Annotated in this window: 54 protein-coding genes, 3 tRNA genes and 1 pseudogene (1 of these 58 only partly in view); 41 read left to right on the top strand and 17 right to left on the bottom strand. The window is 61.0% G+C overall.

What is annotated here, in order from left to right; all coding sequences use genetic code 11:
• The 4 genes from AWB80_RS34020 to AWB80_RS34005 all read right to left on the bottom strand — a co-directional run.
• A tRNA-Val gene (locus tag AWB80_RS34020) sits at positions 1-7 on the bottom strand (it extends 68 nt beyond the left edge of the window).
• Positions 8-75: 68 nt separating this feature from the next.
• Positions 76-813 carry a DNA polymerase III subunit epsilon gene (dnaQ, locus tag AWB80_RS34015; RefSeq protein WP_061179066.1) on the bottom strand — a complete coding sequence of 246 codons (738 nt, stop codon included), beginning with the start codon at positions 811-813 and terminating at the stop codon, positions 76-78.
• A gap of 18 nt (positions 814-831) precedes the next feature.
• A complete protein-coding gene (gene rnhA, locus AWB80_RS34010; protein ID WP_061179065.1) occupies positions 832-1,293 on the bottom strand; it encodes a ribonuclease HI in 462 nt (153 codons plus the stop codon).
• The gene (locus AWB80_RS34005; RefSeq protein WP_061179064.1) at positions 1,293-2,126 is read right to left on the bottom strand and encodes a class I SAM-dependent methyltransferase; all 834 of its coding nucleotides are present in this window, start codon (positions 2,124-2,126) and stop codon (positions 1,293-1,295) included. Before AWB80_RS34005 ends, rnhA begins: the two co-directional genes overlap by 1 nt.
• Before the next feature lie 27 nt (positions 2,127-2,153).
• On the opposite strand from AWB80_RS34005, the gene gloB reads away from it, so the two are divergent.
• The 7 genes from gloB (at position 2,154) to AWB80_RS33970 (ending at position 12,064) form a co-directional block, all read left to right on the top strand.
• A complete protein-coding gene (gloB, locus tag AWB80_RS34000) occupies positions 2,154-2,987 on the top strand; it encodes a hydroxyacylglutathione hydrolase (protein WP_061179063.1) in 834 nt (277 codons plus the stop codon).
• A 161-nt stretch (positions 2,988-3,148) separates the two neighbouring features.
• A complete protein-coding gene (locus tag AWB80_RS33995) occupies positions 3,149-4,804 on the top strand; it encodes a transglycosylase SLT domain-containing protein (RefSeq protein ID WP_061179062.1) in 1,656 nt (551 codons plus the stop codon).
• Between the two features lie 115 nt (positions 4,805-4,919).
• Entirely contained in the window at positions 4,920-6,170 is a 1,251-nt protein-coding gene (locus AWB80_RS33990; protein ID WP_061179061.1) for an MFS transporter, read from the top strand.
• 348 nt (positions 6,171-6,518) lie between these two features.
• Positions 6,519-7,661, top strand: a complete 1,143-nt coding sequence (carA, locus tag AWB80_RS33985) for a glutamine-hydrolyzing carbamoyl-phosphate synthase small subunit (protein ID WP_061179083.1) — start codon at positions 6,519-6,521, stop codon at positions 7,659-7,661.
• A 43-nt stretch (positions 7,662-7,704) separates the two neighbouring features.
• A complete protein-coding gene (carB, locus tag AWB80_RS33980) occupies positions 7,705-10,959 on the top strand; it encodes a carbamoyl-phosphate synthase large subunit (protein ID WP_061179060.1) in 3,255 nt (1,084 codons plus the stop codon).
• A gap of 113 nt (positions 10,960-11,072) precedes the next feature.
• Complete coding sequence (gene greA / locus AWB80_RS33975) at positions 11,073-11,549, top strand: transcription elongation factor GreA (RefSeq protein WP_061179059.1); 477 nt, start codon at positions 11,073-11,075, stop codon at positions 11,547-11,549.
• Complete coding sequence (locus tag AWB80_RS33970; RefSeq protein WP_061179058.1) at positions 11,549-12,064, top strand: DUF4149 domain-containing protein; 516 nt, start codon at positions 11,549-11,551, stop codon at positions 12,062-12,064. The genes greA and AWB80_RS33970 overlap by 1 nt, the downstream gene beginning before the upstream one ends.
• A gap of 57 nt (positions 12,065-12,121) precedes the next feature.
• On the opposite strand, the gene AWB80_RS33965 is transcribed toward AWB80_RS33970, so the two are convergent.
• A complete protein-coding gene (locus AWB80_RS33965; protein WP_061179057.1) occupies positions 12,122-12,661 on the bottom strand; it encodes a YhbY family RNA-binding protein in 540 nt (179 codons plus the stop codon).
• 278 nt (positions 12,662-12,939) lie between these two features.
• Between AWB80_RS33965 and AWB80_RS33960 the strand changes: the two genes are divergently transcribed.
• The 11 genes from AWB80_RS33960 (at position 12,940) to phoR (ending at position 25,166) form a co-directional block, all read left to right on the top strand.
• Positions 12,940-13,602: an RlmE family RNA methyltransferase gene (locus tag AWB80_RS33960; protein ID WP_061179056.1), complete on the top strand. Its 663-nt coding sequence runs from the start codon at positions 12,940-12,942 to the stop codon at positions 13,600-13,602.
• Between the two features lie 185 nt (positions 13,603-13,787).
• Positions 13,788-15,674 carry an ATP-dependent zinc metalloprotease FtsH gene (gene ftsH / locus AWB80_RS33955; protein ID WP_061179055.1) on the top strand — a complete coding sequence of 629 codons (1,887 nt, stop codon included), beginning with the start codon at positions 13,788-13,790 and terminating at the stop codon, positions 15,672-15,674.
• A 216-nt stretch (positions 15,675-15,890) separates the two neighbouring features.
• Positions 15,891-16,691 (top strand): dihydropteroate synthase, encoded by an 801-nt coding sequence (gene folP, locus AWB80_RS33950; protein WP_087131813.1) that lies wholly within the window; start codon positions 15,891-15,893, stop codon positions 16,689-16,691.
• Between the two features lie 113 nt (positions 16,692-16,804).
• Positions 16,805-18,166 (top strand): phosphoglucosamine mutase, encoded by a 1,362-nt coding sequence (gene glmM, locus AWB80_RS33945; protein WP_061179053.1) that lies wholly within the window; start codon positions 16,805-16,807, stop codon positions 18,164-18,166.
• A gap of 208 nt (positions 18,167-18,374) precedes the next feature.
• Entirely contained in the window at positions 18,375-19,406 is a 1,032-nt protein-coding gene (pstS, locus tag AWB80_RS33940; protein WP_061179052.1) for a phosphate ABC transporter substrate-binding protein PstS, read from the top strand.
• Between the two features lie 127 nt (positions 19,407-19,533).
• Positions 19,534-20,517, top strand: a complete 984-nt coding sequence (pstC, locus tag AWB80_RS33935; RefSeq protein WP_061179051.1) for a phosphate ABC transporter permease PstC — start codon at positions 19,534-19,536, stop codon at positions 20,515-20,517.
• Positions 20,517-21,404 carry a phosphate ABC transporter permease PstA gene (pstA, locus tag AWB80_RS33930; RefSeq protein ID WP_061179050.1) on the top strand — a complete coding sequence of 296 codons (888 nt, stop codon included), beginning with the start codon at positions 20,517-20,519 and terminating at the stop codon, positions 21,402-21,404. Before pstC ends, pstA begins: the two co-directional genes overlap by 1 nt.
• A 15-nt stretch (positions 21,405-21,419) precedes the next feature.
• Entirely contained in the window at positions 21,420-22,292 is an 873-nt protein-coding gene (gene pstB / locus AWB80_RS33925) for a phosphate ABC transporter ATP-binding protein PstB (protein ID WP_061179049.1), read from the top strand.
• Between the two features lie 38 nt (positions 22,293-22,330).
• The gene (gene phoU / locus AWB80_RS33920) at positions 22,331-23,035 is read left to right on the top strand and encodes a phosphate signaling complex protein PhoU (protein ID WP_061179048.1); all 705 of its coding nucleotides are present in this window, start codon (positions 22,331-22,333) and stop codon (positions 23,033-23,035) included.
• A gap of 52 nt (positions 23,036-23,087) precedes the next feature.
• Positions 23,088-23,789, top strand: a complete 702-nt coding sequence (gene phoB / locus AWB80_RS33915; protein WP_061120967.1) for a phosphate regulon transcriptional regulator PhoB — start codon at positions 23,088-23,090, stop codon at positions 23,787-23,789.
• A 63-nt stretch (positions 23,790-23,852) separates the two neighbouring features.
• Positions 23,853-25,166, top strand: a complete 1,314-nt coding sequence (gene phoR / locus AWB80_RS33910; protein WP_061179047.1) for a phosphate regulon sensor histidine kinase PhoR — start codon at positions 23,853-23,855, stop codon at positions 25,164-25,166.
• A gap of 36 nt (positions 25,167-25,202) precedes the next feature.
• On the opposite strand, the gene ppk1 is transcribed toward phoR, so the two are convergent.
• A complete protein-coding gene (gene ppk1 / locus AWB80_RS33905; protein ID WP_061179046.1) occupies positions 25,203-27,266 on the bottom strand; it encodes a polyphosphate kinase 1 in 2,064 nt (687 codons plus the stop codon).
• 263 nt (positions 27,267-27,529) lie between these two features.
• Between ppk1 and ppx the strand changes: the two genes are divergently transcribed.
• The gene (gene ppx, locus AWB80_RS33900; RefSeq protein WP_061179045.1) at positions 27,530-29,041 is read left to right on the top strand and encodes an exopolyphosphatase; all 1,512 of its coding nucleotides are present in this window, start codon (positions 27,530-27,532) and stop codon (positions 29,039-29,041) included.
• Between the two features lie 49 nt (positions 29,042-29,090).
• On the opposite strand, the gene AWB80_RS33895 is transcribed toward ppx, so the two are convergent.
• Together AWB80_RS33895 and AWB80_RS33890 are read right to left on the bottom strand one after the other, a co-directional pair.
• Positions 29,091-29,915, bottom strand: coding sequence for a GNAT family N-acetyltransferase (locus tag AWB80_RS33895; protein WP_061179044.1), 825 nt, complete (start codon positions 29,913-29,915; stop codon positions 29,091-29,093).
• A 142-nt stretch (positions 29,916-30,057) separates the two neighbouring features.
• A complete protein-coding gene (locus AWB80_RS33890; RefSeq protein ID WP_061179082.1) occupies positions 30,058-30,516 on the bottom strand; it encodes a SixA phosphatase family protein in 459 nt (152 codons plus the stop codon).
• Positions 30,517-30,611: 95 nt separating this feature from the next.
• Between AWB80_RS33890 and AWB80_RS33885 the strand changes: the two genes are divergently transcribed.
• The 3 genes from AWB80_RS33885 (at position 30,612) to AWB80_RS45090 (ending at position 31,354) form a co-directional block, all read left to right on the top strand.
• Positions 30,612-30,688: transfer RNA gene (locus tag AWB80_RS33885), tRNA-Pro, on the top strand.
• 70 nt (positions 30,689-30,758) lie between these two features.
• Entirely contained in the window at positions 30,759-30,929 is a 171-nt protein-coding gene (locus AWB80_RS44150; RefSeq protein WP_160147498.1) for a hypothetical protein, read from the top strand.
• 221 nt (positions 30,930-31,150) lie between these two features.
• The gene (locus tag AWB80_RS45090) at positions 31,151-31,354 is read left to right on the top strand and encodes a hypothetical protein (protein WP_244206883.1); all 204 of its coding nucleotides are present in this window, start codon (positions 31,151-31,153) and stop codon (positions 31,352-31,354) included.
• Positions 31,355-31,365: 11 nt separating this feature from the next.
• Here AWB80_RS45090 and AWB80_RS33880 read toward each other — a convergent pair whose 3' ends face one another.
• The 3 genes from AWB80_RS33880 to AWB80_RS33870 form a co-directional block, all read right to left on the bottom strand.
• Positions 31,366-31,686: a hypothetical protein gene (locus tag AWB80_RS33880; protein WP_061179043.1), complete on the bottom strand. Its 321-nt coding sequence runs from the start codon at positions 31,684-31,686 to the stop codon at positions 31,366-31,368.
• A gap of 29 nt (positions 31,687-31,715) precedes the next feature.
• Positions 31,716-32,405, bottom strand: coding sequence for a peptidoglycan DD-metalloendopeptidase family protein (locus tag AWB80_RS33875; protein WP_061179042.1), 690 nt, complete (start codon positions 32,403-32,405; stop codon positions 31,716-31,718).
• Positions 32,406-32,530: 125 nt separating this feature from the next.
• The gene (locus AWB80_RS33870) at positions 32,531-33,427 is read right to left on the bottom strand and encodes an aldose epimerase family protein (protein WP_061179041.1); all 897 of its coding nucleotides are present in this window, start codon (positions 33,425-33,427) and stop codon (positions 32,531-32,533) included.
• Between the two features lie 543 nt (positions 33,428-33,970).
• On the opposite strand from AWB80_RS33870, the gene AWB80_RS33865 reads away from it, so the two are divergent.
• From AWB80_RS33865 to AWB80_RS33855, 3 genes are all read left to right on the top strand, one after another.
• Positions 33,971-34,801, top strand: a complete 831-nt coding sequence (locus AWB80_RS33865; RefSeq protein ID WP_061179040.1) for an undecaprenyl-diphosphate phosphatase — start codon at positions 33,971-33,973, stop codon at positions 34,799-34,801.
• A 93-nt stretch (positions 34,802-34,894) separates the two neighbouring features.
• Positions 34,895-34,971 (top strand) — tRNA-Arg (locus AWB80_RS33860).
• Between the two features lie 461 nt (positions 34,972-35,432).
• Positions 35,433-35,708: a DUF3303 domain-containing protein gene (locus tag AWB80_RS33855; RefSeq protein ID WP_061179039.1), complete on the top strand. Its 276-nt coding sequence runs from the start codon at positions 35,433-35,435 to the stop codon at positions 35,706-35,708.
• Positions 35,709-35,712: 4 nt separating this feature from the next.
• Here AWB80_RS33855 and AWB80_RS33850 read toward each other — a convergent pair whose 3' ends face one another.
• On the bottom strand, positions 35,713-37,455 hold the full coding sequence (locus tag AWB80_RS33850; protein ID WP_143328191.1) for a diguanylate cyclase domain-containing protein: 1,743 nt from the start codon (positions 37,453-37,455) through the stop codon (positions 35,713-35,715).
• Positions 37,456-37,483: 28 nt separating this feature from the next.
• Here AWB80_RS33850 and AWB80_RS33845 point away from each other — a divergent pair, with 28 nt between their 5' ends.
• From AWB80_RS33845 to AWB80_RS33800, 10 genes are all read left to right on the top strand, one after another.
• Entirely contained in the window at positions 37,484-38,512 is a 1,029-nt protein-coding gene (locus AWB80_RS33845) for a helix-turn-helix domain-containing protein (protein WP_341866850.1), read from the top strand.
• Positions 38,513-38,910: 398 nt separating this feature from the next.
• Positions 38,911-39,645 carry a helix-turn-helix domain-containing protein gene (locus tag AWB80_RS33840; RefSeq protein WP_087131816.1) on the top strand — a complete coding sequence of 245 codons (735 nt, stop codon included), beginning with the start codon at positions 38,911-38,913 and terminating at the stop codon, positions 39,643-39,645.
• 175 nt (positions 39,646-39,820) lie between these two features.
• Entirely contained in the window at positions 39,821-40,462 is a 642-nt protein-coding gene (locus tag AWB80_RS33835) for a response regulator (protein WP_061179036.1), read from the top strand.
• 244 nt (positions 40,463-40,706) lie between these two features.
• Positions 40,707-42,317, top strand: coding sequence for a methyl-accepting chemotaxis protein (locus AWB80_RS33830; protein WP_061179035.1), 1,611 nt, complete (start codon positions 40,707-40,709; stop codon positions 42,315-42,317).
• Positions 42,318-42,324: 7 nt separating this feature from the next.
• Complete coding sequence (locus AWB80_RS33825; RefSeq protein WP_061179034.1) at positions 42,325-42,663, top strand: hypothetical protein; 339 nt, start codon at positions 42,325-42,327, stop codon at positions 42,661-42,663.
• 90 nt (positions 42,664-42,753) lie between these two features.
• The gene (locus AWB80_RS33820) at positions 42,754-44,808 is read left to right on the top strand and encodes an EAL domain-containing protein (protein ID WP_087131806.1); all 2,055 of its coding nucleotides are present in this window, start codon (positions 42,754-42,756) and stop codon (positions 44,806-44,808) included.
• Positions 44,809-44,959: 151 nt separating this feature from the next.
• Positions 44,960-45,280 carry a flagellar transcriptional regulator FlhD gene (gene flhD / locus AWB80_RS33815; RefSeq protein ID WP_425266912.1) on the top strand — a complete coding sequence of 107 codons (321 nt, stop codon included), beginning with the start codon at positions 44,960-44,962 and terminating at the stop codon, positions 45,278-45,280.
• Complete coding sequence (gene flhC, locus AWB80_RS33810) at positions 45,277-45,873, top strand: flagellar transcriptional regulator FlhC (RefSeq protein WP_061179031.1); 597 nt, start codon at positions 45,277-45,279, stop codon at positions 45,871-45,873. Before flhD ends, flhC begins: the two co-directional genes overlap by 4 nt.
• 53 nt (positions 45,874-45,926) lie before the next feature.
• Entirely contained in the window at positions 45,927-46,835 is a 909-nt protein-coding gene (locus AWB80_RS33805; RefSeq protein WP_087131804.1) for a flagellar brake protein, read from the top strand.
• A gap of 54 nt (positions 46,836-46,889) precedes the next feature.
• Positions 46,890-48,239 (top strand): GGDEF domain-containing protein, encoded by a 1,350-nt coding sequence (locus AWB80_RS33800; protein WP_061179028.1) that lies wholly within the window; start codon positions 46,890-46,892, stop codon positions 48,237-48,239.
• A gap of 336 nt (positions 48,240-48,575) precedes the next feature.
• Here the strand turns inward: AWB80_RS33800 and AWB80_RS33790 are convergent, their stop codons facing one another.
• Together AWB80_RS33790 and AWB80_RS33785 are read right to left on the bottom strand one after the other, a co-directional pair.
• The gene (locus tag AWB80_RS33790) at positions 48,576-48,941 is read right to left on the bottom strand and encodes a hypothetical protein (RefSeq protein ID WP_143328190.1); all 366 of its coding nucleotides are present in this window, start codon (positions 48,939-48,941) and stop codon (positions 48,576-48,578) included.
• A gap of 16 nt (positions 48,942-48,957) precedes the next feature.
• Entirely contained in the window at positions 48,958-50,667 is a 1,710-nt protein-coding gene (locus AWB80_RS33785) for a methyl-accepting chemotaxis protein (protein WP_160147497.1), read from the bottom strand.
• 652 nt (positions 50,668-51,319) lie between these two features.
• Between AWB80_RS33785 and AWB80_RS33780 the strand changes: the two genes are divergently transcribed.
• The 3 genes from AWB80_RS33780 (at position 51,320) to AWB80_RS44680 (ending at position 52,543) form a co-directional block, all read left to right on the top strand.
• Positions 51,320-51,706: a hypothetical protein gene (locus AWB80_RS33780; RefSeq protein WP_061179025.1), complete on the top strand. Its 387-nt coding sequence runs from the start codon at positions 51,320-51,322 to the stop codon at positions 51,704-51,706.
• A 3-nt stretch (positions 51,707-51,709) separates the two neighbouring features.
• Positions 51,710-51,916: a hypothetical protein gene (locus AWB80_RS33775; protein ID WP_061179024.1), complete on the top strand. Its 207-nt coding sequence runs from the start codon at positions 51,710-51,712 to the stop codon at positions 51,914-51,916.
• A 468-nt stretch (positions 51,917-52,384) separates the two neighbouring features.
• The gene (locus tag AWB80_RS44680; RefSeq protein WP_208635727.1) at positions 52,385-52,543 is read left to right on the top strand and encodes a hypothetical protein; all 159 of its coding nucleotides are present in this window, start codon (positions 52,385-52,387) and stop codon (positions 52,541-52,543) included.
• A 113-nt stretch (positions 52,544-52,656) separates the two neighbouring features.
• Here AWB80_RS44680 and AWB80_RS33765 read toward each other — a convergent pair whose 3' ends face one another.
• A complete protein-coding gene (locus AWB80_RS33765) occupies positions 52,657-53,352 on the bottom strand; it encodes a hypothetical protein (RefSeq protein ID WP_061179022.1) in 696 nt (231 codons plus the stop codon).
• Between the two features lie 659 nt (positions 53,353-54,011).
• Here AWB80_RS33765 and AWB80_RS33760 point away from each other — a divergent pair.
• A complete protein-coding gene (locus tag AWB80_RS33760; protein ID WP_061179021.1) occupies positions 54,012-54,533 on the top strand; it encodes a hypothetical protein in 522 nt (173 codons plus the stop codon).
• A gap of 103 nt (positions 54,534-54,636) precedes the next feature.
• Entirely contained in the window at positions 54,637-55,395 is a 759-nt protein-coding gene (locus tag AWB80_RS33755; RefSeq protein WP_208635726.1) for an HNH endonuclease, read from the top strand.
• A gap of 70 nt (positions 55,396-55,465) precedes the next feature.
• Here AWB80_RS33755 and AWB80_RS33750 read toward each other — a convergent pair whose 3' ends face one another.
• On the bottom strand, positions 55,466-56,020 hold the full coding sequence (locus tag AWB80_RS33750; RefSeq protein ID WP_244206881.1) for a hypothetical protein: 555 nt from the start codon (positions 56,018-56,020) through the stop codon (positions 55,466-55,468).
• A gap of 223 nt (positions 56,021-56,243) precedes the next feature.
• On the opposite strand from AWB80_RS33750, the pseudogene AWB80_RS33745 reads away from it, so the two are divergent.
• Positions 56,244-56,611: pseudogene (locus AWB80_RS33745) on the top strand (phosphoenolpyruvate carboxylase); the annotation flags it as partial.
• Here the strand turns inward: AWB80_RS33745 and AWB80_RS42965 are convergent.
• The coding region (locus AWB80_RS42965; protein ID WP_425266911.1) for a transposase at positions 56,590-56,763 on the bottom strand (174 nt) is incomplete at its 5' end. The pseudogene AWB80_RS33745 and the gene AWB80_RS42965 sit on opposite strands and share 22 nt — an antisense overlap.

Below are 56,763 nucleotides of genomic sequence, written 5' to 3'. Positions count from 1 at the left end.
ACCACCCGAAGTAGCAAGATTATGTCAGGCGTTTCGCGTTTCGTAAAGGGCTTGTTAAAGCAAAATCGAAAAAAACTACGCGGGAACGGCGTCGCCTTCTGCCGGGGCAGGTTCCGTGCGCCATACGCTCGTGCCCTTGACCGCCTTGTCGAGGCCGGACAGCACGGCCTCATGCGCTGCGAGCTCTTCCGCGCTTGCTGCGAGCACCGGCAGATCGAGATCATCGAACGCGACGCGTGACGTCGAAATCGAGCCCGATGCCTGCTGGTCGCCGAGCATGTCGATGACAAGGCTTTCCTGGCCGCGCGTCATCGCCAGATAGACTTCCGCGAGTAGTTCCGAGTCGAGCAGTGCGCCGTGCAGCGTGCGATGCGCGTTGCTGATGCCGAAGCGGTCGCATAGCGCGTCGAGCGAATTGCGCTTGCCGGGGAACATCTGCTTGGCCTGCGCGAGCGAGTCGATCACGCCGCCGCATGTCTCGGACAGCTTCGGCAGCCCGAGTTGCGCAAATTCCATGTCGAGAAAGCCGACGTCGAAGGGCGCGTTATGGATGATCAACTCCGCGCCGGCGATGAAATCGCGCAGTTGCGCGGCGATCTCCGCGAACTTCGGTTTGTCGCTCAGGAATTCGGTGGTCAGGCCGTGCACCGCGAGCGCGCCGGGATCGCTGTCGCGCCCGGGGTTCACGTAGAGGTGCAGGTTATTGCCGGTCAGCCGGCGATTCACCAGCTCGACGCAGCCGATTTCGATGATCCGGTCGCCCGTTCTCGCGTTCAGGCCGGTGGTTTCGGTGTCCAGTATCAGTTGGCGCATAGATGGCGTGTAAGTTGATTAGCTGTCCGCGAGCGAGGTCACGCCGCGATTGGCGAGCGCATCGGCGCGTTCGTTCTCGGGATGACCGGCGTGGCCCTTGACCCAGCGCCATTCGATCTCATGCTGCGCGACGAGCGCGTCGAGCCGCTTCCAGAGATCGGCGTTCTTGACCGGCGTCTTCGCGGCCGTCATCCAGTTTTTTTTCTTCCAGCCGTGGATCCATTCGCTGATGCCTTTCTGCACATACTGCGAATCGGTGTGGATGATCGCGTGGCACGGGCGTTTCAGCGCCTCGAGCGCGGAGATCACGGCCATCAGCTCCATGCGGTTGTTGGTGGTCGCGGGCTCGCCGCCGAACAGTTCCTTTTCCAGCGAGCCGAAACGGAGCAGGGCGCCCCAGCCGCCAGGGCCGGGATTGCCTTTGCAGGCGCCGTCCGTGTAGATGTCGATTATCTTGTTCGATGCGGATTCTTGAGTCATCAATGCTCGTTGCGAGTCTCGTTGCGCGTGTGCGGAGCGGCGACCGGCGCGAGGCCGGCCGCGAGCGCGGTTTTCTTCAGCTTGCGCGGACCGATGAGACGCATGCCGCGCACGCGCTTCACCGCCGTGATCATGTACGCCGCGCCGAAGATGGGCCACCAGCGGTCGCCGGCGGCTTCCATGAACTGATAGCGTTGCAGCCATTTGTCGGTGACGAGCGGCGGACGATAACAGCCGAAGCGCCCGCGTTCAAGATCGAATCCGAGCAGCTTGATCCAGTCCTTGATACGCGTGAACGCGATCATCTCGTGCGCCGCCGGCACGAACGGCCGTCCCGCCACCTTGCCGAGCGATTGCCGCGCGCCCCACAGGCTCAGCGAATTGAAGCCGAGGATGATCAACTGGCCTTCGGGCACCAGCACGCGCTCGGCTTCGCGCAGCAGCCGGTGCGGATCGGGCGAGAATTCCAGCGTGTGAGGCAGCACGAGCAGATCGACGCTCTGCGCTTCGAAGGGCAGGTCGAGCAAGTCGCACCAGACGGTGCTGCGGCCATCGGGTGCGCTCGCGGCGGGCAGCGCGCTCACGCCGGGCATGGTGGCGCGCGGCGGCGTGTAGGGCGCGCTCGATGCGCTTTCGGCGTCGAGCACGAGCGCACGGCCGGTCATGCGATTTTCGCGCAGCGCGTCGAGCTGCGGCATGCCGAGCTGCAGCGCGTGATAGCCGAAGATGTCGGACACCACGTGATCGAGCTGCGCCTGCTCCCAGTCGAGCACGTAGCGTCCGGGCGCCGAGCTCGTCCAGGTGGGCCAGTCTATAATCGGTCGGTCAGACATGTTCGAATAGCCGCATAGAAGATCGCCATGAATTCGCTTGCCAAGAATTTGCCTGCTCAGAATGCACTCGAATACGTGCCGGTTCCGGCGTTCGAGGACAACTACATCTGGCTCGTGTCGGACTCGCGCGATGCGGTCGTGGTCGACCCCGGCGACGCCGCGCCCGTCGAGGCGTATCTCGCGAGCCGCGGTTGGCGACTGACCGCTATTTTACTCACGCACCACCATCAGGACCATGTCGGCGGCGTGAAAGCGCTCCTCGATAGCCGAACGGCAGAGGGCGGCATTCCCGTCTACGGCCCGGCGGGCGAGCGTATCGAGCATCTGACCCAGCGTGTCACGGGCGGCGACACGGTGCGCATTGCGCATCCGGCGCTCGAACTCAGCGTGATCGACGTGCCCGGCCATACGGCGGGTCACATCGCGTATTTCCAGGCAGGCGACCAGAGCGGCACGCCGCATCTTTTTTGCGGCGACACGCTGTTCGCAAGCGGCTGTGGCCGTCTCTTCGAAGGCACGCCGCAGCAGATGCTCAGCTCGCTCGATTCGCTCGCCGCGCTGCCCGAAACCACGCAGGTGCATTGCGCGCACGAGTACACGCTCTCGAACATCAGGTTCGCGCGCGCGTGCGAACCGGACAACGCCGCGTTGCTTCGCTGGAGCGACGATGCGCAGGCGCTGCGCGCCGCGGGCAAGCCGACTTTGCCGACCACCATCGGCCACGAAAAAGCGGTGAATCCGTTTCTGCGCTCGGACATTCCCGCGATTCAGGCGACACTTTCGTCACAGTTTGGCACGCCGGTTTCGGACCGACTGGAAGCGTTTCGAATGATGCGCGGCTGGAAGGATAAGTTCCGCTAACCGAGAACTATTAAGGCCAACTTCATCCGAAACGTTGGAATCGCTGTTAGATACAGGATTTTGCAGGGGTTTTGCGCGCATTCTTATTGACGTCTTAAGTGCCGTTCCGTACTATCGGCTGCAAATTTCCAAGCATTATTTTGTGGAAGCAGAGACGTTCCATGCGACTAACCCTTAGCGCGCTGTCCGTCCTGATGCTCGCCGCTTGTGCGAGCCAGGGACCTACAGCGTCAGATCCCCTTTCGGCCTCAGCCACTTCCACCGCTTCGCAGCAACAGCAGCAACAAGTCGCCGACACGATTCGCCGCACCGCCGCAGCCAAGGAAACCATCGACGTCGACAAGACGCCGGTGACTTCGCTCGCGGGCTCGTCCGATCTCTGGAACCGCATTCGTGGCGGCTTCCAGATTCCCGACCTGCAAAGCGACCTCGTCGACATGCAGGTGAACTGGTACGCCCAGCGCCCCGACTATGTCGAGCGCATGACCACGCGTTCGCAAAAGTACCTGTATCACATCGTCGAGGAACTGGAGCAGCGTCACATGCCGACCGAACTGGCGCTTCTGCCTTTCATCGAGTCGGCCTACAGTCCGCAGGCGCTCTCGGTGGCGAAAGCCGCCGGCATGTGGCAGTTCATGCCCGGCACTGGCCGCGACTACAAGCTCAGGCAGAACATGTGGCAGGACGAGCGTCGCGACGTGCTTGCGTCGACGAGCGCCGCGCTCGACTATCTTTCGCGCCTGCACGACATGTTCGGCGACTGGCATCTCGCGCTCGCCGCGTACAACTGGGGCGAGGGCAACGTGCAGCGGGCCATCGCGCGCAACGAGGCGGCGGGCTTGCCCACCGACTACGAAAACCTGCGCATGCCCAACGAGACACGTAACTACGTGCCCAAGCTGCAGGCGGTCAAGAACATCGTCAGCAACCCGCAGATGTACGGGCTCGCGCTGCCGGACATCCCGAATCACCCGTATTTCGTGACCGTCACGACCGCGCGCGACATCGACGTGACGATGGCCGCGAAGCTCGCCGGCATGAGCGTGGAGGAATTCCGTTCGCTGAATCCGTCGTTCGCGAAGCCGGTGATTCTCGGCGCGACCAATCCGCAGATTCTGCTGCCGTTCGACAACGCGGCTTCGTTCCAGCGCAACCTGTCGTCGTACACGGGCGCGCTGTCTTCGTGGACCACGTACACCGTGACCGAGCGTTCGCGCCCGGCGGCGATCGCCGAAAAAATCGGCGTCGACGCGGACACGCTGATGTCGGTCAACCGCATTCCGGCGGGCATGCGTCTGAAGCCCGGTTCGACGATCGTCGTGCCGCGCACGGATGACGACGACGAAGACATCAGCGCCGACGTCGCCGAAAACGCGATGCTCGCCATCGAACGCGACGTGCCCGACACGCGCAGGCTCGTGATTCGCGTGCGCCGCAAGCAGGCCGTCACGACGCTGGCGGACCGCTACAACCTGTCGGCGGCGCAAGTGCGCTCGTGGAACCGCACGCGCGGCGACATGTTCATGCCGGGGCAGGTGGTCGTGCTGCACGTGCCTTACGGCCGCCCGGTGCCGGCCGAACCGGGACCGGTGCGCGTGGAGACGGTGGCCGCGTCCAGCCGCTCGTCGGGTGGCGTGTCGAAGATCGGCACGCGCGTACCGGAGGCGAAGCCCGCACGCGGCGGCAAGGCGAGCGCTCACGCATCGGAAAAGGTGACGAAAGTGTCGGCCTCGACCGCGTCGCGCACGGCGAAGCCTGCCGCCACGGCCAAGGTCGCGAAACCGGCGGCCGCCACGAAAACCGCCAAGAAGAAGTAAGCGCGGGTCTCTCGCTCGAGACACAAATCCACGCCGTCACCAAGGTGACGGCGTGTTTTTTGGTGCGTCCGCTAAACTGGCGTTCCAGAAGAATCGAAGAATCGCCCCGCTCCGCATGTCGTCCTCCGTTCGCCTCCGCGTTTTTTTCCTCTTCGCAGCCGGTTATTTCGTCTCGTACGTGTTCCGGGGCGTCAATCTCGGCTTCGCGCCGCTCATTACGCACGATCTCGGTATGTCGGCGGCGGATCTCGGTCTGCTGACCTCGCTGTACTTCATCGGTTTTGCGCTGGCGCAGATTCCCGTCGGCGTGTTGCTCGATCACTTTGGCCCGCGACGCGTGACCGCCAGCATGCTGATTTTCGCGGCGGCGGGCATCTGGGTGTTCGGCGCGTCGCACGGACTCGCGGGACTGATGGTCGGCCGGCTGCTGATCGGCGTCGGCGTGTCGGTGTGTCTGAGCGCGGCGTTCAAGGCGTCGGCGCAGCATTTCGCGCTCGCGCGCCTTCCGCTCGTCAACGGTTTGACGATGGCGGTGGGCGGGCTGGGCGGCGTCGCGGTGGGATCGCCACTCGCGTCTCTGCTGCACGTGGCGACCTGGCGGCAGGTGTGTGTGTGGCTCGGCGTATTCACGCTCGTCGTCGCTGCCGCGATCGCCCTGTTCGCGCCGCGCAAGGCGGAAACCGATCCACATCATCGGGCGGACGTCGTCACGCAGTTCAAGGGCACGTGGCTCATCCTCAAGAGCGGCGTGTTCTGGAAGATCGCGTCGTTTTCCGTCGTCACGCAGGGCGTCTTCTACGCGATGCAGTCGCTCTGGATTCGCCCCTATTTGCTCGATGTGATGAATCTCGCGCCCGCGCATGCCGCGGCGCTCGTGTCGGTTCTCGGCTTTGCGATGATGTTCGGCTGCGTCGGCTTCGGCGCGGCGGCGCGCGGGATGGAGCGGCGCGGCGTGTCGGTGTATGCGTTTTGCGGAACCGGCATGGTGCTGTTCGTCGCGACGCAACTGTTGATGGTGCTGCGCGTACCGTTGCCGCCGTCCGCGCTGATTACGGCATACGGCATTTTCGGCGGCACGGGCATTTTGAGCTACGCGGTCGCGGCGGAGTACTTTCCGTCGCAGATGATCGGACGCGCGCATACCACGCTCACGCTCGTGATCTTCCTGCTGATCTTCGGCTTTCAGGTAGGCGTCGGCGCGATGCTGTCGCTGTGGCCTTCCGAGGGCGGTCGCTATCCCGTGTCGGCGCATCTGACGGTGTGGATCGTGCTGATCGCGCTGCAGGTCGCGAGCGCGGTCTGGTACGTGTTCCCGAGCCGCGTGCTGCACAAGATCGACCGCGACGTGGAACGCGCGGCGCCGTGATCGGATAGGGCGCAATCAGTTGGATGACTGCAAGCGGACAGTTCCCAAATCTGGCGAATGTGGCGTTTTCACGCTATAATTCGAAGGTTTGAGCATATCAACCCGCACCCTAGCGCCTACCTCCCATACACCGTCGTTCGCTGCGCACGAAATGCGCGCCGCATGCCGCCGATCGCCTGCTTGAATCCTCCGTTGCCACGCACGAGCGTGCCGGTTCGAGCCGCGATGCGCGCCCCGCGAGCCGCCGCTTTCGTTGCCAAGGAAACCCTCGTTCGTCGAACGACGGGAAGCCAAGCCTGAATTTCGGACAGACAGGTCGGTAACAGGGTGTTCCCCAAGGAGCTTCCCGTGTTGCCGTCATTTTCCCCCGCACTACTCGCACTTGCCGACGGCACGGTCTTTCGTGGTCAATCGATCGGCGCATCCGGTTCGACGATCGGCGAAGTGGTGTTCAACACCGCCATCACCGGTTATCAGGAAATCCTGACGGATCCGAGCTACGCCCGCCAGATCGTCACGCTGACCTATCCGCACATCGGCAACTACGGCGTGAACGCCGAAGACGTCGAAGCCACCAAAGTCCATGCCGCCGGTCTCATCATCCGCGACCTGCCGGTTCTCGCCTCCAACTTCCGTTCCGAGCAGTCGCTTGCCGATTATCTGAAGGCGCAGGGCGTCGTCGCGATCGCGGGCATCGACACGCGCAAGCTCACGCGCATCCTGCGCGAGAAGGGCGCGCAGAACGGCTGCATTCTCGGCGGCAGCGACGACGAAGCGAAGGCGCTCGGCCTCGCGCGCTCGTTCCCGGGTCTCGCGGGCATGGACCTCGCGAAAGTCGTATCGACGGAAAAGAGCTACGAATGGACGCAGACCGAATGGCGCCTCGGCAGCGGCTACGGCAAGCAGGAAGCGCCGAAGTTTCGCGTCGTCGCGTTCGATTACGGCGTCAAGTTCAACATCCTGCGCATGCTCGCCGAGCGCGGTTGCCACGTCACCGTGCTGCCCGCGCAAGCCAGCGCCGCTGACGCGCTCGCGCTCAACCCGGACGGCATCTTCCTGTCGAACGGCCCGGGCGACCCGGAACCGTGCGACTACGCGATTCGCGCGACACGCGAATTCATCGAGCGCGGCATTCCGACCTTCGGCATCTGCCTCGGCCATCAGATCATGGGTCTCGCCGTCGGCGCGAAGACGATGAAGATGAAAACCGGCCACCATGGCGCGAACCATCCGGTGAAGGACATGGAAGACGGCCGCGTGGTGATCACCTCGCAGAACCACGGCTTCGCGGTCGATGCCGCCACGCTGCCCGGCAACGCCAAGGTCACGCACGTCTCGCTCTTCGACGGCACGCTGCAAGGCTTCGCGCTCACGGACAAGCCCGCGTTCTGTTTCCAGGGCCACCCGGAAGCGTCGCCCGGCCCGCACGACATCGCGTATCTGTTCGACCGCTTCATCAGGCTGATGGAGTCGGCGAAGGTCGCCGCTTAAAGCCACAGAACAGATCACCGCACAATATTCATCGAGAGCAGTTATGCCGAAGCGCACAGACATCAAGAGCATCCTCATTATCGGCGCGGGCCCGATCATCATCGGCCAGGCGTGCGAGTTCGATTATTCGGGCGCGCAGGCCTGTAAAGCGTTGCGTGAGGAAGGCTACAAGGTCATCCTCGTCAACAGCAATCCGGCGACGATCATGACCGACCCGAACACGGCCGACGTCACCTACATCGAGCCGATCTCGTGGGAAGTGGTCGAGCGCATCATCGCGAAGGAACGCCCGGACGCGATCCTGCCGACCATGGGCGGACAGACCGCGCTCAATTGCGCGCTCGACCTGTTCCATCACGGCGTGCTGGAGAAGTACAAGGTCGAGCTGATCGGCGCGTCGCCGGAAGCGATCGACAAGGCTGAAGACCGCCAGAAGTTCAAGGACGCGATGACGAAGATCGGCCTCGGTTCGGCCAAGTCGGGCATCGCGCATTCGATGGAAGAAGCGCTCACGGTTCAGGCGCAGATCGCCGAAGCCACCGGCAGCGGCGGCTATCCGACCGTGATTCGTCCGTCGTTCACGCTCGGCGGTTCGGGCGGCGGCATCGCGTACAACAAGGAAGAGTTCGAGGAAATCTGCCGTCGCGGTCTCGATCTCTCGCCGACGCGCGAACTGCTGATCGAAGAATCGCTGCTCGGCTGGAAAGAGTACGAGATGGAAGTGGTCCGCGATAAAAAGGACAACTGCATCATCGTCTGCTCGATCGAAAATCTCGACCCGATGGGCGTGCACACCGGCGATTCCATCACGGTCGCGCCCGCGCAGACGCTCACCGACAAGGAATATCAGGTGCTGCGTAACGCGTCGCTCGCGGTGCTGCGCGAGATCGGCGTGGATACGGGCGGCTCGAACGTGCAGTTCGCGATCAATCCGAACGACGGCCGCATGGTCGTCATCGAGATGAATCCGCGTGTCTCGCGTTCTTCTGCGCTGGCGTCGAAGGCGACGGGCTTCCCGATCGCGAAGGTCGCCGCGAAGCTCGCATGCGGCTACACGCTCGACGAGCTCAAGAACGAAATCACGGGCGGCCAGACGCCGGCATCGTTTGAGCCGACGATCGACTATGTCGTCACGAAGGTGCCGCGCTTCGCGTTCGAGAAATTCCGCGAAGCCGATTCGCGCCTGACGACGCAGATGAAGTCCGTCGGCGAAGTGATGGCGATGGGCCGCACGTTCCAGGAGTCGTTCCAGAAGGCGCTGCGCGGTCTGGAAGTGGGCGTCGACGGTCTCGATGAAAAGACCGCGAGCCGCGACGAAGTCATTCGCGAAATCGGCGAGCCGGGTCCGGACCGCATCTGGTATCTCGGCGATGCATTCCGTCTCGGTCTCACGATGGAAGAGATCTTCGAAGAGACGTCGATCGATCCGTGGTTCCTCGCGCAGATCGAACAGATCATCCTGAAGGAGAAGGCGCTCGAAGGCCGCACGCTGCAAAGCCTGACGCGCGACGAACTGCTGTATCTGAAGAAGAGCGGTTTCTCGGATCGCCGCCTGGCGAAGCTCACGGGTTCGAAGCAGGACGAAGTGCGCCGCCGCCGTCACGAATTGAAGGTCCGCCCGGTCTACAAGCGCGTCGACACGTGCGCGGCCGAGTTCGCGACCAAAACCGCCTACATGTACTCGACCTACGAGGAAGAGTGCGAAGCGAATCCGACCGACAAGAAGAAGATCATGGTGCTGGGCGGTGGCCCGAACCGGATCGGGCAGGGCATCGAGTTCGACTATTGCTGCGTGCATGCCGCGCTCGCAATGCGCGAGGACGGCTATGAAACCATCATGGTCAACTGCAACCCGGAAACCGTGTCGACCGACTACGACACGTCCGATCGTCTGTACTTCGAATCGCTGACGCTCGAAGACGTGCTCGAAATCGTCGATCTGGAAAAGCCGGTCGGCGTGATCGTGCAGTACGGCGGCCAGACGCCGCTCAAACTCGCGCTCGATCTCGAAGCGAACGGCGTGCCGATCATCGGCACGTCGCCGGACATGATCGACGCCGCCGAAGACCGCGAGCGCTTCCAGAAGCTGCTCAAGGATCTCGACCTGCGCCAGCCGCCGAATCGCACCGCGCGCGCGGAAGACGAAGCGCTGAAGCTCGCGGACGAAATCGGCTATCCGCTGGTCGTGCGTCCGTCGTACGTGCTGGGCGGCCGCGCAATGGAAATCGTCCACGAGCCGCGCGACCTCGAGCGCTACATGCGCGAGGCCGTGAAGGTGTCGAACGATTCGCCGGTGCTGCTCGACCGCTTCCTGAACGACGCGATCGAATGCGACGTCGACTGCATCTCCGATGGCGACGACGTGTTCATCGGCGGCGTGATGGAGCACATCGAGCAGGCGGGCGTGCACTCGGGCGATTCGGCCTGCTCGCTGCCGCCGTACTCGCTGTCGCAGGATACCGTCGACGAATTGAAGCGACAAACCGCCGCAATGGCGAAGGCGCTGAACGTGATCGGCCTGATGAACGTGCAGTTCGCGATCCAGCAGGTTCCGCAGGACGACGGCTCGAAGAAGGATGTCATCTACGTGCTGGAAGTGAATCCGCGCGCATCGCGCACGGTGCCGTACGTGTCGAAGGCGACGGGCCTGCCGCTCGCGAAGATCGCCGCGCGCGCGATGGTCGGTCAGAAGCTCGTGCAGCAGGGCGTCACGAAGGAAGTGATTCCGCCGTACTTCAGCGTGAAGGAAGCGGTGTTTCCGTTCGTCAAGTTCCCGGCCGTCGATCCGGTGCTCGGACCGGAAATGCGCTCGACAGGTGAAGTGATGGGCGTGGGCCGCACCTTCGGCGAAGCGCTCTTCAAGTCGCAACTCGCCGCGGGCTCGCGCCTGCCGGAATCGGGCACGGTGCTCCTGACCGTGATGGATGCCGACAAGCCGAAGGCCGTCGAAGTCGCGCAGATGCTGCACGAACTCGGCTACCCGATCGTCGCGACCAAGGGCACGGCGGCGGCCATCGCCGCGGCCGGCGTGCCGGTGAAGGTCGTGAACAAGGTGAAGGACGGCCGCCCGCACATCGTCGACATGATCAAGAACGGCGAGATCGCGCTGGTCTTCACCACCGTCGACGAAACGCGCGCGGCGATCGCCGATTCGCGCTCGATCCGCATGAGCGCGCAAGCCAACAAGGTCACGTACTACACGACCATGTCCGGCGCGCGCGCGGCGGTCGAAGGCCTGCGTTATCTGCGCGATTTGGAAGTCTATGATTTACAAGGCTTGCATGCTCGCCTAAACTAAGGCTTCGATTACCAGTCTAAGTATCACGAGCCGCGGTTAAGCGGCGTCTCCTTTGATCGGGAGATGCGCTTAACCGCGGTAATTTTTTTGACGAAATTGTTTGTGAGTGGTCTATGAGCACGATTCCTTTGACGAAGCGCGGCGCGGAGTTGCTGCGCGACGAATTGCAACGCCTGAAGGCCGTGGAACGTCCGGCGGTCATCAATGCGATCGCGGAGGCGCGCGCGCAAGGCGACTTGTCTGAAAACGCGGAATACGACGCCGCGAAGGAAAAGCAGGGATTCATCGAGGGCCGCATCGCGGATATCGAGTCGAAGCTCGCCGCCGCGCAGGTGATCGACCCGACGCAGGTCGAGGCCGAAGGCCGCGTGGTGTTCGGCGCGACGGTCGAACTGGAAGACCTGGAGTCGGGCAATACGGTCACGTATCAGATCGTCGGCGATGACGAAGCGAATATCGATCACGGCCTCATTTCGGTGAGCTCGCCGATCGCGCGCGCGCTCATCGCGAAGTCGGAAGGCGACGTGGCGTCGGTGCAGGCGCCGAGCGGCGCGCGCGAATACGAAATCATCGCGGTTCGCTACGTCTGATGGAGCACAAGCTCTTTCGCACCATCAGCATGGTCTGGGTCGGCAGTTTGCTGACCCTCGGCCTCATTGCCGCGCCGGTGCTCTTTTCGTTGCTCGACCGTACGTCGGCGGGCTCGGTGGCGGCGCAACTCTTCCGGATCGAGGCGATCATCGGCGTGATCAGCGCGCTCGTGCTGATCGTGATCAGCAATCGCTTCGTGAAAAGCGGCATCGTCGATTACAAGCGCGTGCGGTGGATCGTCGCGGCGATGCTCGTATGCGTGCTGATCGGCTATTTCGCTCTGCAGCCTTTCATGAACTCGCTGCGCATGGCGGCGCAAGAAGCGGGTACCGATCTCGCAAGCTCGCCGTATGCGAAGGAGTTCGGCATTCTGCACGGCATGTCGAGCGCGATCTATCTGATCGAATGCCTGTTTGGCATTGCGCTGGTTTGGCGTTTGCCGGGCGCGGCCCCGGTGAAGATCGTGCCGAAGGGCAAATCGGCCAAGGTGGCGGCAAAACGGGCGCGAAGCTGAATCGCGGTGCGTTCAGGACGGCGCGTGGGTTTCATCGGAAACGCACGCGCCGTTCGATCATTTCGCGGCCTGATGCTGGCGCTTCGAACCGGTCTGACGCTTCTTCGCGCGCTTCACGTTGCCGCCGGCGGTCACGCGTTCATTACCCAGCACTTTCAGCGTCTGCTTTTTCGGTTTCTTGAAGGCAGGACCGTCGCGCGTGATTTTCACTGCCTTGACGACGCGCGGCGCGCGTCCCTTCGCCGAGCGGTCGTCGGCGACTTCGCCAGCGCTCGGCGGCATCGTGCTGCGCGTGCGGGTGGCGCGGCTTTTCGGCGCGGCGCCTTCGGGCCTCCAGATCACCAGCAGTTTGCCGATATGCTGAATGGGCGCCGCGTTCAGGCGATCGCAGATTTCGTCATAGATTCCGACGCGCGTCTCGCGTTCGTCGCCGAACACGCGGACCTTGATGAGCTGGTGCGCTTCGAGGTGCACGTTGATCTCTTTGAGCACGGCATCGGTCAGACCCTCCGCGCCGACGAGCACGACGGGCTTGAGCGCATGGGCCTGGGAGCGCAGATCGGCGCGTTCGGCGGGGGAGAGTTCAATAGCTGGCATGAGGAATTCGGGACTCGACTAAAATGTGGGCGGCATCAGGACACCGGGCACGCTCGCGAAGCGGTTCGAACACGCTGCGACGCGTGGCGCGTCGATCGCGCCACCGCCCATCAGAAACAGAACAGGCCGGATGCCGGGTTTCGGCGCGCGCAAGCGCCCGAGGACCGGTCCGGCCGACAAGACGCGTATTATCCGCTAAAAGCCTCGCCCGAGGCAGCAAAATCCGCACCGGGCGCGCCGCTCGTCACGATCGGGCGCGTCACATGAGCTCAGTTTGAATGGCAAAGAACCGTTTTAATCAATCGTGGTTGCACGACCACATCAACGATCCCTACGTGAAGATGGCGCAGCGCGAGGGCTACCGCGCGCGCGCCGCATACAAGCTGAAGGAGATCGACGAGCAGGACAAGCTCATCAAGCCGGGGCAGGTGATCGTCGATCTCGGCTCGACGCCCGGCAGCTGGAGCCAGTACGCGCGCAACAAGCTCGCGCAGGGCACCAGGCGCGACGCCGAGCGCGAAGGCGGCATCGACGGCACGATCATCGCGCTCGATATTCTGCCGATGGACCCGATTGCGGACGTCACGTTCATTCAGGGTGATTTCCGCGAAGACACCGTCATTGCACAACTCGATGAAATCGTTGGCGAGCGGCAAGTAGACCTTGTAATTTCCGACATGGCCCCCAACCTGTCGGGAGTAGCGAGTGCGGATGCCGCGCGCATGGAACATCTCTGCGATCTGGCGCTGGAGTTTGCGCAGAACCACCTGAAACCGGAGGGTGCGCTGCTGGTCAAATGTTTTCATGGCAGCGGATACAGTCAGATCGTCGAGAAATTCAAGCACCAGTTCAAAGTGGTGGCGCCGCGCAAGCCCAAGGCCTCTCGCGACAAATCGTCGGAGACTTTTATCCTCGGGCGGCGGCTGAAGCGTCCGAGCTGAACGGCCCGCTCAAGCGATTCGGCGAAAATCGGCGATATTTGCGCGGATTATGCCGGAAAAGGCCTCTCTGCCGCTATTTGTGCGGTGGATAAACCTTATGGCAGGGGTTAGCGGTCTGGATTAGAATGCTTTTGTGGCGTCGCAAGGTTTGTGTAGGCGCCCGTCTATGAGTGAGGAGTGGTGCTTTGAACAACAATATGTTCTCTAAAGCGGCAGTGTGGCTCGTGATCGCACTGGTGCTGTTTACGGTGTTCAAGCAGTTCGATAAGCCCCGCGTCCAGGAAGGTGTGTCCTATTCGCAGTTCATGGACGACGCGAAGAACGGCAAGGTCAAGACGGTCACCGTTCAAGGGCGCAATCTGACGGTCACTCCGGCAGACGGCCAGAAGTATCAGATCGTGTCTCCGGGCGATATCTGGATGGTCGGCGATTTGATGAAATACGGCGTTCAGGTCAGCGGCAAGGCTGACGATGAACCGAATGCGCTCGTCTCCGCGCTGTACTACCTCGGGCCGACGATCCTGATCATCGGCTTCTGGTTCTACATGATGAGGCAGATGCAGGGAGGCGGCAAAGGCGGGGCGTTTTCGTTCGGCAAGTCGCGAGCGCGGCTGATCGACGAGAACAACAACGCGATCAATTTCACCGACGTCGCAGGCTGCGACGAAGCCAAGGAAGAAGTATCGGAACTGGTGGATTTCCTGCGTGATCCGCAGAAATTCCAGAAGCTCGGCGGGCGAATTCCACGCGGTGTGCTGCTGGTCGGTCCTCCGGGTACGGGTAAGACGCTGCTGGCTCGCGCCATCGCGGGTGAGGCAAAGGTGCCGTTCTTCAGCATCTCGGGTTCGGACTTCGTGGAAATGTTCGTCGGCGTGGGCGCGGCTCGCGTGCGCGACATGTTCGAGCAGGCGAAGAAGCACGCGCCGTGTATCGTGTTCATCGACGAAATCGACGCGGTCGGCCGTCATCGCGGCGCCGGCATGGGCGGCGGCAACGACGAGCGCGAGCAGACACTGAACCAGATGCTGGTCGAGATGGACGGCTTCGAGGCGAACTCGGGCGTCATCGTGATCGCAGCGACGAACCGTTCCGATGTGCTGGACAAGGCGCTGCTGCGTCCGGGCCGCTTCGACCGTCAGGTGTACGTCGGTCTGCCGGATATCCGCGGCCGCGAGCACATCATGAAGGTGCATCTGCGCAAGGTGCCGATCGCGAACGACGTCGATGCATCGGTCATCGCGCGTGGTACGCCGGGCTTCTCGGGCGCGGATCTCGCGAACCTCGTCAACGAAGCGGCGCTGTTCGCGGCGCGTCGTGGCAAGCGCATTGTCGAGATGCAGGATTTCGAAGACGCGAAGGACAAGATCTTCATGGGTCCGGAGCGCAAGTCGGCTGTGATGCGCGAGGAAGAGCGTCGGAATACGGCGTACCACGAGTCTGGTCACGCCGTGGTGGCGAAGCTTCTGCCGCACGCCGATCCGGTCCACAAGGTCACCATCATGCCGCGCGGCTGGGCATTGGGCGTCACCTGGCAGTTGCCGGAGCATGACCGCGTGAACCTGTATCGCGACAAGATGCTGGAGGAGATCGCGATCCTGTTCGGCGGCCGCGCAGCGGAGGAAGTGTTCCTGAATTCGATGTCGACGGGTGCGTCGAACGACTTCGAGCGCGCGACCAAGATGGCGCGTGACATGGTGACACGCTACGGCATGTCGGATGTGCTCGGCACGATGGTCTACGTCGATACCGAAGAAAACGGCATGTTCGGCAAGATGGGCGCGAAGTCGGTGTCGGAAGCCACGCAGCAGAAGGTGGATTCGGAAATCCGCCGCATTCTCGACGAGCAATACGCGCTCGCCCGCAAGCTGCTGGAAGACAACCGCGTCAGGGTCGAAGCGATGACCAAGGCGCTGCTCGAATGGGAAACCATCGACGCAGACCAGATCAGCGACATCATGGCGGATCGTCCGCCACGTCCGCCGAAGAACTTGCCGCCGCCTTCCGGCGACACGCCCCCGGGCGGCAGCAGCGGCACCGAGGTCAAGCCGGGCAACGCGCCGGCAACGGCCTGAGTCGTCTGCAGGAGTTCATGGGCCGGTGTGCATAGCACGCCGGCCCATTTTCCATTTCCGGCCGTCGTTTTAATCGGACGCTGAGCGTGGCGTCGATTGCGTCCGGTCACCACTTTGCATCGTTCGACTCGCTTGACCACACCAACCTCATCCCCGCTTTCAGCCGCGCCGCTCCAGTGCGGGCGCTTCACGCTGACCTTCGAACGCCCGCTCGTGATGGGCATCCTCAACGTCACGCCGGATTCGTTCTCGGACGGCGGCCGTTTTCTTTCGCGCGACGCCGCGCTCGCTCGCGCTCACCAGTTACTCGCCGACGGCGCCGACATGATCGACATCGGCGGCGAATCCACGCGTCCCGGCGCGCCGCCCGTGCCGCTCGACGAGGAACTGGAACGCGTCGCGCCGATCGTCGAGGCGCTGCGCGCCGTGCAGGTGCCGATTTCCGTCGATACCTACAAGCCGGCCGTGATGCGCGCCGTGCTCGACGCCGGCGCGGACATGATCAACGATATCTGGGGTTTGCGTCAGGAAGGCGCGCTCGATGCCGTGAAGGGCAGCGACTGCGGGCTATGCGTGATGCACATGCTCGGCGAGCCGCGCACGATGCAACTCCACGAGCCGGTGTACGAAAATGTCGTCGCCGAGGTGCGCGATTTCTTCGCGGAACGTGTCGCCGCGCTTGCGCAGGCTGGCATCCCGATGGCGCGCGTCAGTCTCGATCCAGGCTACGGCTTCGGCAAGACGGTCGAGCATAATTACGCGTTGCTCGCGCATCTCGCTGCCACGCTGCCGGCCGGGACGCATTTTCCGCTGCTCGCGGGCATGTCGCGCAAATCGATGCTCGGCGCTGTCACCGGGCGCGGCGCGGGCGAACGGCTCGCGGCGAGCGTCGCCGCGGCGGTGTGCGCGGCGGAGCGGGGCGCGGCGATCATCCGCGTGCACGATGTCGCGGAGACCGTCGATGCGCTGAAGGTCTGGCAGGCCACAAAAGATGCCGCCCTAAGTGGGCATCATTGAACCTGGCCACGTTTATCAGGAATCAGGCGCAGGCGCACGCGCCGATATAAATCTCAACTAAAGTCGCGGACCGAAAACAGGCGCCGTATGTTCGCGAGGAGGGTCAGGCAATAATGGCACGTCAATATTTTGGAACGGACGGCATTCGCGGGCGCGTGGGCGTCGCGCCGATCACGCCGGATTTCGTACTCAAGCTCGGCTACGCGGCCGGCAAGGTGCTCGCGGGCGCCGACCGCGCGCAGCAGAAGAAGGGCAATCGCCCGACGGTGCTGATCGGCAAGGACACGCGCGTGTCCGGGTACATGCTGGAAGCGGCCTTGGAGTCGGGCTTTTCGGCGGCGGGCGTCGACGTGATGCTGGCCGGCCCGATGCCGACGCCGGGCGTCGCCTATCTGACCCGCGCGCTGCGGCTGTCGGCGGGCGTCGTGATCAGCGCGTCGCACAATCCGTATAACGACAACGGCATCAAGTTCTTCTCCGCCGACGGCAACAAGCTCCCGGACGAAGTCGAGCTCGAAATCGAGCGCCAGCTCGAGCAGCCGATGGAATGCGCGCCGTCCGAGCGCCTCGGCAAGGCGCGGCGTCTCGACGACGCGGGCGGCCGCTACATCGAATTCTGCAAGAGCACGTTTCCCGCGAGCTTCGACCTGCGTGGCCTGAAGCTCGTGGTCGACTGCGCGCACGGCGCCGCATATGACGTCGCGCCGCACGTTTTCCACGAACTCGGCGCGGAAGTGGTGCCGATCGGCGTGTCGCCGAACGGCTTCAACATCAACGACGGCGTCGGCGCGACCGCCCCGGATGCGCTCGTGCGCGCCGTGCTGGAGCACAAAGCGGATATCGGCATCGCGCTCGATGGCGACGCGGACCGCTTGCAGATCGTCGATTCGGCCGGCCGTCTCTACAACGGCGACGAATTGCTCTACGTGCTGGTCAAGGACCGCATCGCGACGGACGGCAAGGTGGCAGGCGCCGTCGGCACGCTGATGACCAACATGGCCGTCGAGGTGGCGTTGAAGGAGGCGGGCGTGCAGTTCGTGCGCGCGGCCGTCGGCGACCGCTACGTGCTCGAAAAACTGCGTGAGAACGGCTGGCAACTGGGCGCGGAAGGCTCGGGCCATATCCTGTCGCTCGATCGTCATTCGACCGGCGACGGCATCGTGTCGGCGCTGCTCGTGCTGGCGGCGATCCAGCGCAGCGGCAAAACGCTCGCCGAATTGCTCGACGGCGTGAGCCTGTTCCCGCAAAAGCTCATCAACGTGCGCATGAGTGCGGGCGCGAACTGGAAAAGCAGCGACGCGATTCGTCGCGCCGTCGAGCAAGCCGAGCGTTCCCTCGAATCGCACGGCCGGGTCTTGATTCGCGCGTCGGGTACTGAACCGGTCCTGCGCGTGATGGTGGAAGCGTCGGCGCAGCAGGACGCAGTTCGATACGCGGAAACGATTGCGCAGGTCGTGAAAGAGGCGACTTCGTAGGCGTTTACTGAAAGTCGTCACATTTCGCTAAAAGCGGGCTTCGGCCCGCTTTTTTTATTTCCATCAAGGGCTTGACAAATCGGGTGTGATCAAACTTTCAGCGCGTAAGCGAAATGACACGCCGGCTTCACGGAGAGTCATATTACTGTCACAGACTCCTCCTATATTTCGCGGTGTCGACTCACACGCTCACAACCCTGGAGGTCTCATGAAATTGATGCAAACCGCGCTGGCTGGCGTAATTGGCGCCCTGTTCGCCATCTCCGCGCAAGCAGCCGATATCACCGGCGCGGGCAGTACCTTCGCAGCTCCCATCTACACCAAGTGGGCGGATGCCTACCAGAAAACGGGCGGCGGCAAGGTCAACTACCAGGGCATCGGTTCGTCGGGCGGCATCAAGCAGATCATCGCGAAGACGGTGGATTTCGCAGGCTCGGACGCTCCGCTGAAGGACGATGAACTCGCGAAGGACGGCCTTTTCCAGTTCCCGACGGTGGTCGGCGGCGTCGTGCCGGTGATCAACGTGCCGGGCGTGAAGGCCGGCGAAGTGACGCTGTCGGGCTCGCTGCTCGGCGACATCTACCTCGGCAAGATCAAGAAGTGGAACGACCCGGCGATCGCCGCGCTGAACCCCAAGGTCAAGCTGCCGGATACCGACATCGCGGTCGTGCGCCGCGCCGACGGTTCGGGCACCAGCTTCATCTGGACGAATTACCTGTCGAAGGTGAACCCGGAGTGGAAGTCGAAGGTCGGCGAAGGCTCGACCGTGAACTGGCCGACGGGCACGGGCGGCAAGGGCAACGACGGCGTCGCGGCTTTCGTGCAGCGTCTGCCGGGCGCGATCGGCTACGTCGAATGGGCGTATGCGAAGCAGAACAAGATGACCTACGTCGGCTTGAAGAACTCGGCCGGCACGATCGTCGAGCCGAAGACGGACACGTTCAAGGCGGCGGCCGCCGGCGCGGACTGGTCGAAGTCGTTCTACCAGATTCTGACGAACGAGTCGGGCCAGAACGCGTGGCCGATCGTCGGCGCGACTTTCGTGCTGCTGCACGCGACGCAAGAGAAGCCGCAACAAGGCACGGAAACGCTGAAGTTCTTCGACTGGGCGTTCAAGAACGGCAATCAGGCTGCGAACGATCTCGACTACATCTCGCTGCCGGATTCGGTCGTTGCGGAAATCAAGACGCAGTGGAAGGCGAAGGTCAAGGACGCTGCCGGCAAGCCGGTCGCGGAGTAAGCGAAGCACGCGTAGTTTGAAACTGTCCTAAGCTGCTGAAGGCGAGGGACGGTCGGTAACAAAAAAGCCGCGCTGCGGGCCGGAAGGCCTGCAGCGCGGTCTGACACGTAGCGTAACCAAGGCTCCCATGTCGGACATCAACTTATCGTCGGCGGTGCCGGCGGCGCATACCCAGCGCGCGCCGAGCCGCACCGGCGACATCATTTTCGGCGGCCTGACTCGGCTTGCGGCCATCGTCACGCTGCTCCTGCTGGGCGGCATCATCGTCTCGCTGCTCGTCGCGTCGATGCCGACCATCCAGAAATTCGGGCTCTCGTTCCTGTGGCGCGCGGAGTGGGATCCACCCAGCGAGAGCTTCGGCGCGCTCGTGCCGATCTACGGCACCGTCGCGACCTCGATCATCGCGCTCATCATCGCGGTGCCGGTGAGCTTCGGCATCGCGCTCTTTCTGACCGAGCTTTCGCCCGCGTGGCTGCGCCGCCCGCTCGGCGTCGCCATCGAACTGCTCGCGGCGATTCCGTCGATCGTCTACGGCATGTGGGGCCTGCTCGTGTTCGCGCCGATCTTCGCGCAATACTTCGAGAAGCCGCTCGGCCATCTGCTCGGCGATGTCCCCGTGATCGGCATGTTCTTTCAGGGCGCGCCGATCGGCATCGGCATTCTGTGCGCGGGCGTGATTCTCGCGATCATGATCATTCCGTACATCGCGTCGGTGATGCGCGACGTGTTCGAAGTGACGCCGGTGCTGCTGAAGGAATCGGCATACGGCATCGGCTGCACGACGTGGGAAGTGATGTGGAAGATCGTGCTGCCCTATACGCGCGCCGGCGTGATCGGCGGCGTCATGCTGGGTCTCGGCCGCGCGCTCGGCGAGACGATGGCTGTCACGTTCGTCATCGGCAATACGAATCTGCTCGATAACGTGTCGCTCTTTTCTCCCGGCAACAGCATCACCTCGGCGCTCGCGAACGAATTCGCGGAAGCGAGCCCGGGACTGCATACGTCTGCGCTGATGGAACTCGGGCTGATTCTCTTCGTGATCACGTTCTTCGTGCTCGCGCTCTCGAAACTGATGCTCTTGCGCATGGAACGCGGGGAGGGCCGTAAATAATGAGCCGTCCCGCTACCTTCAGTCAGGATCCCGAACGCGTGCAAGCCACGCGCATGAAGCTGCAACGCCGCCGCCGCGGCACCAACGCGCTCGCGCTGACGCTTTCGCTCGCTGCGATGGCCTTCGGGCTCCTCTGGCTCGTGTGGATTCTCTTCACGACGCTCAAGCTCGGCATCGGCGGCCTGTCGATCGATCTGTTCACGCAATCGACGCCGCCGCCGAACACCGATGGCGGCGGTCTCGCCAACGCGATCGTCGGCAGCCTGATGCTCGTCGTGCTCGCGACCTGCGTGGGCACGCCGCTCGGCATTCTCGCGGGCGTGTACCTCGCCGAATACGGCCAGAAGCGCTGGCTCGCGAACGTGACGCGCTTCATCAACGACATTCTGCTGTCGGCGCCTTCGATCGTCGTCGGTCTGTTCGTGTATGCGCTCGTCGTCGCGAAAGTAGGGCGCTTCTCGGGCTGGGCCGGCGTGATCGCGCTTGCCCTGCTGCAAATTCCGATCGTGATCCGCACGACGGAAAACATGCTGAAGCTCGTGCCCAACGCGCTGCGTGAAGCCGCGTTCGCGCTCGGCACGCCGAAGTGGAAGATGGTGATGTCGATCACGCTGAAGGCGTCGGTCGGCGGCATCGTCACGGGCGTGTTGCTGGCGATTGCGCGCATTGCAGGCGAAACCGCGCCGCTCCTGTTCACGGCGCTGTCGAATCAGTTTTTCTCGTGGGACATGAGTCAGCCGGTGGCCAACCTGCCGGTGACGATCTACAAGTTCGCGATGAGTCCGTTCCCGCAGTGGCAATCGCTCGCGTGGGCCGGTGTGTTCCTGATTACGCTCGGCGTGCTGGGTCTGAATATCCTGGCACGCGCGATCTTCTCGAAGAAATAAGGGCGGAGTGATTCCATGAATATGGTCGAAAGTGGTGTCAACCACCTGAATCCGAAGACTGAAACGCCGGTCGAGCGCGGTCCGGCGCCGGGCAGTATCCGCCCGACGCACAGCTCGCAGCCGGCGGATTCGATCAAGCCGAAAATCGAGGTGAACAACCTCAACTTCTTCTACGGCAAGTACCACGCGCTGAAGAACATCAACCTGCGCATTCCCGAGAAAAAGGTGACGGCCTTCATCGGCCCTTCGGGTTGCGGCAAGTCCACGCTGCTGCGCACCTTCAACAAAATGTACGCGCTTTATCCGGAGCAGCGCGCCGAAGGCGAAATCCTGATGGACGGCGCGAACCTGCTCGACACGACGCGCGACATCTCGCTGCTGCGGGCGCGCGTGGGCATGGTGTTCCAGAAGCCGACGCCGTTCCCGATGTCGATCTACGACAACATCGCGTTCGGCGTGAAGATGTTCGAGCAGCTGTCGCGCTCGGAGATGGACGACCGCGTCGAATGGGCGCTCACGAAGGCGGCGCTCTGGACCGAAGTCAAGGACAAGCTGCAACAGAGCGGCTATGGCCTGTCGGGCGGCCAGCAGCAGCGTCTGTGCATCGCGCGCGGCATCGCGATCCGCCCGGAAGTGCTGTTGCTCGACGAACCGTGCTCGGCGCTCGACCCGATTTCGACGGGCCGCATCGAAGAGCTGATCGCCGAACTGAAAAGCGATTACACGGTTGTCATCGTCACGCATAACATGCAGCAGGCGGCGCGTTGTTCGGACTACACTGCCTATATGTATCTCGGTGAATTGATCGAGTTCGGCGATACCGAAAAGATCTTCATCAAGCCGGCCCGCAAGGAAACGGAAGACTACATCACGGGCCGCTTCGGCTGATCGAAGCCGGGTCAAACACACAGGCTTAAGGAGCACATATGTCCGATAAACATCTCTCGAGCCAGTTCGACGCCGATCTCAACGCGGTGTCGTCGAAAGTGCTGGAAATGGGCGGTCTGGTCGAGTCGCAGATCATCAACGCGATGCAGGCGCTGAACGAATTCGACATCGGCATCGCGGATCAGGTGATCGCCGCCGAAGTGCGTCTGAACACGATGGAAGTCGAGATCGACGAGGAGTGCAGCAACATCATCGCGCGCCGTCAGCCGGCCGCGCGCGATCTGCGCCTGCTCATGGCGATCTCGAAGACCATCACGAACCTCGAACGCGCCGGCGACGAAGCCGAGAAGATCGCCAAGCGCGTGAAGCGCATCAACGAAGACGGCGCGGGCCGCACGGTGAACATCGCCGAGATCAAGCTCTCGGGCGAGATGGCGGTGTCGATCCTGCGTCGCGCGCTCGATGCGTTCGCGCGCCTGGATACGGTCGCGGCCGCGCAGATCGTGCGCGACGACAAGGCCATCGACGATGAATTCCGCGCCTTCGTGCGCAAGCTCGTGACGTACATGATGGAAGATCCGCGCACCATTTCCGCGGGCCTCGACTATCTGTTCATCGCGAAGGCGGTGGAGCGCATCGGCGATCACGCGAAGAACATCGCCGAATTCATCATCTATATCGTGAAGGGCACGGACGTGCGCCATATCTCGCGCGACCAGCTCGAGCGCGAGGCGCTCAGTTGAGCGTCGGCTGCGCGCAATCGTATTAACTCAAGCAAAAGGTCAAGAGGTGCCGATGCCCAGCAGTATCCTCGTCGTCGAAGACGAACCCGCGATCTCCGAACTGATTTCGGTGAATCTTCAGCATGCGGGACATTGCCCCATTCGCGCGTACAACGCGGAGCAGGCGCAAAACCTGATCAGCGACGTGCTGCCCGATCTCGTGCTGCTCGACTGGATGTTGCCGGGCAAGTCGGGCATCTCGTTCGCGCGCGAGCTGCGCAACAACGAGCGCACGAAGCATATCCCGATCATCATGCTGACGGCGCGCGGCGACGAGCAGGACAAGGTGCTCGGCCTCGAGATCGGCGCGGACGATTACGTCACCAAGCCGTTTTCGCCGAAAGAACTGATGGCGCGCATCAAGGCGGTGTTGCGCCGTCGCGCGCCGCAGTTGACGGAGGACGTGGTCGCGATCAACGGCCTGCGGCTCGATCCGGCGACGCATCGTGTGGCGGCGAGTCATTCGGGCAACGACATCAAGCTCGATCTCGGTCCGACTGAATTCCGTCTGCTGCATTTCTTCATGACGCATCCGGAGCGCGTGCACAGCCGCACGCAATTGCTGGATCAGGTGTGGGGCGATCACGTGTTCGTCGAGGAACGTACCGTCGATGTGCACATCAAGCGTCTGCGCGCGGCGCTCAAGCCCGCGGGCTGCGATGCTATGATCGAAACGGTGCGCGGCAGCGGATACCGGCTGGCGAAGAGCGCCTGAGTTCAGGTTCAACGTGAGCCGCTCCAGCTTGCCGCATCAACGTCACTCAGACTCACCGACAACATGAACATCATCTGGACGCGTGCGATCGTGTCCCTCGCGCTGCTCGCGGCGATCAGCGTCGCGATCGGCGCACTCGCGGGCGTGCGCGTCGCGCTCGCTTTCGCGGTGCTCATGCTGGTCGTGCAGGGCTTCTTCGTCACGTATCACATGCAGCGCCTGTGGCGTCTGCTCGAAGCGCCGGTCTATGGCGAGGTGCCGAGCGCGCTCGGCATCTGGGGCGAAATCTATTACCGGCTGCATAAACTCGCGAAGCGCTGGCACGCGCAAGTGCGCCAGGTCGAGCAACAGCATGCGCGCTTCATTCAGGCGATCCAGGCGTCGCCGAACGGCGTCGCGATGCTCGACGATCACGATCAGATCGAGTGGTGCAACGCGATCGCCGAGGAGCATTTCGGCCTCGATGCGAAGCGCGATTTGCGTCAGCACATCACGCATCTCGTGCGTCATCCGGATTTCGTCCGCTATCTGAACGCGCACCACTACGAAGAGATGCTCGTGATGCGCGGCATGGGCGTGAACCGCAAGTACACGGTATCGGTGCAGGTGTTTCCGTATGGCGATCATCGCAAGCTGATTCTCACGCAGGACATCACCGAGCTGGAGCGCACGGATTCGATGCGCCGCGATTTCGTCGCCAACGTCTCGCATGAACTGAAAACGCCGCTGACGGTGCTTTCGGGCTTTCTCGAAACGATGCGCGAATTGCCGCTCGATGAAACCGATCGCATGCGTTATCTCGACATGATGGAGCAGCAGGCGTCGCGCATGCAGAACATCGTGCGCGATCTGCTCGTGCTCGCCAATCTCGAGGGCGACATGCGTCCGCCCGGCGATGAATTGCTCGATATGCGCGCGGTGATGCGACATCTCGAAGACGATGCGAACAATCTGTCGAACGGGCGGCATCGCATCACGTTCCGTACCGACGATGCGTTGACCATCGCGGGCGCGGAGACCGAAGTGATGAGCGCGCTCGGCAATCTCGTGACCAACGCGGTGCGTTATACGCCGGACGGCGGTGCGATCGAAGTGTCGTGGCAGCGGATGAAGGATCGCGCGGTGTTCGCGGTGCGGGATAGCGGGTTCGGGATTCCGGCGGAGCATATTCCGCGGCTGACCGAGCGGTTTTATCGCGTGGATCGGAGCCGGTCGAGGGATACCGGCGGCACCGGACTCGGGCTGGCTATCGTCAAGCATGTGCTGCAACGGCACAATGCGGAGCTCGATGTGAAGAGCGAAGTGGGGAAGGGGAGTACGTTTGTCGTGCGGTTTCCCGCTTCGCGGACGGCGTTGAGGAAGTCGCTGGCGGCGTGAGGGGCGTTTGCTTTCGCAAGCGCTCCCATCCACGCATCAAGCGCAAAACTTGGCCAGCAACCCCAGTTGCGCATTGCGAATGGACTTCCCCGGCCGCCGCTTCCGATAATGCCCATCGCTCTGCATGACCCACGCCGACTGATTATCCCCAAGACAAACCGACAACCCTTCGGCGATGACGCGCCGTTTCAAGCGCCGATCGCGAATCGGAAACGCCACCTCCACGCGACGAAAGAAGTTCCGGTCCATCCAGTCCGCGCTGGAAAGAAACACATCTTCCTTGCCATTCGCATAGAAATAGAAAATGCGATGATGTTCGAGGAACCGCCCGACGATCGAGCGCACCGTGATGTTCTCCGAAAGATCCTCGACGCCGGGCTTGAGCGAACACACGCCCCGCACGATCAGATCGATCTTGACCCCCGCATGCGACGCCTCGTAAAGCGCGGCAATAACGGTAGGCTCCAGCAACGCGTTCATCTTCGCGACGATCCGCGCCCGCCGCCCGGCGCGCGCATGCTCGGCTTCGGCGCGAATCGCATCGATGAGCTTCGCGTGCAGCGTGAACGGCGACTGCCATAGCTGATGGAGCGCAATCTCGCCGCCGATGCCGGTGAGTTGCTGAAACACGTGATGCACGTCCTCGCACATTTCCTGATCGGCGGTCATCAGGCCGAAGTCGGTATAAAGGCGCGCCGTGCGCGGATGATAGTTGCCCGTGCCCAGATGCGCATAACGCTTCAGCACCAGCTTGCCGCCCAGCGACACGCGACGCACGATCAGCATCATCTTCGCGTGGCACTTGTGGCCGACGACGCCATAAACAACATGCGCGCCCACGGCTTCGAGCTGCGACGCCCAACTGATATTCGTCTCTTCGTCGAAGCGCGCCAGCAACTCCACGACGACCGTCACTTCCTTGCCGTTGCGCGCGGCCTGCATGAGCGCGTCCATCAGCGGCGAATCAGTGCCCGTGCGGTAGATGGTCTGCTTGATCGCGACGACTTGCGGGTCCTTCGCCGCCTGCAGCAGCAGCTCCAGCACCGGCTGAAAACTCTCGTATGGGTGATGCAGCAGGATATCGCCCTGATCGATCGCATCGAAGAGGTTCGACGTGTTCGCGATGGACTTCGGCACCGAGGGAATATGCGGCACGAACTTGAGATCCGGCCGGTCGACCATCTCGGGCAACTGCATCAGACGCACGAGATTCACCGGGCCGTTCACGCGATACATGTCGCGTTCGCTCAACTGACTCTCGTCGAGCAGACGCCGCACGAGATGCGGTGGCGTTTCCGCCGATACTTCGAGACGCACGGCATTGCCCAGATGCCGCGCCGGCAATTCGCCCTGCAGCGCGACGCGCAGATTGGTGATCTCGTCCTCATCGACGAAAAGTTCGCTGTTGCGCGTGATGCGGAACTGATGGCAACTGCGGACGACCAGATGCGGAAACAGTTCGTTGACGAAGTGCTGCATGAACGAACTCAGCAGCACGAAGCCGTGCGGATATCCCGACAAGGCCTCGGGCATGCGCACGAGCCGCGGCAGCGCGCGCGGCGCCTGCACGATGCCCATCATCGCCTGACGGCCGAAGGCGTCGGTGCCTTCCAGCTCGACAACGAAGTTCAGGCTCTTGTTCAACACGCGCGGAAACGGATGCGCGGGATCGAGCCCGATCGGCGTGAGCACCGGCAGAAGCTCGTTGTAGAAGTAGTCGCGCGCCCACGTGGTCTGCTGCGCGGTCCAGCCTTCCGCGCCGTGAAAATAAATGCCTTCCATCTCCAGCGCGGGCAGCACGATGTCATGCAGCATCGAATATTGCTGGCGCACGAGGCGCTGCGCGCGCTCTGAGACGAGGTCGTAGACGTGTTGCAGCGACATGCCGTCCGGCGAGAGCGAGCCGGGGTTGTCGCGCATCTGCTCCTGCAGACCCGCCATACGGACTTCGAAGAATTCGTCGAGGTTGCTGCTGGTGATGCAGATGAAACGAAGGCGTTCCAACAGCGGCACCGTTGTGTCGGCGGCCTGCGCGAGGACGCGCTCGTTGAAACCTAATATGCCCAGTTCGCGGTTGAATAACGGATAGCGTATGGACATCGGAGGGAGTGACGGTGTCTCGATCGGATGGGCAAGGAAACTCTCGGATGCTCTCACAGTATGATGTATTTTTTATGACAGAACGATTGTCACAAATTCTACTCACATTGCGGATAGCGTCGCTAGCGCGAACGCGCCGAATGGGTGAGATTGCGAACGAGTTGCCGAAGGTTTGCGCCGCGCCGGCATAGAATAGAATTCGTGCGCTGCAACAGCGCCGCTGTGACAGTGCCTTTCCCCACTTCACGATCTCTGGACATCCGATGGTCACACATCCCCATCTACTAGCCGCGGTCGACCTCGGATCGAACAGTTTCCGGTTGATCGTCGGCCGGGTCGAGGAAACGCCCGCCGGCAGCCAGATCTATCAGGTCGACGCGCTGCGCGAACCCGTGCGGCTCGGCGGCGGCCTGTCGAAGGACAAGATGCTCGACCGCGCCTCGCAGGTGCGCGGCTGGGACGCCCTGAAGCGTTTCGGCGAACGCCTGCGCGACTTTCATCCCGAGCAGGTCCGCGCCGTCGCCACCAATACGCTGCGCGTCGCGAAAAACGCGCACGACTTTCTCGTCGAGGCGGAAAACGCACTCGGCTTTCCGATCGAAGTCATCGCCGGGCGCGAGGAAGCGCGACTCATCTATGCGGGCGCCGCGCATTCGGTGCCGGCGAGCGCGGGCAAGCGGCTCGTGGTCGACATCGGCGGCGGCTCCACGGAGTTCATCATCGGCTCGCATTACACGCCGATCCACATGGAAAGCCTCTATATCGGCTGCGTGAGCCACAGCCGCCAGTTCTTCCCGGCCGGCAATGTCGACGAATACACGATGCGTCAGGCCGAACTCGCCGCGAAGCGCGAAATCCAGATCATCTCGCACGAATACAAGGCGACCGGCTGGGATCAGGCTATCGGCTCGTCGGGCACGGCGCGCGCGCTCGCGGAACTGATCGAGGCCAACGGCTTCAACGACGAAGGCATCACGCACGGCATCTCGCGCGGCGGCCTGGAGAAACTGAAGCGCGCGCTCATCAAGGCGGAGAACGTGAACCGGCTGAAGCTCGTCGCGCTGAAACCGGATCGCGTGCCGGTGCTGGCGGGCGGCCTGTCGATCATGCTCGGCGTGTTCGAGGAACTGGGCATCGACTATGCCGACACCACCGACGCCGCGCTGCGTCTGGGCGTTCTTTACGATCTGCTCGGGCGCTCGCAGCATCAGGACATGCGCACGGTGACGGTCGAAGGCTTCAAGCGCCGCTACGGCGTCGATGCGGCGCAGGCCGAGCGTATCGGCGAGCTGGCGATCAGCTTTTACGACCAGCTCGGCGAGCCCGACGAAGACGTGCGCCAGGAGAACCGCATGTTCCTCGCGTGGGCGGCGTCGCTGCATGAGATCGGCCTGTCGATCGCGCATAGCGCGTATCACAAGCATTCCGCGTATATCGCCAGCAACGCCGACATGCCCGGCTTCTCGCGCACCGATCAGGCGCGTCTCGCCGCGCTCGTGCTCGGTCATGCGGGCAAGCTGGGCAAGCTCGCGCAGGCTCGCGACGTCGAATGGACGCTGCTGTTCTGCCTGCGGCTCGCGGCGCTGCTGTCGCGCCGGCGCGCGGATGTCGGGCTGCCCGGCATCGAGGTGAGGCAGGCGGTCGGCGGCTTCGAAGTGCATCTGCCGAACGACTGGGTGACCAACAATCCGCTCACCGATTACAGCCTCGTTCAGGAGGCGATGGAATGGGAGAAGATCGGCCGGCCGTATCGCGTGGTATATACCGGCGTCTGATGCCGTAAATGAAAAGGCCCCGTCGCTGGGGCCTCGTCTTTTCAGGACTTCAACGTCCCTGCATGTCGCCGATGAAATGCCGCGCGTAACGCGCGTTGATCTCGGAGAGGCGGAAGAGGGTGAGGAAGTCGGCGGTGTTGAAGTCCGGGTCCCAGGCGGGCGCGCCGCAAATCTTCGCGCCCAGACGCAGATAACCCTTCACGAGCGGCGGCGCGCTGACGTTCGCGCCCGTGCGCAGCTCCTCGACGGGTAGCGGCGTGTGCGGGAAGGCGCGATATTCGGGCGCCGTCAACGCATCGGCGGGCAGCGAGCAATACAGGTTCGCCGCATAGTGCCCGCCGTCGATCATGCCGACGCTCGCGCAGCCGAGCATCGTTTCATAGCCGTTCTGCATCATGTAGGCGGCGAGGCCGCCCCACAGCGACATGATCACCGCGCCGTTGCGATAGTCGGGATGCACGCACGAACGGCCCACTTCGACGAGCTTCGGCCGCAGATGCGTCAGGCGCGATACGTCGAACTCGCTTTCGGCGTACAGACGGCCGATGCGCGCCGCCTGATGCGGCGGCAGCACGCGATAGGTGCCGACCACCTGCAGCGTGTCGAGATCGCGCACGAGCAGGTGATCGCAGTAGGCGTCGAATGCATCGACATCGAGGCCGGCGGGGCCGGACAGGCGCGCGCCCATTTCTTCCGAGAACACGCGATAGCGCAGGCGCTGTGCGTCGCGCAGGGCGTCGTCGTCGCGCGCCCACGCGACTTGCAGGCGCTCGCGGCCCGCGATGGTTTCCGACGTGCGTGGAAGGTGGCGGCGCGAATCGAGCGAGAGCGATGACGCTCCGCGTTGCAGGAAAGGCGTCGGCAGATCTTGCATTGGCGTTCCTCGACAGGACGTGGCTGTGGCTTCAAGTCCTCGCCAATGTAGTAATGCGCGGTGACGCTCGCATGGCATCGCAATGACGTTTCGATGAAACGACACGCGCATGCCCGCGTGCTCGACGCCCTCTCGTCGACGCTCAGAGCAGGTCCGGATTGATCACCGCGCGCAGCACGACGTGGCCATCGCCGCCGCGCGTGCGTCCCTGAAACCACCAGATACCCGATTTTTTGATCGACCACTCCGCTTCGTGGCCGGTAACAAGCAGCGCGGCGACGCGGCCGAGCGTCGGCTGATGCCCGATCACGACGACCGTCTCCGCGATGCCGTCGGGCCAGCCGGCGGCATCGAGCACGGCCTGCGCGCCGTTGCCCGGCGCGAGCGCGTCGATCACGCTGTAGCGGTCACCGAAGGCTTCGGCGGTCTGAATGGTGCGCGTGGCGGGGCTGGCGAGCAGCACGGCGTCGTCGTCGATACGCGACTTCAGCCACTTGGCGATGCCTTGCGCCTGCTTGCGTCCGCGCGGCGTGAGCTGTCGCGCGAGATCGCTCGACGCCTGATCTTCCGCTTCGGCGTGACGCCAGAGAATGAGGTTCATCGATTGTCTCCCGGTGATGAGGTTCGTTGTCGCGGCTTCGACAGAATACGCACGCTTGCGGCGGCGCATCAGGCACGCTACAATTCGCGGCTCGACGGAGCGTAGCGCAGCCTGGTAGCGCATCTGATTTGGGATCAGAGGGTCGAAGGTTCGAATCCTTTCGCTCCGACCACGATACACGAAGGGGTTACAAGTTACGGCTTGTAACCCCTTTGTCTTTTCGACGCTCGTCCGGGAGTCTCATGCCGCGTATCGTTTCCGCCTTTCTTTGTGCCGCATTCGTCGCGCTCGGGCTTGCCGCCTGCGCCGAACCGCAGCACAAGCATCCGCCACAGGATCCGCCCGACTACAAGGGCGTGCCGACGGACATGACGCCGCCGTCGATGATCGAGCCGCCCGCCAAGCCACAGTGATTCTTCATCGTTCGCGAAAAGACGAAGCCCCGATGCGGGCACACCGGGGCTTCTGACCCGCGTCGACTGTTCGCGCGGAGATCGACGTGGGCTCAGACCAGTCTAGAAATATCCGCGACGCCCGAGTGTATTGGCTTGTTTCCGAGCGTAACGGGATGCAAGAACGTTCTTAGGCGAAAATCCGGAAAACGCTACCTGCCGCACAGTTTCAGAAGATTCGTTTGAGCGAAGGTTTTGCCGGACGGGTATCATCGGCAGACTTGTTTCAAAATGTATCTGCCATGAATCTGATGTGGGCTTTCGCCGCCGTTGCGCCGCTTGGCGTGGCATCGCTCGTCGTGTTTGCCGCGCATATCGATCCATTGTCGGGGCACTGGCGCACGCCGACCCGATCAGGCGGCGAGGACGAAACCGCCGACGCCTGATCTCGCGAGCGTCACTGCTTGCAGCGGATCACCATCGAGCGGTTCTTGATATTCGCCCCGAAAATCCCGCCGACGGACCCGCCCGCGGTCGCGCCGTTGTCGGCGTCCTTTGAAATCACGTCGTAGCCATACGCGCCGCACGTTTCGCCCGCCTGCTTGTAGCAGGCCGCCCAGCTCGTACTGGCGTCGCTGCCGCTGCAATTGACCGCGAAACCGGTATCGCCCGAAGGCAGATAGGTCATCGTCGTCGTGTGCGCGCAGCCGGCGAGCGCGCCGGTCAGCGCCAATGCCGCGCCGAGCGCGGCCGTGTTCATCCTCTTCGTCAATCTCATCGATCTTCCTTGTAACGTCCGCCGGGCGTTCAACGCGGCGGAAGGTAGCGCGCCGGGTCTGTCGAGCGGCCCATGTAGCGCACTTCGAAATGCAGCATCGTGCGATTGCTGTCGGTATCGCCCATTTCGGCGATTTGCTGGCCCTGCTGCACGGTCTGGCCTTCCTTGACCAGCAGCACGCGATTGTGGGCGTAGGCGGTCAGATAATCGTCGTCGTGCTTGACGATCAGCATGTTGCCGTAGCCGCGCAGGCCGTTGCCCGCATAGACGACATTGCCGGTCGCGGCAGCGACGACGGGTGTACCCGCCGCATTGGCGATGTCGATACCCTTCGAATTCTTGCCGTCGAAGCTGCGGATGACGCTGCCCTGCGCCGGCCAGACGAGCGTCACGGCCGGTCCGGCCTTCTGCGATGGCACTTGCGCGCTGGCATCGCTCTTCGCGCTGCCCGCCGCGCCCGCCGACGACGAATCCGCCGCTGTCGCGCTGCCCGCCGGCGGGGCGATGCGCAGCACCTGGCCGACCTCGATCGCGTCGGGATTCGTGAGCCCGTTCCAGCGCTTGAGGCTCGCCACCGTGGTGCGGTTCTCGCGCGCGATCTTTGAGAGCGTGTCGCCGCGCTCTACCCGATAAAAGCCTGGCGCGACCGGCCCCGTTCCGCAAGCGGCCAGGACTGCGATGAGCGATGCGCAGACGAGCCGTCGAATTGTTTTTTGCAAACCTGACCTCGCAAAGCACCGCCGCGAGCCGTGCATGACACAGCCGCGCGGCGAACCGAAAGGCAGGATTTTACCGTCTCGGGTTTCCCCGGACAGAAAGCCGCCTTGCGCGGGCGGCTGGGATGTTACTTGTCGGCCGTGACGACGAGCCTGAGCGAGGCCGTCTCCGTCTTGCCCGGCGCGAGCCAGCGCAGCCCGCGGCCGTTGTGGATGGCGTCGGGCAGGCCGATCCACGGCTCGACGCAATAGAAGTCCGACGTGTCGGCTTCGGTCCAGGTCGTGACGGCGTACCACGGCACCGAATCCGGCTGATGCAGCTCGAAGCCGACCGTGCGGCCGGGCAGGTTCAGCAGCATCGGCTCATCGGACTGGCGCGTGAGGCAGTGAAACGTATCGACGATGCTCGCATCGGCCAGCGAATAGCGCGGCAGACCCGGCTCGGCGTCGCTGATCGAGCCGTCCGGAAGCTGCCGGCGCCGCTCGGTGCGCGGCAGCTCGACACTGCTTTGCGCGCGCTGACCGTGCGGCAGATGAAAGTAAAAGTGATGCCCCGCGTAGTAGGGCAGCGCGACCTCGCCCGGATTCGACGTCGTGAGCTCGACTTCGAGCGTGTTGCCGTCGACGATGCGGTATGCCGCCTCGAAGCGGAACGCGAACGGATATCCGTCGCGGGTGGCGTCGCTGTCGACGAGCGTCATGCGCAGGCCGTGGCCGTCGGCATCGCGGGTGCAGGAAAAGGGCAGGTTGCGCGCGAAGCCGTGCGTCGGCAGCGCGTGCACGACGCCTTCCGGATCGCGCCATTTGCCGATTTCGCCGTCGACGAAATGTCGCCCGAGGAACGGAAAGAGCAGCGGATTGCCGCCGCGGATCTTCGCCGGGTTCGACCAGTCGGGCGCGTCGGGCCAGTGGACGACCGGCTCGCCGCCGACGCGCCAGGTCATGAGCCGGCCGCCCGCGCGCGGCGCGAGCTGGATGGCGGCGCCGTCGCGCTCGATTTCGATGATGTCGGTTTCCGGTGACATGATGGCTGGACGCTCCGTTGAATGGCTTGTCGCCGCGCGCGGCACTTACGCGATTCGCGCGGCCCCAAACCGACGATTCTGCCTTGGAATTCTGTACGGAAAAACCCTTTGCGGGAAATTGCGACTGAGCAAGGCTTATGCAATATGTTGTTATATGCTCCGTGTGTTGGGAATCAGACGGACAGGGAGCAACCATGGATCTGGCGATGGCAATGGGCGTCGCGATGTTCGGCCTCTTCGGCGCGAGCACGGTAATCTTTCTCTACAAGCTGAAGGTCTGACGGACGAACGCGAATTTCTTTCGTACCGCTTATATCCAGCTTTCGATAATTATTCGTTTTGCCGACGATCGACTGTCGGCGCAATTTGTGTGCGGTTAGCGCTTGGCGCTCGATTTCGCCACCGGCATAATCGGTCCCGTTTGCGCGCCGTATCGGCTGTTCCTTCCTGTTTCAGATCCCCGTTCGCTCCTTTCGGCTTCGCGTGCGCGAGGAATGGAACTGCACGGCGCGTCCTTCATCCTCCTCAAAAAAGGACCGACGCGTGACTCTGTGGTTTCTCGTATTCTTGAGCGTGCTCCAGGGCGTGACCGAACTCTTTCCGGTCAGCAGCCTCGGGCATACGCTGCTCGTCCCCGGCCTGATCGGCATGCATATCGACAAACACGCGCCGCAATTGCTGCCGTTTCTCGTCGCGCTGCATCTCGGCACGGCCGTCGCGCTGCTCTGGTATTTCCGCACTCGCTGGATCGCGCTGATCCGGGGCTTCTTCGCGTCGCTCGGCGGCCGCAGGAACGACGACGGCCACATGATGTGGGCGCTCATCATCGGCACGATTCCGACGGGCATTGTCGGGCTGCTGCTCGAAAAGCGGCTCGAGGCGATTTTTCACGATTTGCGGATCGTCGCGGCGGCGTTGATCGTCAATGGCGTGCTGTTGTGGCTGGGCGACCGTCTGCAAAAGCGTCGCGCGCTGCAGGCGCCCGATAAGCTCACGTTCAAGCAGGCGTTTCTGGTCGGACTGGCGCAGATCGGCGCGTTGATTCCGGGCTTTTCGCGCAGCGGTCTGACGATGATCGCGGGCGTCGGCGCGGGACTCACGGCCGAGGCCGCGGCGGAATTCTCGTTTCTGCTCGGCACGCCGATCATCTTCGCGGCGGGCGTGCTCGAATTGCCGAAGCTTTTTCACGCACCGGGACAACTGGCCGATGCGGCGCTGGGCGGCGTGCTCACGGGCATCGCAGCGTATCTGAGCGTGCGTTTCCTGATGCGCTACTTCGAAGGGCACGGCAAGCTCGCGTCGTTCGGCGTGTATTGCGTGATCGCGGGTATCTTCTTTTTCGGCTGGTTCATGATGCATCCGCAACCGGTGTGATGAAGCGGGACAAGCGGGGCGGCGAATGAGGTAAAATCGCCGTCTCTTCTGATCCGCGGCTGTCTGTCTGTTTCGGCCGCGCGTTCCGGTTCTCCGCCCTTAGCTCAGCTGGATAGAGCAACGGCCTTCTAAGCCGTAGGTCACACGTTCGAGTCGTGTAGGGCGGGCCAATAAAATCAATTACTTAGACGCGCTTCTGCAGTTCGAATCTGCGCCGAGCGGAAGCTGTGTAATCCCCGTGTAACCCGATTCTATCAACGCACTCTCGGCTGAGTCGCCCGCGCGATGGCCGGGAGGTCAGGTGTTTTCTCTTCCAGCTGGTTTGACGAATCCCGCTGCGCACCGACACGGTGAACGGATGCTTTTAATCGAGCTCCTGCGGTAAGGATCTATGGCCGTGGCCCGAACGCTTCTAACGCGGGTGGCACGCCTGCTCGACGGTAGTCGGAAAAAATCCAAACGGTAGCGCTCGCTGGATTAATCGCGACGTAGCTCTGTGCAAGATGGGCAGTGCCACCTGTGCACGACAGTGACGATTTCCCCTGTGTGTATATCATTCTGCGCACGCTCGACATGCCAACCGCGTCAGGCGCATCATCTGTCCACGCCGCCTAGAAAAAAGGGGTCCTTCATGCTATTCGTCGTCCACTGGTCCGGTCCCGCAAGCGCAAGAAAGGTTGCAGTCGAACGCTACAAAAGCATGCGAAACAATAGTTCGAGGTCGAAAGAGATCAACATTATCGCCCGCTGGCATGCGATCGCGGAGCCGGGCGGATATGCAGTCATCGAAGCGGACGATGCGTCGAAACTCGCTGCATGGATCATCCAGTGGAACGATCTCTTCAATTTCACGCTGACGCCCGTGATGACCGCAGAGGCATACGATGCCTCGCTGGGACTGCTCTGACAGGTCAATCCGCTTGGTCTGCCGTGGCATCTTCGGCGCTGTGCCTCGCTGTGGCGCCTTCTGTCAGCGCACAAAACTGAAAGTTGTTCTTGCCTGAACCCTTTGCTTCGTACATTGCGATATCGGCGCGCTGGAGCAGTTCATTCGGCCCCGCGCCGTGATCTGGAAAGAAACTGATGCCGATGCTGGTCGTCACGCGCGCCTGGGTCGAGTCGATATCCATCGGACGTGCTATCGATGCCACCAGATTGTGCGCAATGCGCGCCACATCCTGCGGATCGGTTATCTCTTCGAGGACGACGGTGAACTCGTCGCCGCCGAAGCGCGCGATCACGTCGCTTTCGCGTAGCGATTGTCTGATCCTCGACGCGACGATCTTCAGCACTTCATCGCCCATGCCGTGACCGAGCGTGTCATTTATCTGCTTGAAACCGTCGAGATCGATGAACAGCAACGCAACACGCGTCAGCTTGCGTTTCGCGCGCAAGATCGCCTGACGCAGATGCTCGCCGAACTGCGCGCGATTCAGCAATCCGGTCAATGCGTCGTGCGTCGCCAGATAACTCAGGCGTTCTTCTTCGAGTTGACGTTGCGTTACATCGGAACTGAATGCAACGAAATGCGAATAATGTCCGTCCCCGTCGCGGATGCCCGACATCGACACGGATTCGAGATAGATGCGGCCGTCCTTTCCGCGGTTCCAGACCTCGCCTTTCCAATGGCCGGTTTCGTTCAGGCGACACCATAGATCTTCGTAGAAGGTCCGGTTCTGGCGTCCGGAATTGAGCAGACACGGAGAGCGACCGAATACCTCGTCCTGCGTGTAACCGGTCAGGATCGTAAAACCCGGATTGATCCGCTCGATCATTCCCTTCTTGTTGATAATCATGACACCGTTCGAAGCGTGCTCGAAGACTCGGTTGGCCATCCACAGGTGATAGCGCGTCTCTCTCTTGACGTCGTCTCGCTCAAGCAACAGGTACACGAACAGGCCCGCGACCAGCAATAAAACCGCCACGACGAATCCCGAACCCACCATGAAGGTCGTCTTGACGATCGACGCGCATTCCTGAGCGAATCGCTCGGCCTGCCGCGTATTGACAGCAATGTCCTGGCCGAGCCTGGTGTCCAGGCGGTCCATGAAATCGATGTTGCCGTCTAACCATTTCGACGCCGCGTCGTAGCGTGCGTCGGCCAGCAAGACCACGCCTTCTTTGATGATGGCTTCGAATCGAGGCAGGTCGCGTAAGAGCACATTCGCCAATGTGCGCTCCTCCGCGCTGCTGATGCCCGCCGGGAAATAGCGCAACCAGGCTTTGTCGAGCTTTTCGATCGATCTGCGTATCGATCGAATCGCTGCCGTTGTGACGTCAGGATCTCGTAACGCGAGCGCTCTCCAGAACTGCCTGCGCATGTCCATTTCCGCAATGCGTATGGCATCGAGCTCGCTGACCGGCGCGATATTCCCGGCATACAACACCGCCACATTCGACTCGAGTTTTGACGTTTCCAGCAGCCCGAACGCTATGAGCGCGACCAACGCAAAGCTTCCCGCCGACACCACTCTTACTATCTTCCCTCGGTAAATGCGCGTAAGTAGTTTCATGGCGATGCCGATCTGGCCAGCCTGTGTTGGGGGGATCCAGAAAAGCTTCAGAGCGTAACGATTCGCCGTCTGTCGAATATTGACTTTGCTTAAAAATGCATTCGATTCGTCGTGTCGCGGCCGTCCGATGTTGTGGCGCACACGATTTGCGCTCTGGCGAACGTCATCCGTGATCTATCTCAAAATTGACGGCAATCAAGAAATTTTCGAGGTCCGCGCCTTACCCTTGCAACCTGTTCGGACCTCCCGGTTTGCGTTGCCTGGCGCGGCGCTCCGGGCTGCGCCGCGCGGCCGGCTATTCTCTCGGACCTCGGAGCACCGCCCGGTGAGAGGGATCGCCGTAGGCCGATTCAACATCCACATGCCGCTTATTAGCACTCGCAACGACGCCGATGATTCGTCGTGCGCGACGCTGCACGCTTGCCTTCGTCAAGAACCCGGAAAGATAGTCATGCCTTGTTGTTCACGTTGTTCGCTGGACCGCTTCTGCGTACCCGAGGGTATGAGTCGGGAAGAAATTTCGATCCTCGACATCGAGATCCACGAACGTATCCGCATTAGAAAGGGGCAGACGCTGTATCGTCAGGGCGATCCGTTGACTTCGGTGTATGCGATTCGCTCGGGAATGTTGAAAACGCTGACGAGCTCCGCGGATGGCAGGGTGCATATCACGGGCTTCCATATTCAAGGTGATCTGGTCGGGCTAGATAGCTTCGACGAAGTCCGATACGCGTCAGATGCCATCGCGCTCGAAGACTCCGACGTGTGTGTGATTCACGTCGAGAACCTCGCCATGCTTGCGATCCGCGCGCCGTTCCTTCAACAGCAGTTGCTTCGCATGACGAGCCGTGAAGTCAGAAAGGACCACGTGATGCTGCTCTCGCTCGGTTCGATGAGCGCGGGAGAAAGAGTCGCTACGTTCCTGGTCAACTTGTCGGAGCGATTCGCCGCGCGTGGCTATTCGAGCAGCGAGTTCTATTTGCGCATGACACGCGAGGACATCGGCAATCATCTGGGTATCAAGCTGGAAACCGTCAGCCGGCTATTGTCGAAGATGATGGATCGCGGGCTGATACAGGTGCGTCACCGTCATGTAAAGCTGTTGAACGTGGCGGAACTCAAAGCGCGTACGCATCTGAGCGAGCAGTGGGACAGCCGCGCATCGGGCGTACCGTCCGCCGACGATTGCGCAAACTGAATCTGCTGCTGCGAAAAAAAAAGCGCGTCACCGTGGAAGTGACGCGCTGTAATGGACGAGAGCTGTCCCAGTACACGGCGCGAACGGGGATTCGACCGTGCATGCGAATTATTAGCCTGACCGAGGACTTTGGGAGAAGTGAAGGCCCCACTTTTTTGATCTGATCCAATCTTCGACGAGATTGATTGCGCCCGCGTTGAGCCAATAGCTCGGCCAACGCACTTGTAGGCGTTTCCTTACAGACGTGCTCGCCGCCTTACATCGATCTGCGGCGGCGACTGATTTTGCACGCAATCCGAATACTGCAGACTTCTATCGTGGGCATCGACATTTCGCCTTGCTCACGGCGCCCGGCGGCACGTTTGCCGAACTGGCGCCCGATCTGCGAGGAGAAGGGGATGCCCGTATCGAACGAACGCCTGCCGCAACCGCCCGTTGCGACACGGCGTACCGCACCGCGCTGCTCGACCTGTTCGCGGCGCTTCCTATGCATGCCGACCGACCTCTCCGCGCGGGAGCTTGCGCAAGTCGATGACATCGTCGGCGCGACGCGTGCGATCCGGCGCGGAGGGCGACTCTTTAGCGCGAACGACCGATTCGAGAACGTGTATAAGGTTCGCACGGGTTCGCTCAAGGCCGTGCTCATGCATCGTGAGGGCGTGGAACAGATCACCAGCTTTTTCGTTGCTGGGGAAACGGTCGGCCTTGACGGTTTGAGTGTCGATCGCCATGCATGTGATGCGATCGCGCTCGAAGACAGTTCCGTCTGCGTGATTCCGTTCGCGGCACTGGAGAAAATCTGCCTTGGTATCCGCGCGATGCAGCGATATCTGCATCGGGCCATGAGCGGAGAGATCGTCAGGGAAAGCGCACTCGTCATGATGCTCGGCACGATGTCGGCCGAGCAGCGCGTCGCCGCCTTTCTGCTGAATCTCTCTGATCGCGTAGGCGGTCGCGGCTATCCGAGAGAAGAACTCGAACTGCGCATGACGCGTGAAGAAATCGGCAGTTATCTCGGACTCAAGCTCGAGACGGTGAGCCGGATGCTGTCGAAATTCACGCGCGACGGGCTGATCCAGGCGCGCGCGAAAAGAGTTCGAATCGTCGACCGCGAGGGTCTTTCGAAGATCTAGCGCAGGCCATTACGCTGCATCGCAGCAGACAGTTGTCTGCGATTTAACCTGCTGGTTGCCAGCTTTGCTGAAGTGGTGGCATATTGAACGCCGATATGCCAGCCATGGAGGTGTGCGTGTCCACTGTGCCACGACAGCCTTCGCTGTCCATCGGGGCGCAACGCCCGAGCAATCCATGACGAACGTTCTGATCGCTGACGATCACGAACTGGTTCGCGAAGGCCTCCATCGCATTCTCCTGAATTCCCGGCGTTTCGACGTGGTGGGTGAAGCGGGGGACGGGCCGGGCACGCTGGAACTGGTGCGCTCAATACCCGCGCACGTACTCGTGCTAGATCTGTCTTTGCCGGGCCGCAACGGCCTCGACCTGCTGAGGCAGATAAGAAAAGAGCGGCCTGATTTGCGCATTCTCGTCCTGACGATGCAAGCCGAACAGCAGTACGCGGTACGTGCATTTAAGGCGGGTGCGGCGGGCTATCTGACGAAGGCCTGTGCGGCATCCGAACTGCTCGCGGCCGTCTCCAAGGTTGCGTCGGGCGGCGTCTATGTCAGCATTTCGATGGCGGAGCAATACGCGCAGCGCCTGTACGAGCCTGCCAGCGCCCTTCCTCATCAGCGCTTGTCCGACCGTGAGTTCGATGTATTCCGCAGGATAGCTTCGGGCGGCACGATCACGGAAATTGCCAAGGATCTCTGTCTGAGCGCGAAAACTGTGAGCACCTATAAGGCGCGCATTCTCGAGAAGATGCAGATGCCGCATGAAGCGGCGCTCGTGCGCTATGCGGTGAATCAGAAACTATTCGACGAAGACGAATGATCCGGCCGCGTATCCCTGCGCAATCGATCAGGAATGCGCCGCGTACACCCAGTGCGATGACATGCTGAAACGATCAATTTCGTGGTTGTCTCAAAATTGATCGCGATCAACGTTCATCCTGCGAAGCGCGGTTAGCATTCGTCGCTATTGAGAAGCCTACCTTTGCCCGAAGTCTTCACGTCACTCGCCGGCTCCTTCATGCGGAGCAGCTGCCGAGTACCGTCTGGAGCTTGAACCAATTGCGATGAATCACTTTCTCCACACGATCCGCTTCCGGATGATGCTTGCGTTCGGCATTGCCGTCGCACTCATGCTCACGCTCGGTCTCTTCGGCCTTTACGGCATGTCGAAACAGAGCGACAACATGCAGGCATCCTATTCCGGCAATACTGTGCCGATCAGTCAGCTCGCCGGCGTTCGCGCCAATGTGCTCAATACGCGCCGCGTGCTGTGGATGATTCAAGCCACACAGGAAGCGCAGCAAACCTCGAAGGTCCGGGATGCTCTGTCCGCGATCGAAAATGCCTGGTCGAGTTATTACCCGAACGGGGTGTCGAGCGATGACGAGCGGGCCATTGCCGAGAACATCGAAACGCAACTGAAGCAGTTCCGCGCCGCCGTGCAAGAAGAGCAGGCGCTGATCGAAAAGGGTGATTTTCAGGCCAGTGCGGCATTCCAGAGAAATACGCTCGCATCGCTCGGTGATCGCCTGACCGACCTGATCAGTCAGGATGTCCAGCTCAACGTCGACCAGGCGAAGAACTTCGCTGCGGAGAGCGCGGCGATGAACGGCCAGTTGATGTGGGTTCTCGGGCTGATCGTCAGTGTTGGCGTCGTCATTGCGATCGGCACGTCGGTGTATCTGTCGAAGGCGATTGCCACGCCGTTGGGACAGTCCGTGCAAGTTGCGAATGCGATCGCGGCGGGCGATCTGCGCCGCGCGATCGCGTTCGATTCGCATAACGAGTTTCGTCCGCTGCTCGATGCGATGAAGCGAATGAGCGATCAGCTCACGACGACGGTGCGCGGCATTCTGTCGTCGAGCGAGGCGGTGTCGATCTCGGCACGCGAGATCGCGGGCGGCAACATCGATCTGTCGGCGCGTACCGAAGAGCAGGCGTCGTCCCTCGAAGAGACCGCAGCCAGTATGACGCAGATCGCGCAAACCGTGCGGCAGAACGCCGACAACGCGCGCCATGCGAACACGCTCGCCACGAGCACACGCGAGACAGCGAATTCCAGCAACTCGGCGGTGCAAACGATGGTCGAGATCATCGGCAATATCCGCGACAGTTCCACGCGCATATCCGAGATCACGACGATCATCGAGAGCATCGCGTTTCAGACTAATATTCTGGCGCTCAATGCCGCCGTCGAAGCCGCGCGTGCGGGCGAGCAGGGACGAGGTTTCGCCGTCGTGGCAAGCGAGGTGCGCGCGCTCGCTCAACGCTCGTCTGCTGCGGCGAAGGAGATTAAGGATCTGATCGAGTCGTCAGCCACGCTCGTGCGCAACGGCGTGGAACAGGCGGAAGTCGTGGGCGCCGCGATGACGCAAGTGATCCGCGGCATTCAGCAAGTCTCGGAAATCGTGGGCGAGATTTCGGAAGCGTCGGAGGAACAGAGTCAGGGGATCGAGCAGGTCCATCAGGCGATCAGTCAGATCGATTCCGTCACGCAGCAGAATGCGGCACTCGTGGAGCAATCCGCTGCGGCTGCGCAGTCGCTGGAGCAATCGGCGGTGCAAATGACGAATGCGGTCGCCGTATTCGAGCTATCGAACGCATTGGATCGGCCGGCTCGACGAAGCACGCCGCATGCCGCGACCACGTCTTTCGGTGGCGTCGAGACGGTCTGACGGCGCAATGACGCGTCTCGAAGAATTTTCCTTATTGAGTCAAACCATGCAGACAGCCGCTCCGGAAACAGCGATCAATGAAGCGTATTCGCAACTCTCGACGGTCCAGGGCAACGCGTTGCTCGACTACGGCGTGCGCATGATCGTGATACGCGAACTCTGTCAGGCGCTCCTGACACATTTCCCCCTCAGTATGCGCGCGGACATCGAGCGCAGTTTCAGAACACGGATCGAGCGCGTTCTTGAAATGACGGACGACAACGTATTTCCTGCAGGCGCGCAGACCGCGTTCCTGAGTGAGATCAACTATTTTCTCGGCACCCTCGGCAAGAAAGCGGCGACGTAACGCCGAGCGATTCCGCGCCCTTTGTCTCGAGATGCGATTCAACCGCAAGCTGAATCTGTAGCGCCAAAAATATAAAGAGGAAAGCACGCCATGCTAAACCGCCTTGCCTCGCAGACCGCCGGGGCTCACCCGACAGATGAAGAATTTTCGATCTACGGAGAGGCGCATCGACGCGCGCTGACATCGCTGACGTCCGCGTTGTCCGACAGCGCGTCGCGGGTGGTCAATCGCTTCTATTCGATGCTCGCCGGCCTGCCCGAGTCGAGGCGCATTCTGGAGCGGCTTTCGGATTCCGAGCTCGCGCACCTCGAAGCGCAGCAAATCCGAAACGTGCTCAGGCTCGCAAATCCCGACCTCACGGCGGCCGATCATCGCACAATGGCGCTGCGAATCGGCCGCATCCATGCGACGCTCGGACTCGATCACGAGAATCTCGTTCACAGCCGTGCGGTCTTTGAGAGCGCGATCTGCAGCGAGATCGATCCGGATAGCCACGGCGAGGCACTGACAATACTGACTCTGCGTTTTGCACGCGATCTCGCCATTCAAGCCGAGGTTTACAAGGAGGTGCAAAGCGCGCGTTCCGAACTGTTGCTGTCCATCATCCGTATTACCTCTGAAGTGGACAGCTATGCGAGTCTGGTCGATGGCGTCGTGCAGGCCATCGCCCAGCTTGAGGAAATAGCTGGCTGTGCGGTCGGGCGTCCCGACGCGGATGGGCGCTTTCGCTGGGAGGCAGTCGGCGGCGCGCGTCTGCCGGACTATCTGCAGGCCATCGAGGCCGAAGGCTTGGGCGTACTGAAGCATGAGAACGACCGGTTGGGCCAAGGCCCGATTGGCGTCGCCTTCCGGACCGGCGCAACGGCGCGCGTGATCAACATCGTCACCGACCGGCACGTCGCGCCTTGGCGAAAGCTTCTTGGCGAACATGGCTTTCGCTCTCTTGCCGCGATTCCACTCAGCCCGATAGGCGAAGTCCCGCGAGCCGTGCTGTGCCTTTATAGTGCGTTGCCCGGCGGATTTGCGGGCGGCGATCAGCACGATTTCATCGCGCTCGTGCAGACACTGCTCGGCCTCGCGATAACCCGCATCGAACACGTCGAGGGCGGCACGCGCACCGTGCCCTTTTCGGTCAGGCAGCGGTGGAGCGAACTGCTGCGCGCCGACGGCTTGCAGATGCACTTCCAGCCGATCCTGAATCTGAGGACACGGGAGGTTGCCAAGGTCGAGGCGCTCGCCCGCTTGCACGACGGGCATCGCTTGCTCGCGCCCGCCCAGTTCCTTCCGACCTTCTCGCGCGACGATATGTACGAGCTCTTTGTGCGGGGGCTGGAGCAAGCCCTGGCGCAACGGAATAGCTGGCTTAAGGAAGGCATCGAACTGGACCTTTCCGTCAATCTCCCACCGAGCGGACTCAATGACCCGCGCTACTTCGACGCGACACGGAACGTGCTGTCAAGACACGCATGCGATCCGGCCACGCTCACGCTCGAAGTGCTCGAGACGGAGGAGTTGCAGCGCGAGCGTTCTCTTCAAGGCATCCTCAAATACAAGGGGCTCGGCGTCATCCTTGCGCAGGACGATCTAGGCGCGGGACACAGCAGCCTGAACCGGCTGAGAGTGCTGCCGTTCGATTGCATCAAGATCGACAAGGAGATCGTGCGTCTAGATGGCAACGACAATTCCGACATGCTGCGTTTCATTTATCAGTTGACGCGGCTCGCGCATTCGCTTGGAAAGACTGTTGTCGTGGAAGGCGTCGAAGATAAAGGCCTCGTCGAGGCACTCGTCATTCTCGGCGCGGATTTCGTTCAGGGTTATGGAATCGCGCGTCCGATGCCGGCCGAGCAGATGTCCTTGTGGATGAACACGAACGCTGCGATGTTGCAGACCGGTCAGCCTGTCAGCCGGCTGGGCAAACTCGCGCGTCTTTTGATCTGGGAAGAAACACTGCATCTGCATTCGGAGGTTCGCAGTTCGATGTCGGTGTGTTTGTTCCCGGATTCCGCCATCGCGCTCGATTGCATTCTCCCCTCGGTCTCGCGATCGCCCGCGAAAGACGCGTTGCTCGAAGCGTTTGCTCAACACGGTGTCGGCAGCGAAAGCTATCAGTCGGCGAGGCGCAGCCTTGTTTCGGAAATCTGACTCTAAAACGGATCGGCGACGATCCGGAACAGGGTGAACGATAGTTCATTTTTGATTGCGCTCAATATCACCGTTGCCTTATCTCAATATCATGTGGTCAATCCGTTGGGCGACGCGGAATCAGGCTGATTGAGCGAATTACTATGAGGTTATTTTGAAAAGCATCGAACGTCTCGACGCGCTGCGGGAAGTCAACTTGTCCTACCTCCTGCTCGCGCAAAATATGATTCGTGACGATCTGGCCGAGGCGATGTTGCGTCTCGGCATCGGGAAAGACGTGGCAGAAGTGCTCGCGATGATCACGCCTGCACAGCTGATGAAGCTTGCGGATTCCAACATCATGCTGTGCCGGTTCCGCTTCGATGATCATGCAATTCTTTCGACGCTCACGCATCACGCCAAACACGCCGAAATGAGCCACATGCAGGCAGCGCTTTTGCTCGTTCAGCAACCCGTCGAGTCGATTCAATGAGCCGGACTCATCCATGTCTGAAGAAAACGAAGGATACGTCGGAGCTTGTACAGAAAAGTTTGCTGAATGAAGCGCACCAGACCCAACTCGCCATCAGTCTGATTAATTTCGGCGCGCGCGTTCAAGTGCTCGAAACGGAGACGACCTTGTCGCGCGATCGCCTGATCCGCCTTTATAAGGAACTGAAGGGCGTGTCGCCTTCGAAGGGCATGTTGCCCTTTTCGGAAGACTGGTTCCTGACGTGGCGGCCGAACATTCACGCATCGCTGTTTTATTCGTTCTATCGCTTCCTGCTCGAAACCGCGCAAGTGGAGCGCATCGAAGCGATGTTGAGCGCCTATCGACTCTATCTGGAACACACGTCGAGCACGGATCGCGAACCTCTTCTGAGTTTTACCCGTGCCTGGACGTTGCTGCGATTCATCGAGTGCGACGTGCTCGAATCGTGCCGTTGCACGTGTTGCCAAGGGCAGTTCGTTGCTCATAAGCTCGAGCTGAAGCCCAACTACGTTTGCGGCATTTGCCATCCTCCGGCACGCGCGGGAAAGGGACGGCCCGATCGCATAAGCGAGCTCGAGGCGATGCCGGCCTGAGTCGGCGTTGCTCTCGATTACCGTGGCGCCTCAAGAAATTCATTGATTAGAACATGGCCCGAGTTAGAGTTTCCTGCGCCGATCTGAGTGTCGGCGTTCCTTTGCAATTTCCGATCTATTCCGTCTCCGGAGATCTTCTGCTTGGACGAGGCTATGTGATTCAGAAGCAGGATCAGATAGATCGCCTTATCGAAATGAAGGCGTTCAGGCATGAGATGCGCGGGGAATATCGCGGTATTCAGAATGGACCGGTATTCGGCATTCTTAACACCAACGCGCGTACTCAGTCGCGCGAGAGCCGCTCGCAGGGTCCGGTCGTCACGACGTTCCCGGCTTTCACGCGGGGTCCTGAATTCTTTCTTTTGAGCGTGAGAAGGCAAGAAGACGTGTCTTTCAGCGTGAACTTCGTGGGCACGTTGAAAGGGCAAAGCTTGCTGGTCACAGTCCCGCAGTGCGCGGATGCCTTTCAGCCGGGTGCCGAGGTCAAGGGAAAGATTGTCGTCGGCCGCTATATCTACATGTTCCACAGTCGCGTGCAGGCTCGCGTACTCGAACCTTTCGATATCCTCCACATCGATCTTCCGGTTCAGGCGACGCGTCAGATATTCCGGCGCCATCTTCGCGTCGATGTCGATCTCAATGCACGCGTCATCCGGAACGACATGACGACGGCCGGATTCGATGCGACCATCGTCAATCTGAGCATCGGTGGAATGGGTATTTCCGTGCCGGAAGCGGATCTGATGGTTGGCGAGCATTTTCGGATTTCGCTGAGATTGCCGGCTGGCGACGGCTTCGGACCGTCGCTCATGCTGACAGGCATCGTCAGAAACGCGTCGGTCAGGAGCGCGCAACACAGGGTCTTCGGCGTCGAGTTGCAAGGACTCTCCGATCAAGAGAGGGCGAGCCTGCAGAACTATATTTTCGACATTGCAACGAGCCTCAACCCCGCCCCGAATTGATCGAGCGACGGCGTATCGAAACGACGTGTCGAGAACCGCGCAACAGGAAAGCAGATGAGAAATTTCGAGACTGAAGCCCATTCCACCATCGCTGCCGGAAGTTTCATCGACAGCTTCGATCAGACTACCTCGCTTCATCTCGCGGAAGCCATCATCGACTCTTCGGAAGACGCCATCGTCGCCAAAACGCTCGATGGAATCATCCGCACATGGAACAACGGTGCGCGCGCCATCTTCGGCTACGAGCAGGACGAGATCGTCGGCCGGCCGGTACTGGTCCTCATTCCTCCCGACCGTCTCGAAGAAGAACACATGATTCTGGCGCGGGTAATAAGAGGCGAGCGGATCGATCACTTCGATACGACGCGGATACGTAAAGACGGCGGCAAGGTCGATGTTTCCGTGACGGTTTCGCCCGTCCGGAACGGCGAGGGCGCAATCATCGGCGCTTCGAAAATCGCGCGGGACATCACCTTTCAAAAGCTGGCTCACAAGCGTTTGCTCAAGGCTTCCAACGTCTTCACATATTCCAGCGAGGCGATTGCCATCACCGATCATCAAGGGCGAATCGTCGAGGTCAACGACGCGTTCTGTTCGACGACGGGCTTCGCTCGAAACGAAGCGTTGGGCTGTTCCTTCGAATCGTTTTTGAAAAGCGAAGATGGCATCGCGGAGTTTTCAGCCATTCTGCTCTCCGGCACGACCGAACATTTGCGCATCGAAAGTACGGGGCGAAAGAAGCATGGCGACTCCTTCGTTGCGCTGGTCACAGTGACGGCTGTCAAGGCGAACGAAGCGATGATCGAGAGCTTTATCTTTCTCATTGCCGATGTGACCGAGCTGAGAGAAAAGCAGAAGCAACTCGAAGCGGCTGCTTATCGCGATGCGCTGACGGGATTGCCGAATCGGCGCTCGCTCGTAACAAAGCTCGAAGCATTCATCGAGCAATGCGTTCGGACAAACGAAACGTTCGCGCTCGCTTTTATCGATCTCGACGGATTCAAACTGATCAACGATACGCAAGGGCACGACACCGGTGACCGCTTTCTCGCGGCCATTGGCGAGCGCTTGAGTCAGTCGCTGCGTGAGGGAGACTTTCTTGCTCGAATCGGCGGCGACGAGTTCATCGCGATCCTGCCGGGCGTGCAATCGGCGGAACATTGTCGAGGCATCGTCGAACGGCTGCTTTCCGCGTGCTCGCGGCCGATTTTGCTCGACCGCATCGAACTGACTACATCGTGCAGCATTGGCGTGAGTTTCCTCATGGACCGGCCCACAAGTCCTGTCGCGATGCTGAACGCAGCGGATCGCGCCATGTACGAAGCAAAGCAGTACGGCAAGAATCAGGTGTGCTTTTCGGCGGAAAGCTTGTCATCGGAGACGACGACTTTCATCCTGCCTTGAGCATCCTTGCGCAGTCTATAAAAAGCCGCCTGAGGGCGGCTTTTCCTTTTCCTGATGCGTGCTGCGCTTCTCTCCGCAGGCCCTAACGGGTCGCCACGATCAACCGCCATCTGATCGTGCCTTCCTGCAAGCCGCTGTGTCGATGATGACTTTGCGCCGGCAGCGGGTGTCCCGATGTTGCCACCTCATTCACGCCGCATCCTTCGCATCGGTACACGCCCGAATGAGGTGCGCGCGATCCGGCCGCGTGAAGCGCATCGAACGCAATGTGTTTAAGGACGGTTACGTACTTGCTTTCTTGATAGATTGCCATATTGTTCAGCGCATGGGTCCCATTCATCGAAGCGCGTTCAGGCACTTGCGCACTTCGACCAGCAGTTCGTCCTGAAACGCTTTCGGCATGGGACAGTCGTCGCCGAGCGCGAGAATCCTTTCCATGCGTTCCTTAAATAGCGCCTCCGCCTGGGTTCGCTGCTCCTGCGGCGTCAATGCGATCAACACCTGAGCGATTTCCCGCGTGACGACGAGCTGGGCTGTCGACTGGATGTAGCTGTTGCCAAGCGATACGACCAGATCTTCGGGTTTCATGTGAGCCCGAAGAGCGGGACTGGCCGATTCGCACTGCGTCAGTGAATCCATATCTTCTGTGGCGTGCAGAACCACGGCTTGAGGGCGAGAGTTGACTTGCAAAGATGCATTCATGCCTTGTTCCTTGGGATCAGAAGGTTTGCCATTCGGGTTCGTCGGCGGATAGCGGGGCCGATGCAGAAGGATCGATTGCCTTCGTGCTGCCGGACGACATCGCCTTCCGGGGCTTCGCAATCGATGCGGCCGGCAGTTTCCTGACAGGCGAGGGGACAGCCGCTTTCCGCGTGATTGCGGATGTGTCGCCATCGAGTCGGAAGAAACCCATATCCGATTTCATCCGGTCGGCCTGTTCCTGCAGCGATTGTGCGGCAGCAGCCGCTTCTTCGACCAGGGCGGCGTTTTGCTGCGTCACCTCGTCGATCTGCGTGATCGCCGCATGGACCTGTTCGATGCCCCTGCTTTGCTCGTCCGATGCTGCAGTGATCTCGCCGACGATATCGGATACCCGACCTATCGCATGACTAACCTGATCCATGTTGCCGCTGACGACACCGGCCTGTTCTGCGCCTCGGTGCACTTTCTTCGCCGAAGCCTCGATAAGCTCCTTGATCTCCTTGGCCGCCACCGACGCGCGCTGCGCCAGTGTACGCACTTCGCCCGCCACTACCGCGAACCCGCGGCCCTGCTCGCCGGCACGCGCCGCTTCCACAGCCGCGTTCAGCGCGAGGATATTGGTCTGGAAGGCGATGCCTTCAATCATGCCGGTGATTTCAGCAATCTGGCTGGAGTCCGCGCTGATTTCCTTGATCGTGGCAACCATGGATTGGACCGCCGCGCTGCCCGCATCCGTCATTTCGCGTGCATTGTTGGCGAGCGAATTCGCCTGGCGCGCGTTGTCGGCGTTCTGACGAACGGTTTCGGTGAGCTGTGTCATGCTCGCCGCGGTTTGCTCGAGGGACGACGCCTGCTCTTCAGTGCGCGCCGACAGGTCCTGATTGCCCGCCGCGATCTGTGCCGCAGCCACATTGACGGACTCGCTCGAATCGCGAATGCCTCGCACCGTTCCGGCGAGGGTCTCGTTCATCGTCTTCATGGCGTCCAGCAAGCGGCCGAATTCGCCTTGAGCCTTCGCTACGATCCGGCCATCGAGACGACCTTCCGAAATATCGCTCGCGATCCTGACAGTATTGTTCAGTGGAACCGTGATGACTCTGACGAGATAGACAGTCGATGCCGTTAGAGCCGCCGCGCCGATCAGAATCAAGGTCAGGTTGATCCACGTAAGGCGTGCCGCTTGCGCCACGCCCGCCGCCGATGCATCCCGTGCCTGATCGGCATTATTCTCGAAGTCGTCGCCGATCAGATCAGAAAGCGCGTTGCCCATCGGGAACACGGTTTCCGTTTGCAGTCTGCCTGCCGCGGCAAAATCGCCGGCCTCGATGAGCGGAAGTTCTTGCGCCACCGCGGCTTCGAATCGGGGAATCATCGCGTTGATCTTGTCGGCGATCGCCTGCTCGGACGTACTGGTGATCTCACCGCCCGTGTAATAGCTCTTCCAGTCGCTGTCCATCTGCGATTGGAATTCCCGAACCTTCGGGACCAGATCCTTGATTTGCTGTGCCTGCATTCTCCACAGCGCGAGGCGCATATTCATCATCGCGGCGCGTACCTTCGCCACGCGCGTGATCGGAACGATATTTCCGCGATACGTGTCCTGCATGGAGCCACTTAAACTCGACATGCCAAACAGCCCTGCTCCACCCACGAGAATTGTGATGAGCATGCTGATTGTTAGAACCAGAATGATTCTGGATTTTATGGAAGAGAAGAACTGCGACATCGGAAATCCTTCGATAGATAAACACATCGCCGGCTTACAGAACGGCTTCGCGATGGTGATTTGGTCGTGAGCCCGTCGGGACAGGCAGCGAGCGCTGTGGATACCAATCCGCACAGTCTCGAACTATATTTCGGTTGATCGAAGCGATTCGACAGTAGAACAGACTCGAAAACATTGACCGCAGTCAAATTGTCTGTTTCTAACAGGCATGTTATCGGCAGGACGCCAACGCCTTTCTTGCTGCTGGCTTCGGCCGCTGGTCCGGCAATGACGCAGCGGACGACGCACACGGGTCGTATCAAAGGTTCGAACGGGAGAATGGTATGAAGCGCGCTTAATGGCGGCAATCAGAAGACCACACGGGTTCTAGTTTGCGACGGCGTTGGTGCGACGAAACATACCGGGGGAGGGGGGGTGAAAAGTCTGGGTCGAATTGGCTAGGGACCGACCGTTCCGTCGAATTTTTACGTCCACAAAATTCTAGTTTGAATCGTTACTCATAAATCTTTGATTAGAATAAGAAGTGCTTTTAGTTTTCAACGAATTTGCTCAAAAATTAGGCAGAAAGAATTGAAAAAACTTGCTCGCGCGAGCGTCAGGTCAGTAGGCTAATACAGCGCGACATCGCGCGCATTTGGAGGGAGAGGTAGTCATGGCACGTCCCCGCACGCCAGCCAAAGTCTTGGAGATGCGCGGCTCGTACAAACGGAACCCGAACCGGCGGCGCGAAGAGCCCGACGTTTCCGGTCCGCTCGGAGATCCTCCCGCACATTTTTCTGGCGCCGAGCTTGCCGCATGGAACGACATCGCGAGCGGCGCGCCGCGGGACGTGCTCACTGGCTCTGACCGCATTACGGTTGAGCTCGCCGCGCGGCTGCTAGCCGATTCGCGCGTCAACTGGGCGGACTTCACGGCCGCTAAGCTGGCCCGCCTGGAGGCCATGCTCGGAAAGTTCGGCATGTCGCCCGCCGATAGATCGAAGGTGGCGGGCGGCGGGAAAAAGAACGGTGACAACCCGTTCGCTCAATTGCTTGGATAGACCATGGATCAAGAACAAGAGATTGCACGGTTGCGCGCACTCGTCAATTACGCAATCGTCTCAATGGAGGGCGCAAGCGTGATGCTCACGGCCGCCGAGGACATCAGACAGGCGCCTTTGCGCGAGATGTCTGACGCTGTAGTCGAGGTTTTGGAGACAAGTGGAAAGAAGCTTCACGAAGCGCTCGGCGATGCCAAGACAATAAATTAATGCAGTCGCCACGCTTTCTTAGCGCGTTGACCTCAACTGCGTTGCGCCCCTGATGGCCGCGATCAGTGGGCTGCGCCCAAGGGGAGGGGAATGCGGAAATCTACAAAGTTCCGACTAAGAACATACCGTTCCGTCAAATTTTCACACCCGCGAAATTAAAAATTCAAAAGTTCTACCTCGACCCCGGTCGCGTAAGGAAACGCGGCGGCGAGTCTGTCCAGTTCGCCTAAAAAATAGGCATTGGAACCAGGCGTTTTCAGGACGAACACTTTCAGCTAACGCGCATTGGACTTGATGAGTTGGAGCCAACCGAACGCGAGGGATTGGCGATTGATCCGCGTGAAACGCACCGTCAAATTCAACCCGTTAAGTTTTAATGGTTTTCACCAATCAAGCGGTTCCGCCTGTATGCCGACATCGCGTCTGTCGCTTATGCCAGCGGCGCGATCGCTCAACAGGGGAGCATTCATGAAGAAAATCATCGCCGCGCTGATCTGCGCGTCGTTCATCGTTCCAGCTATCGCGGAGGCGCGTGGCGGCCACTATGTCGGCGGCCATGGCTCATCGCACAAAGGCGGTCACTACAAGAACGCCCGTACGGGCGATCACTACGAGAAGCGGCACTGAACTCGCGGCAGATACGAGTGAGCGCAGTGAATCGCGCCCGACCTCTCAAATATTGGCCCGTCCGAGCGACGGGCTTTTTTCTGCTACCGCGAGCCCTCCGCCGGGATTCCGAATTACGCTCCACAGTTCGCTGCTGGCCACCAACGCAGCCAACTTTGCAGCCCATTACAAAGCTCGACTGGAACCGTCGTGTAGATGCTTCCGAAGAAAAGCCACAGCACGCCATAGAGCGCCTGATCCAGGCCGCCGGTTGCAGATGCTTCTAGCTCGCGTCGAATCGAGCTTTCGCCATCCTTCCTCTCAGATCGCTCCTGTTGGAGAGAGGCCATTTGCTCTGCGAATTTCTGATCGATCTCATCTCGCGCCGTGGAAGCGTCAATCGAAAGATCCAGCACAGTCTTCTCTAACCGTTCTAGGCGCTGCTCGACTGTGAGTCCTTTCACTGAAGGCACAACGAAGCCTCTAGCCTTTCCCGTTGCGCCAGCCAAGCTCCCACGCACGACCCCCGTGATGGGCTGCGGGAAGCTAGGGAAAGATTTAAAGAAACGCCACGGACGAACAAAGATCGACGGCTGATCGAATTTTCGTCTGGTGCTGGCCACGCCGATCGCTACAAACGCGAGACCCAGGATGTTCAGGAACAAGCCAGCGAAGCGGACCTGCTTCTCAGCTCCGTGGCTCGCTGCGATCCAAACGAACGTACCGACGACGGGAACTATTGCAATCACGAAGGCGGCGAAGCCAAGGCTCCAGTTGCGAATCTGACGGAACCATACCATCGTCAATGTAAGCCTCTGCTTGAAGGGCATTCGGCAAAAATCCAAGGGTCAGAGGATTGCTCATCGGTTGCTGCGCTCCCGAGTCTCGGCGTTTCCGCGATAGTACGCAAAACACCCTATCGCGAACGCTTAAGCAGCACATCTCCAAGTTTGACACCCGCATCAGTTATCTTGTTCAGCGGGTTCGCTCGGCAGTAGTTATCCACCCACGCCATAACGGATGGAGCATCTGTAGATGCTAGGAGATCGATACTGGTCGTCGCTGTCGCCAGACCTGTCATGTAACCCATGAGCCATCCTTGCACGGCGGTTTCTTCGAAACCGTTCGAGGAACGGCTCAACCACTGCCCGCACGACCTGTCGCCAAACGTCTTATAGGCAGAGGCCTCAGTGGAAAGCAGCGAGATAAAAACCGCCGCCGACAATATCGATACTCTTCGTCGGGCACCCATCGGTTTCCCCAAAGCCAGTATTTACGGCCTGGCCGATCCTAGTCTTTAGCCTGGTGTGCGAGGCAGGCAAATTCTCCGGGACGTAGCAACTGCGCGCGGATGGCAGCGTGCACGTGCTTTTCCACGAGCGCACTTCAGTTTTGACCTGCTCTGCCGTTATTCCGTCAGTAAGCCGAGAAAATCGATCGGCATGGCCAGCGGGGTAGGTCGTCGATCGGACGATAAGCAGAGGGACCGATGAAAATGTTGTTCACCATTCTCGTTGCGGCACTAACAGCGCCGTGTGCTTCTTACGGAGCATCGCTGGGAGATTGGATTACCGGATCGACTCCTGACGGTCAGCAGCTATATGCCGGCTCGATCAACGAAAGCGGCGGAACTCTCACGAAAGCCTGTAGACCCGCTACTGGGGTTTGCTATTGGTACCTCATCACGTCGACGATCTGCGACAAAGGGCAGACTGTGCCTGCGCTTTTCTCCACTTCGAAGGGCGCAGTGCCGTTCCAGCTAAGTTGTGAGACGGCCGTTGTTCAGGACGGGAAGACAAACTATCGATCGATCATTCTCGACCCCGACAAGATGGATTCCATTCTCGAATCAACGATGCCGCTTGGCATCGCGGTCGCGTTGCAGGACGGGAGATTCGCGGTGTATCGTTTCTCAATGTCAGGGGCAAAACGAGCGGTTTCGATCCTGATGGAAGGAGCGAACAAGCTGGGGCAGCCCAACTCAAAAGGCACAAGAGACACAACGCTTTAACGAAAGCGGAAGATTATATTTCTTCTTCTGCCCCGCTAAATGCAGACGCATCGGAAGTCCTCGCTTCAACAAATCGGACATAATGACCAATCGCGACGCATACATGATCGACGAGATCGAAGCTGCTTTCGAGATGTCGAGGGCGGTCCATGAAAAACGGATCAAACGTTCGCAAGCGATTCGCCACCTCGCTTCGAAAAACATAAACGAGGGAAGCGCGGCCGTGTTTATCGATGGTTTCCGAAAACTCCGTCGCGGCGAACTCTACAAAATGGCGCTTAGCAACGACGCCGTCGAATTGTTCCTCAAACGAACACATGAAGCCCGAGATGCTCAGGGACTGCGCTTGGCTCTCGTCGCATTTCATGGAAACATCGACTATTACGAATCTGTCGAGGCAAAGAGGAAGGGAGCCCGTCCAACGCTGCACAGCGCCCGCGCGCTTCACGCGAGATATGACGCGATCGCGGCCGTTCTTGAAGCAACGCTAGTCGCAGAGACCGAGCGCAAGAGTTCGCTCGCCACGCTGGAATCGGACTTCGAGCGAAATGTCAGAAAGTCTTTGCGAGACAGTGCTGAGACCAGGGAGGCGCGACTACGCGCTGCGGCGAAGAAGCCGGCAAAGGTCAAAATCTCGATTGAGGCCTTTGTTCGCAACCCTGACGTGGTTGCCGCCGTTCTTATTAGAGCCGGTGGACGATGCGAGAAATGTGGGAATCTTGCGCCGTTTCGGCGAAGGGTAGATGGTAGTCCCTTCCTTGAAGTGCATCACATCCAGCGCTTGGCAGACGGTGGAGAAGACTCGATAGACAACGCGGAGGCCCTTTGCCCAAATTGTCATCGGCGGGCACATTACGGCTAGGTAGGCGGCGAGACAGTCGGCTTCTTAGCCGCCGAAAGCCGCTCGGTCTACGCGCGGAGAGGAGCGTCGCTCATCGATGGGCTAGCAGCTTTTGATATTTCTCGGGTAGCAAGGCAAACTCACCCCACGACAACCGTGAAACCGCAAAGCCAACTCCGTTCGCGGTAATTTTCCCCCAGAAAAGAACGATGCGCCCCTTCGATTCGTCGTTGATACCCTTCTCTTCCTGCTCGCCGGCCCGTACTTTTATCGTGAAGTCCGGAATATTCGGATGCGCTCGCAGTCGCGTCATTCGAATATTATCGGGCCTTGAAAACTGGCCAGCGTTCCAGGATCGGAGAATGGTCCCGTAGTACAGCCGCGGAACGTCACATTCCTCGGTGACGGTGGCGATGTCTACCAGCAGGTCGCTTAGTTTGCGGGCGACTTCGGCACCGGGAAGCACGAGATACTTGTAGAGGTTGACATCGAAACGTCGGCAGAGGCCGGCCAACGTGGTTATCTTGCTCGGAAGCGCGAACGTCTCTCCCCGGTGCCGTCCGATCGGAACCGCGGCGATCGGTCCGTCCTGCACTTGAGCGTAAGGCTCTGCCCGCGCATCTGGTGCGACAGGTTTGCCTTGCATGAAGGAATGAACGATCGCGAGCTGATCATGCGCGATGGCCTGCTTCTGCTGATTAGATCGTTCGTACTAAGCTCGAACCTGAGCCGGAGTGTGCTTGCCAATTGACGAGTCAGCTGCACTCCGTCAGCCTGCATGCGGCTACAAGCCGCCGTTCACATGCGTCTTCGGTCGGACGTTCAGGTGTGGGCTCTGCCCTCGTAATCGGCCAACCGATTGTCAAAGGATCTTCGAGCACTATCTGGAAGAGGTGCACAAGCTCGGCGCGGAACTGTCCGTGTCGAACCTGCTCGCCGGTTCGAGCGATGCGCTGAAAGCACTCGCCGATGCCTCGCGGGATCAATCGCCGCATCGCACCGACGAGCCGTATCGGCGTGCGCTCATCGGCATTTACACGCGGCTCGCGGCGAGCGCGCGCGTTCGGCTGGGCGAAGGCGTCGTCGCCGTGCGCAGCGCGGGGCCGGGCGCGCCGCAGATTCGCGCGAAACCTTACGCCGACGCCGCTGAATTCTCGCGCGCGCCGCCGAGGTGTTCGACTTCCTTCTCGCGAGCATCGACTTGCGGCGGCGGATTCAACCGATCGATGCAATAGTTTTCTGGAACCGTTCAGCCGGCGTTTCGGAATTCAGTGTCATGCGTGGACGCTCGTTCAGCCTTCTTGCCACGGCATTGAGTTTGGCCTGAGAGTAGACCGACAGATCGATCCCTTTCGGGAAGTACTGCCTCAGAAGACCATTGGTATTTTC

The organism is Caballeronia pedi, from assembly GCF_001544915.2.
Classification (GTDB): Bacteria; Pseudomonadota; Gammaproteobacteria; order Burkholderiales; family Burkholderiaceae; genus Caballeronia; species Caballeronia pedi.
The sequence above is the reverse complement of the archived record's forward strand: the minus strand, read 5'-3'. Positions and strand labels throughout refer to the sequence as shown.

Bases quoted from the DNA above. Each gene is read 5' to 3' on its own strand.
- dnaQ (WP_061179066.1), bottom strand. From the start codon at position 813: ATGCGCCAACTGATACTGGACACCGAAACCACCGGCCTGAACGCGAGA.
- rnhA (WP_061179065.1), bottom strand. From the start codon at position 1,293: ATGACTCAAGAATCCGCATCGAACAAGATAATCGACATCTACACGGAC.
- AWB80_RS34005 (WP_061179064.1), bottom strand. From the start codon at position 2,126: ATGTCTGACCGACCGATTATAGACTGGCCCACCTGGACGAGCTCGGCG.
- gloB (WP_061179063.1), top strand. From the start codon at position 2,154: ATGAATTCGCTTGCCAAGAATTTGCCTGCTCAGAATGCACTCGAATAC.
- AWB80_RS33995 (WP_061179062.1), top strand. From the start codon at position 3,149: ATGCGACTAACCCTTAGCGCGCTGTCCGTCCTGATGCTCGCCGCTTGT.
- AWB80_RS33990 (WP_061179061.1), top strand. From the start codon at position 4,920: ATGTCGTCCTCCGTTCGCCTCCGCGTTTTTTTCCTCTTCGCAGCCGGT.
- carB (WP_061179060.1), top strand. From the start codon at position 7,705: ATGCCGAAGCGCACAGACATCAAGAGCATCCTCATTATCGGCGCGGGC.
- greA (WP_061179059.1), top strand. From the start codon at position 11,073: ATGAGCACGATTCCTTTGACGAAGCGCGGCGCGGAGTTGCTGCGCGAC.
- AWB80_RS33970 (WP_061179058.1), top strand. From the start codon at position 11,549: ATGGAGCACAAGCTCTTTCGCACCATCAGCATGGTCTGGGTCGGCAGT.
- AWB80_RS33965 (WP_061179057.1), bottom strand. From the start codon at position 12,661: ATGCCAGCTATTGAACTCTCCCCCGCCGAACGCGCCGATCTGCGCTCC.
- AWB80_RS33960 (WP_061179056.1), top strand. From the start codon at position 12,940: ATGGCAAAGAACCGTTTTAATCAATCGTGGTTGCACGACCACATCAAC.
- folP (WP_087131813.1), top strand. From the start codon at position 15,891: ATGGGCATCCTCAACGTCACGCCGGATTCGTTCTCGGACGGCGGCCGT.
- glmM (WP_061179053.1), top strand. From the start codon at position 16,805: ATGGCACGTCAATATTTTGGAACGGACGGCATTCGCGGGCGCGTGGGC.
- pstS (WP_061179052.1), top strand. From the start codon at position 18,375: ATGAAATTGATGCAAACCGCGCTGGCTGGCGTAATTGGCGCCCTGTTC.
- pstC (WP_061179051.1), top strand. From the start codon at position 19,534: ATGTCGGACATCAACTTATCGTCGGCGGTGCCGGCGGCGCATACCCAG.
- pstA (WP_061179050.1), top strand. From the start codon at position 20,517: ATGAGCCGTCCCGCTACCTTCAGTCAGGATCCCGAACGCGTGCAAGCC.
- pstB (WP_061179049.1), top strand. From the start codon at position 21,420: ATGAATATGGTCGAAAGTGGTGTCAACCACCTGAATCCGAAGACTGAA.
- phoU (WP_061179048.1), top strand. From the start codon at position 22,331: ATGTCCGATAAACATCTCTCGAGCCAGTTCGACGCCGATCTCAACGCG.
- phoB (WP_061120967.1), top strand. From the start codon at position 23,088: ATGCCCAGCAGTATCCTCGTCGTCGAAGACGAACCCGCGATCTCCGAA.
- phoR (WP_061179047.1), top strand. From the start codon at position 23,853: ATGAACATCATCTGGACGCGTGCGATCGTGTCCCTCGCGCTGCTCGCG.
- ppk1 (WP_061179046.1), bottom strand. From the start codon at position 27,266: ATGTCCATACGCTATCCGTTATTCAACCGCGAACTGGGCATATTAGGT.
- ppx (WP_061179045.1), top strand. From the start codon at position 27,530: ATGGTCACACATCCCCATCTACTAGCCGCGGTCGACCTCGGATCGAAC.
- AWB80_RS33895 (WP_061179044.1), bottom strand. From the start codon at position 29,915: ATGCAAGATCTGCCGACGCCTTTCCTGCAACGCGGAGCGTCATCGCTC.
- AWB80_RS33890 (WP_061179082.1), bottom strand. From the start codon at position 30,516: ATGAACCTCATTCTCTGGCGTCACGCCGAAGCGGAAGATCAGGCGTCG.
- AWB80_RS44150 (WP_160147498.1), top strand. From the start codon at position 30,759: ATGCCGCGTATCGTTTCCGCCTTTCTTTGTGCCGCATTCGTCGCGCTC.
- AWB80_RS33880 (WP_061179043.1), bottom strand. From the start codon at position 31,686: ATGAGATTGACGAAGAGGATGAACACGGCCGCGCTCGGCGCGGCATTG.
- AWB80_RS33870 (WP_061179041.1), bottom strand. From the start codon at position 33,427: ATGTCACCGGAAACCGACATCATCGAAATCGAGCGCGACGGCGCCGCC.
- AWB80_RS33855 (WP_061179039.1), top strand. From the start codon at position 35,433: ATGCTATTCGTCGTCCACTGGTCCGGTCCCGCAAGCGCAAGAAAGGTT.
- AWB80_RS33840 (WP_087131816.1), top strand. From the start codon at position 38,911: ATGCCCGTATCGAACGAACGCCTGCCGCAACCGCCCGTTGCGACACGG.
- AWB80_RS33835 (WP_061179036.1), top strand. From the start codon at position 39,821: ATGACGAACGTTCTGATCGCTGACGATCACGAACTGGTTCGCGAAGGC.
- AWB80_RS33830 (WP_061179035.1), top strand. From the start codon at position 40,707: ATGAATCACTTTCTCCACACGATCCGCTTCCGGATGATGCTTGCGTTC.
- AWB80_RS33825 (WP_061179034.1), top strand. From the start codon at position 42,325: ATGACGCGTCTCGAAGAATTTTCCTTATTGAGTCAAACCATGCAGACA.
- AWB80_RS33820 (WP_087131806.1), top strand. From the start codon at position 42,754: ATGCTAAACCGCCTTGCCTCGCAGACCGCCGGGGCTCACCCGACAGAT.
- flhC (WP_061179031.1), top strand. From the start codon at position 45,277: ATGAGCCGGACTCATCCATGTCTGAAGAAAACGAAGGATACGTCGGAG.
- AWB80_RS33805 (WP_087131804.1), top strand. From the start codon at position 45,927: ATGGCCCGAGTTAGAGTTTCCTGCGCCGATCTGAGTGTCGGCGTTCCT.
- AWB80_RS33800 (WP_061179028.1), top strand. From the start codon at position 46,890: ATGAGAAATTTCGAGACTGAAGCCCATTCCACCATCGCTGCCGGAAGT.
- AWB80_RS33790 (WP_143328190.1), bottom strand. From the start codon at position 48,941: ATGAATGCATCTTTGCAAGTCAACTCTCGCCCTCAAGCCGTGGTTCTG.
- AWB80_RS33785 (WP_160147497.1), bottom strand. From the start codon at position 50,667: ATGTCGCAGTTCTTCTCTTCCATAAAATCCAGAATCATTCTGGTTCTA.
- AWB80_RS33780 (WP_061179025.1), top strand. From the start codon at position 51,320: ATGGCACGTCCCCGCACGCCAGCCAAAGTCTTGGAGATGCGCGGCTCG.
- AWB80_RS33775 (WP_061179024.1), top strand. From the start codon at position 51,710: ATGGATCAAGAACAAGAGATTGCACGGTTGCGCGCACTCGTCAATTAC.
- AWB80_RS44680 (WP_208635727.1), top strand. From the start codon at position 52,385: ATGAAGAAAATCATCGCCGCGCTGATCTGCGCGTCGTTCATCGTTCCA.
- AWB80_RS33765 (WP_061179022.1), bottom strand. From the start codon at position 53,352: ATGCCCTTCAAGCAGAGGCTTACATTGACGATGGTATGGTTCCGTCAG.
- AWB80_RS33760 (WP_061179021.1), top strand. From the start codon at position 54,012: ATGAAAATGTTGTTCACCATTCTCGTTGCGGCACTAACAGCGCCGTGT.
- AWB80_RS33755 (WP_208635726.1), top strand. From the start codon at position 54,637: ATGATCGACGAGATCGAAGCTGCTTTCGAGATGTCGAGGGCGGTCCAT.
- AWB80_RS33750 (WP_244206881.1), bottom strand. From the start codon at position 56,020: ATGCAAGGCAAACCTGTCGCACCAGATGCGCGGGCAGAGCCTTACGCT.